Genomic DNA, 57,671 nt, shown 5'->3' on the forward strand with positions numbered 1-57,671 from the left:
CGCGTGCTGCAGACCGGAGACCCCGGCGGCCACGCCCGCCGGGCCCTGGCGGCCTTCCCGCTGCCGGAGCTGGCCCAGTCCGCCCTCGACCTCTACTTCCGCGAGGAGGGCCTCGCGGACGGCGTGGCGATGCGCACCACCCCGCGACTGCGGGCGACGGGCGGATCGCAGGCCGAGATCCTCACCGTCCTCGGCAACTTCGTCGAGGTCTGGCTCGCCAAGGAGGGACATGACGGTGTCATCGGCATCAACTACCTGGAGAAGATCCAGCTCGCCACGGCCCCCGCGATGTTCGGCGCGATCCTGGCAGGCGTCGACTACGTGCTCGTGGGCGCGGGAGTCCCCGGTCAGATCCCTGCCCTCGCCTCGAGGCTGGCGCGCTACGAACGCTGCGTGAGCAAGATCCACGTCGAGGGGGACGAGGAGGAGCTCGAGCACCTCTTCGACCCCGCGGCCCTGCTCGCCGGGCACCTGCCCGGCCCGCTGCGCCGCCCCCACGTGCTGGCCATCGTCTCGCTCCCGGTCCTGGCCACCTACCTGGCCCGGGACGAGATCACCCGGCCCGACGGCTTCGTGATCGAGACCAGCCAGGCCGGCGGCCACAGCGCCCCGCCGCGCGGGCCGATGAAGCTCGACGAGGACGGCGAACCGGTCTACGGCCCGCGCGACAACCCCGACCTGGCCAAGATGGCGGCGCTCGGGCTGCCGTTCTGGCTCGCCGGCGGCCAGGCCAGCCCCGAGGCCGTGGCCGGGGCGCTCGCCGAGGGCGCGACCGGGGTCCAGATCGGCAGCGCCTTCGCCCTGTGCGAGGAGTCGGGCATGGCCCGCCACCTGCGCGAGGAACTGCTGGAGCGGGCCCACGCGGGCACCCTCTCGGTCCGCAACGACCCCGAGGCCTCCCCGACTTCCTTCCCGTTCAAGGTGGCGGACCTGCCGGGGACGGTCTCCGAGCCGGAGGTGTCCGAGGCCCGGCGCCGGGTCTGCGACCTCGGCTTCCTGCGCACTCCCGTACGGGGTCCGCGCGGCCTGGCCTACCGGTGTGCGGCCGAGCCGGTGGCCGCGTACGTCCGCAAGGGCGGCCAGGCCTCCGACACCAAGGGCCGCCAGTGCCTGTGCAACGGGCTGCTGGCCACGATCGGGCTGGCCCAGCGGCGGCCGCACGGCCGGGTGGAGCCCCCGCTGGTGACGATCGGCAAGGACCTGTCCTTCCTCCCGGAGCTCGCCCCGAACGCCGAGCCGTACGCGGCCGCGGACGTGGTGCGGTGGCTCGCGGCGGGCGCGGAGCAGCCCGCCGGCCGCTGAGACCCCGAGGCACGTGAAGGGCCCGGCTCCCCTGGGGAGCCGGGCCCTTCACGCGCGGCGGTCGCGGATCAGCCGATGGAGCGGAAGACCGAGTCGAGGATGGCCGAGGTCCCGTCGGCCGGTGCGGCGGCGGCGCGTCCGCCCATGCCGCGGTCCTCGTCGTCGCGCCAGTCGTCACGGCGGTCGTCGTCGTGCCGTCCGTCGTGGCGGCCGTGGTGGTCCCAGTCGTCGGTCGGCTTGAAGTAGACCGAGCGGACCTCCAGGTCGTCCGCCCGCTCGCCCGGCTCCAGCGTCTCCACGGGGTGGCCGCCGCAGGAGCGGTCCTCGAACAGCACCGCCAGCGAGTCCGTGTCGTTGCGCACCCAGAAGGCCGGGTGGTTCCGGGAGGCGTTCGTCAGCTGGTAGCAGGTGTCGTTGTCGGCGGGCTCGATCCGGCCGTGCCGCGTGTCACCGTCGTCGCTGTACCGGTAGTGCAGCGTGCCGAGGTCCTCACGGTCGTCGTGGTCGTTGGCGTACGACAGTCCGGCGGTCGGCAGGACGAGCGCGAGGGCGCCCGTGAGCGCGATGGCGGTGGTGCGAAGACGCATGGGAAGTCCGTTCCTCGGGTTCCTCGGGTTCCTCGGATGCCAGGTCCGGTGGCATCCGCGGGCAGCGTAGGAGCGGACCGGCCCGATGAAACGATTCGGCACGGCAGCCCGTTCGAAGGTTCACCCTCCCGGTCCCTTCCGGCACCGCACGCGCGTCCGCCCCGGATCCGCGTGGGATCCGGAGCGGACGAGGAGGCCCGACGGGCGACTCAGACGGCTGCCCGCTCCGCCGGCGCGGAGCCCTGGCCCGGCACCGGCACCGGCACCGGCACCGGCACCGAGCCCTTGTCATCGGACCCGGACCCGGACCCGGATCCGGACCCGGCCGCGGCCGCGGCCGCCGGACGGCGGACCAGCACGATCAGGATCAGCGCCCCCGCCAGGCCCATCGCCCCCGAGACCCAGAAGGTGTCGCGCAGCCCGCTCGCGAAGGCCGCCTCCACCCAGTGCCGGGCCGCCGGGGCCGCGTGCAGCAGTTGTCCGGCCCCGCCGCCGGCCAGTACCTCGGCCGTACCGTGCGGCTGGCCGGAGCCGGCCAGACCGTCCTCCAGGCCGGACTGGAAGACCGCGCCGAGCACCGCGATGCCGAGGGCCATGCCCAGCTGGCGCGCGGTGTTGAGGGCGCCGCCCGCCATGCCCGCCCGGGCCGGGGGCACGGCCCCCATCGCGGCGGCCGCGAGGGCCGGGGAGATCATGCCGACGCCCAGACCGGTGATCGCCAGTCCGGCGACCAGGGCCGTCCAGCCGTCCCCGGCGTCCAGCATCCAGCCCATGAGCAGAGCGCCCGCGCCGATCAGGAACAGCCCGCCGCCGATGGTGATCCGGGCCGGGGCCCCGTGCATCAGCTTGCCGGTCACGGCGGCGACCACGAAGGCGGCCAGGCTCATCGGCAGCATCGTCAGACCGGCGGCGACCGGGCCCATGCCCTCGGCGCTCTGCAGCCACAGGGAGACGTACATCATGTACCCGAAGGCGGCGCCGGACATCAGCAGCGCGGCGGCCATGACGGCCACGAAGGTCGGGCTGCGGAACAGCGAGAGGTCCAGCATCGGTCGGGAGCTGCGCAGTTCGACCAGGACGAACGCGGCGAAGGCGGCGGCGCTCAGGGCGAACAGGGCCAGGGTGGTCGCGGAGGTCCAGCCGTTCTCGCCGACCCGGATCAGGGCATAGGTGACCGCCGCGGCGCCGGTGGTGAAGGTGGCCATGCCGGGCAGGTCCAGGCCCTTGGCGTGCGGGTCCCGGGACTCGGAGACGGCCTTGAGGGTGACGTACACGGCGAGGGCGCAGACCGGCAGGTTGATGAAGAAGATCCAGCGCCAGCCGAACTGCTCGGTGAGCAGCCCGCCGATGATCGGGCCGGCCGCGGCGGCGGCTCCGTTGACCGCGCCCCAGACGCCGAAGGCGACGCCCCGGTCGCGTCCCTGGTAGGCGGAGCTGAGCAGGGCCATGGTGGTGGCGAACATCGCGGCGCCGCCGATGCCCTGGACTGCGCGGAAGGCGATCAGCGCGGCGGGTCCGCTCGCCAGACCGCAGGCGAGGGAGGCGGCGGCGAAGAGCCCGAGCCCGCCGAGGTAGACGCGGCGCCGGCCGATCCGGTCGGCGAGCGAACCGGCGCCCAGCAGCAGGGCGGCGAGGGCGAGGGCGTAGATATCCATCACCCACTGGAGGTCCGAGAAGCCCGTCCGCATGTCGGCGGCCATGTCGGGCAGGGCGACGGTCACGATCGTGACGTCGACCAGGAGCATGAAGGCTCCGAGACACACCGCCGTCAACGGCAGCCATTTGCGCATGGGGGTTTCTCCTCGGATCACGGCGGGGCAGGAACCGGGGGGCGGTGCCCCGGTGGACCCAAGGTCGCAGCGACCGGCCCCCATCCCCCACCCAGCGGCCCCCTGCCGACGGATTTCCCTCATGCGAGCTTCCGGGATGATGGAAACCATGCATGACATGGAGCTGGACGCCTTCGACCGGTCGCTGATCCAGGCCCTCACCATCGACGGCCGGGCCCCCTTCAGCCGGCTCGCCGAGGTGCTGGAGGTCTCGGACCAGACCGTCGTACGCCGCTACCGGCGTCTGCGGACCACCGGCCTGATCCGGGTCGTCGGACTGCCCCTGGGCAGCCGCGTCGGACTGTTCGAGTCCTGGCTGCGGATCCAGTGCGCCCCCGACGCGGCGCTCCCGGTGGCCGAGGCCCTGGCCCGCCGCCCGGACATCGCGTGGGTCAACCTGAACGCGGGCGGCACCGAGATCCACTGCATGACCCGGGCCCGCACCCGCCGGGACCGCGACACCCTGCTGCTGGAGAAGCTGCCGAGCACCCGCCGGGTGACCGGCATCAGCGCCCACACCATCCTGCGCAAGTTCTTCGGCGGGCCGGACGCGTGGGCGGGCATGGACCTGCTGCGCCCCGGCCAGATCGCCGCCCTGGAACGGCCGGCCGTCGAGCCGGGGCCGCAGCGGTACGCGCTGGACGAGCCGGAGCTCGCGCTGCTCGCGGTGCTGGGCCGGGACGGCCGCGCGGGTTACCCGGAACTGGCGCGCGCCGCCGGCCTGTCGGAGTCCACCACCCGGCGCCGGCTGGAGCGGCTGCGCGAACTCGGGGCGATCTTCTTCGACGTGGAGTTCACGCCCTCGCTCCTCGGCTACGAGGCGGAGGCGACGCTGGTGCTGACGGTCCCGCCGGCCCGCCTGGCGCAGGTGGGGACGGCCCTGGCGGGCCACCGCGAGGTGGCCTTCGCGGCCGCGATGACCGGGGCCGCCTCCCTGATGGCGGTGGTGGTGTGCCGGGACACCGACGAGCTGTACACCTACCTGACCGAGCGGATCGGCGCCGTGGAGGGCGTGGGGCAGGTGGAGGTGATCCCGGTCCTGCGCAGCGTCAAGCGGGCCGGGATGCTGGTGGAGGACGGGCGGCTGGTGGATCCGCCGCCCGCCCCCTGAACCGCCGGGGCGGTTACCGCAGCACCACACCGCCTCCCGCCGCGTCGGTGTCCGCGCCCGTGGCGGGGCCGGCGACCAGGCCCAGTTCGGCCGGGGTCGCCAGCAGCGGGTGCGCCGGCAGGATCCGTACGGTGTAGCCGAAGGGCCCCGTACGGTCGAGGGCGAGCGGGCCCTCATACAGCCAGCGGCCCTCCAGGTCGGGTCCGCCGGCGGGCTTGAGCGGGAAGGCCCGCCCGCCCTGGATCACGTCCTGCGCGTCGACCCGGCCCGCGACGGCCTGCACCTCCACGTCCTCGGGCGCGAGGGCGTCGAGGGAGACCTGCACGCGCAGGGTGAGGGTGGCCCCGAGTTCGGCGGTGCCGCCGACCGGGCCCGCGGTCAGGGCCTCCACGTGCTCGACGGTGAGCTGCGGCCAGGCCGCGCGGACCCGCCCCTTCCACCAGGCGAGGTCCCGCGCCGCGTCCGGGGTCAGGGCGCGGTGGGAGAGCGCGGCCGGAGCGTAGAGCCGCTCCACGTACTCCCGCACCATGCGGCCCGCGAGCACCTTGGGCCCCAGGGAGACCAGGGTGCGCCGGACCATCTCGATCCACCGCACCGGGAGTCCGGCCTGTCCGGCCCGGTCGTAGAACCGGGGGGCGACCCGGCCCTCGATCAGGTCGTAGAGGGCGTTCGCCTCCAGGTCGTCGCGGCGGTCCTCGTCCGCGCCGAGTCCGTCGGCGGTCGGGATGGCCCAGCCGAAGTCCGGCTCGAACCACTCGTCCCACCACCCGTCCAGGACGGAGAGGTTGAGGCAGCCGTTGAGCGCCGCCTTCATCCCGCTGGTGCCGCAGGCCTCCAGCGGGCGCAGCGGGTTGTTGAGCCAGACGTCGCAGCCGGGGTAGAGCTTCTGGGCCATGGCCATGCCGTAGTCGGGCAGGAACACGATCCGGTGGCGCACGCGGGGGTCGTCCGCGAAGCGCACCAGTTCCTGGACGAGCCGCTTGCCGCCGTCGTCGGCGGGGTGCGCCTTGCCCGCGACCACGATCTGCACGGGCCGGTCCGGGTCCAGCAGCAGGCGGCGCAGCCGGTCGGGGTCGCGCAGCATCAGCGTGAGCCGCTTGTAGGACGGCACCCGGCGGGCGAAGCCGATGGTCAGCACGTCCGGGTCGAGGACCGAGTCCACCCAGCCGAGCTCGGCGTCGGCGGCCCCGCGCTGGCGCCAGGAGGCGCGCAGGCGGTCGCGTACCTCTTGGACGAGCTGCTCCCTGAGCACCCGGCGCAGGTCCCAGACGTCCTGGTCGGGGATGTCCGCGACGGCGTCCCAGCGCTGCGAGCCGCCGACGGAGAGCGCGTCCTCGGTGCGGCCGGCGCCGATCTGCTTCGCGCCGAGCTTCACCACCTCGGGCGCCACCCAGGTCGGGGCGTGCACGCCGTTGGTCACCGAGGTGATGGGGACGTCGGCGGGGTCGAAGCCCGGCCACAGCCCGGCGAACATGCCGCGGCTGACGGCGCCGTGCAGGGTGGAGACCCCGTTGGCCCGCTGGGCGAGGCGCAGGCCCATCACCGCCATGTTGAACACCCCGGGGTCGCCGCCGGGGTACGTCTCGGCGCCGAGGGCCAGGATCCGGTCGACGGGTACGCCGGCCAGTTCGCCGCCGTCGCCGAAGTGGCGGGCGACCAGGGCCCGGTCGAAGCGGTCGATGCCGGCGGGGACGGGGGTGTGCGTGGTGAACACGGTGCCGGCCCGGACGGCTTCGACGGCGGCGTCGAAGCCGAGTCCCTGCTGCCCCTCCAGTTCTCTTATGCGCTCCAGCCCGAGGAAGCCGGCGTGGCCCTCGTTGGTGTGGAAGACCTCGGGGTCGGGATGCCCGGTGATCCGGCAGTAGGCCCTGACGGCCCGCACTCCCCCGATCCCCAGCAGCATCTCCTGGAGCAGCCGGTGGTCGCTGCCTCCCCCGTACAGCCGGTCGGTCACCTCGCGGGCGACGGCGTCGTTGTCCTCGACGTCGGAGTCGAGGAGCAGCAGCGGCACCCGGCCGACGCGGGCCTGCCAGACGTGCGCGTGCAGGGCCCGGCCGCCGGGGAGGCTCAGGGACACCCGCGCGGGGGTCCCGTCCTCCTCGCGCACGAGCGCGAGGGGCAGTTCGTTGGGGTCGAGCACCGGGTAGTGCTCCTGCTGCCAGCCGTCCCGGGAGAGGGACTGGCGGAAGTAGCCGTGCCGGTAGAGGAGTCCGACACCGATGAGGGGGACGCCGAGGTCGCTGGCGGCCTTGAGGTGGTCCCCGGCGAGGATCCCGAGCCCGCCGGAGTACTGGGGCAGGGCGGCGGTGATCCCGAACTCGGGCGAGAAGTAGGCGATGCCGGCGGGCAGCTCCGCGGCCGCCTCGTGGCTCTGGTACCACCTCCCGCCGTGGACGTAGTCATCGAGGTCGGCGGCCGCGACGGCGAGCCGCCTCAGGAACCGCCGGTCCCCGGCGAGCTCGGTGATCCGCGCGGCGGACACGGCGCCGAGCAGCCGGACGGGATCCGCGCCGGCGGCTTGCCAGCCCTCGGGATCGACGGATTGGAACAGCTCACGTGTCTCGCCGTGCCAGGACCAGCGCAGGTTGCGCGCGAGGTCGGCGAGCGGCGAGAGGGTCTCGGGGAGGACGGGGCGCACGGTGAATCGACGGATAGCCTTCACGCGTTCCACCTTCGCAGGGGATTACGGGTCGGAGCGGCCGCACCACGCTGTGCACCGCGAGCGTCACCCTCGGAAGGCTAGCGCCGCCCGCCCCACCCGGCCATGGCGCCTCGAGCGCGCCCCCGCCGTGCGTACGGGCCGCCCGCGTGCTCCGGGCCGTACGGCCTCGGCGAGTTCGGGCGGTCCCGCGCAAGGGCACAGCGGGGGTGTGGACATCCGTTAGTCCCATCCGAGTTGACGGAGCATCGGCGGGTGTTGGGCCGCCGAGCGCGGGCACGCGTTCCAGTACGTACGAGTAGTTAACCGAGCGCTCGGGTTGGGCCGAGCTGGAGTGGGAAGGGCTCCTCGGGTACAGCGCACGGCGCACCCCGGAACCGCCTCCCCGCCACCCGAGTGAACGCGGACAGGAGCGGCCATGCCCGCAGCCCAGCCGTCTTCCGAGCGGCTAGAAACAGAGCGAACAGAGCGTGCACTACCAGCTGCCCCGGCGGCTGGCCTGTTGTCACCGAGCCCTGCGAACTGCCCCCAGGTGATCCCATCATGATCGGTCGCATTCCCGTGCTGGACGTCCGCCCCGCCGTCGACTGCGGCGTCAGACCCGCCAAGGCGGTCGTGGACGAGGTATTCGAGATTTCCGCCACCGTGTTCCGCGAGGGACACGACGCCGTGGCGGCCCATGTCGTCATGCGAGATCCGAGCGGGCGGCTGCGGCCTCCCGTGCCCCTGTCCGAGCTGGCCCCCGGCACCGACCGGTGGGGGGCGCGGGTGTCCGCCGAGGTCGAGGGGAGGTGGACGTACACCGTCGAGGCGTGGAGCGACCCGGTGGGCACCTGGCGGGCCCACGCGGCGGTCAAGATCCCGGCCGGGATCGACACCGGGCTCACCCTCCTGGAGGGCGCCGAGCTCTACGAGCGGGCCGCCGCGAAGATTCCCAAGCGGGACGGCCGCGAGCACGTGCTGGCCGCCGCGGACGTGATGCGCGACGAGGACCGGCCGGCCCGGGAGCGGTACGCGGCCGCCCTCGCCCCCCGGATCGACGCGCTGCTCGCCAAGCGCCCGCTCCGGGAGCTGGTGACGGCCTCCAAGCCGCTGCCGCTGCTGATCGAGCGCAAGCGGGCCCTCTTCGGCTCCTGGTACGAGATGTTCCCCCGGTCGGAGGGGGCGGTGCTGGAGCCCGGCGAGGCTCCGGTCAGCGGAACGTTCAGGACCGCCGCCGAGCGGCTTCCCGCCGTCGCCGCGATGGGCTTCGACGTGGTCTACCTGCCGCCGATCCACCCGATCGGCAGCACGTACCGCAAGGGCCCGAACAACACGCTGTCGGCGGGTAGTTGGGATCCGGGCGTGCCCTGGGCCATCGGTTCCACCGAGGGCGGCCACGACGCGGTCCACCCCGAGCTCGGGACCCTGGAGGACTTCGACGCCTTCGTCGCCAGGGCCCGCGAGCTGCGCATCGAGGTGGCGCTCGACTTCGCCCTGCAGTGCTCCCCGGACCACCCGTGGGTGGAGAAGCACCCGGAGTGGTTCCGCCACCGCGCCGACGGGACGATCGCGTACGCGGAGAACCCGCCGAAGAAGTACCAGGACATCGTCCCGATCCACTTCGACGCCGACATGGCCGGCATCGTCGGGGAGACGGTGCGGATCCTGCGGCACTGGATGGAGCACGGCGTCCGCATCTTCCGGGTCGACAACCCGCACACCAAGCCGGTGGTGTTCTGGCAGAAGGTGATCGCGGACATCAACAAGTCCGACCCCGACGTGATCTTCCTCGCCGAGGCCTTCACCCGCCCCGCGATGATGCGCGCGCTCGCCGCCGTCGGCTTCCAGCAGTCGTACACGTACTTCACCTGGCGCAACACCAAGGCCGAGCTGACCGAGTACCTGACCGAGCTCGCGGACACCCGCTCCGCCTCCGTCATGCGGCCGAATTTCTTCGTCAACACTCCGGACATCCTGCACGCATACCTTCAGCACGGCGGCCGCCCCGCCTTCGAGGTCCGCGCGGTCCTCGCCGCCACGCTCTCCCCCACGTGGGGGGTCTACGCCGGATACGAGCTCTGCGAGAACACCCCGGTCAAGGAGGGCAGCGAGGAGTACCTGAACTCCGAGAAGTACGAGCTGCGCCCGCGCGACTGGGCCGCCGCCGACCGCGAGGGCCGCTCCATCGCCCCGCTGATCACCTCCCTGAACCGGCTGCGCCGGCGCAACCCCGCCCTCCAGCAGCTGCGCGACATCCATTTCCACCCGACCGACAACGAACAGGTGATCGCCTATTCGAAGCACGCGGGGAGCAATTCCGTACTGGTGGTCGTCAACCTCGATCCGCACCACACCCAGGAGGCGACGGTCTCGTTGGACATGCCGGTACTCGGCCTCGACTGGCACGGGTCCCTCGCGGTGCGCGACGAGCTCACCGGCGAGACCTATCACTGGGGCAGGGCCAACTACGTGCGCCTGGAACCGGGCCGCACGCCCGCGCACGTTCTGGCGGCTCTGCGACCGTCCCCGCCCACCGGAGGGTCACCCATCTCATGATGATCAACGATCCCGTTCCCGACACCTTCGAGGACACCCCCGCCAAGGACCGCGATCCCGACTGGTTCAAGCGGGCGGTCTTCTACGAGGTCCTCGTACGGTCCTTCCACGACAGCAACGGCGACGGCGTGGGTGACCTCAAGGGGCTCACCGCGAAGCTGGACTACCTCCAGTGGCTCGGCGTCGACTGCCTGTGGCTCCCGCCGTTCTTCGCCTCGCCCCTGCGCGACGGGGGCTACGACGTCGCCGACTACACCTCCGTGCTGCCCGAGTTCGGCGACCTCGCCGACTTCGTGGAGTTCGTGGACGCGGCGCACACCCGCGGCATGCGGGTGATCATCGACTTCGTCATGAACCACACGAGCGATCAGCACGAGTGGTTCCAGCAGTCCCGCAAGGACCCGGACGGGCCCTACGGCGACTACTACATGTGGGCGGACAACGACAAGCAGTTCCAGGACGCCCGCATCATCTTCGTCGACACCGAGACCTCGAACTGGACGTACGACCCGGTCCGCAAGCAGTACTACTGGCACCGGTTCTTCTCCCACCAGCCGGACCTCAACTACGAGAACCCGGCGGTCGTCGAGGAGATCGTCTCCGCGCTCCGTTTCTGGCTCGACCTCGGCATCGACGGCTTCCGCCTCGACGCCGTGCCCTACCTGTACGCCGAGGAGGGCACCAACTGCGAGAACCTGCCGCGCACGCACACCCTCCTCAAGGCGGTCCGCGCCGAGATCGACGCGCACTACCCGGACACGGTGCTGCTCGCCGAGGCCAACCAGTGGCCCGAGGACGTCGTCGACTACTTCGGGGACTTCGAGAAGGGCGGGGACGAGTGCCACATGGCCTTCCACTTCCCCGTCATGCCGCGCATCTTCATGGCGGTGCGAAGAGAGTCGCGCTACCCGGTCTCCGAGATCCTGGCCAAGACCCCTGCGATCCCGGACCGCTGCCAGTGGGGCATCTTCCTGCGCAACCACGACGAGCTCACCCTCGAAATGGTCACGGACGAAGAGCGCGACTACATGTACGCCGAGTACGCCAAGGACCCGCGGATGCGGGCCAACATCGGCATCCGGCGCCGGCTCGCCCCGCTGCTGGACAACGACCGCAACCAGATGGAGCTGTTCACCGCCCTGCTGCTGTCGCTGCCCGGTTCGCCGGTGCTGTACTACGGCGACGAGATCGGCATGGGCGACAACATCTGGCTCGGCGACCGCGACGGCGTGCGCACGCCGATGCAGTGGACACCGGACCGCAACGCCGGTTTCTCCTCGTGCGATCCGGGCAGGCTCAACCTGCCGGTCATCATGGACCCGGTCCACGGGTACCAGGTGACCAATGTCGAAGCGGCGATGGCCTCACCGTCTTCGCTGCTGCACTGGACCCGCCGGATGATCGAGGTCCGCAAGGCCAACCCGGCCTTCGGACTGGGCTCGTACACCGAACTGCCTTCGACGAACCCGGCGGTACTGGCCTTCCTCCGTGAATACGGGGACGACCTGGTGCTGTGCGTGCACAACTTCTCGCGCTTCGCGCAGCCCACCGAGCTGGACCTGCGGTCGTTCAACGGGCGGGTCCCGGTGGAACTCACCGGCGACGTCCGCTTCCCGCCGATCGGCGAATGGCCTTACCTGCTGACGCTGGCGGGCCACGGCTTCTACTGGTTCCGCCTGCGCTCGGAGTAGCGGCCGGCCCGGGGCGGGCGCGGCGAATGGGTCAACCGCCCGCCCCTGTACGGACCATCCTGACCCGACACTCGCACACACCGGAGAAGCAACCAGCACGATCCGGGACACAATGCGCATTCTTTGACGGCCCGGGGAAAGGACGCGACGCCATGTCGGAGGCTGCATCCGCCCGGGATCGGCTCACCGCCGACCGGGCCGCCGGGATCGGGCCCGGGATCGGACTCGGTCCACTGGAGCCCATGCTGCGGGCCTGGCTGCCCGCACAGCGCTGGTTCGCCGGCAAGGGCCGCGCCATCGGACGGCTCAGGACCGTCTCGGCGGCCGAACTGCTGCCCCCCGGGTCCGCCCCCGGGCTGCTGCACCTGCTGCTGGACGTGGACGGGGACTGCTACCAGCTCCTGCTCGGGATCCGCCCGAGCCCGCTGCCGCCGGCCCTGGCGCCCGCGCTGATCGGCCACCCCGAGCAGGGCCCGTACGCCGGCCAGTCGGTCTACGAGGGCCTCGGCGATCCGCGGCTCGCCTCGCTGCTGCTGGAGCGGCTGCGCTCCCCCGGCACCCTGGGCCCGCTCCGCTTCGACCGGGACCCGGCCGTCGTGATCCCCGAGGCGCCCACCCCCCGGCCGCTGTCCGGGGAACAGACCAACTCCTCGCTGATCTACGGGGATTCGTACATCCTGAAGATCTTCAGACGGGTCGGCCCCGGGGTCAATCCCGACCTGGAGCTGCCCCGCGCCCTGGCCGCCGCCGGCTGCGCCCGGGTGCCCGCGCCGGTCGCCTGGTACGAGGCCGAGCTGCCCGGCTCCGAACCGCTGACCCTGGGCGTGCTCCAGCCGTACCTGCGCGGCTCCGACGACGGCTGGCAGCTCGCGCTGCACCGGCTGCGCACCGGCGCCGACTTCACCGCCGAGGCGCACGCGCTGGGCCGGGCCACCGCCGAGGTGCACAGCGCGCTGGCCGGCGCCCTGCCCACCGTCGCGCTGGGCCCGGAGCAGACGGCCCGGCTGGCCGCCGGGATGACGGCCCGGCTCGCCGCCACCGCCCGCGAGGTACCGGCCCTGCGGCCCTACGAGGCGGGGCTGCGCGGAGCCTTCGACGCGCTGGCCGCCTCCCGCGGGGCGGGGGTGTCCGCCCAGCGGATCCACGGGGACCTGCACCTGGGCCAGACCCTGCGCACCGTGGACGGCAGCTGGGCGCTGATCGACTTCGAGGGCGAGCCGGCCCGGCCCCTGGCCGACCGGCGCCGCCCCGAACCGGCGGTGCGGGACATCGCCGGGATACTGCGCTCCTTCGACTACGCGGCCCGCTCGCACCGGCCGTTCGCCCCCGCCTGGGCGGACGACTGCCGGGCCGCCTTCTGCGAGGGCTACGCCCGCACCACCGGCCGGGACCCGCGCGAGGACCCCGTCCTGCTGCGCGCCTACGAGACCGACAAGGCGGTGTACGAGGCCCGCTACGAGTCCCGGCACCGGCCCGACTGGCTGCACGTGCCGATGGCGGCGATCCGGCGGCTCTCGGAGCCGCAGCGTCCGCCCTCGCACCGCACGCAGCTCCCCGCCCCAGGATCCCCCACCCTCCACCCGAAGCCCCCGAGGAGGCCGCTCGCGTGAGCGCCGCACGACAGCCGTCACCGACCGCCCGCGACGAAGCCAAGCCCGTCATCGGCACTGTTGAAGCCGCCGGCACCTCCGCCGAAACGGGTGTGAAGAAGCCCCGGGCTCCCAGGGCCCGGCGGGCGGCCCCGCCGCGCGGGGTCCGGCCGGTGCCGGCGCTGGACGCGGAGGAGCGGGCCCGGCTGCTGGAGGGCCGCCACCACGATCCGCACGGGGTGCTTGGAGCCCGCGCCCAGCGGGGCGGGGTGTCCTTCCGGGTGCTGCGTCCGTACGCGAAGGCGGTCACCGTCGTCGCCAAGGGACTGCGGGCCGAACTCCTCGACGAGGGCGACGGGCTGTTCTCCGGGATGCTGCCGCTGGCCGGGGTGCCGGACTACCGGCTGCTGGTGACGTACGACAGCGACGAGGTGGAGGTCCACGACCCCTACCGGTTCCTGCCCGCGCTCGGCGAGCTCGACCTGCACCTGATCGGCGAGGGCCGGCACGAGGAGCTGTGGACGGCGCTCGGCGCGGAGCCGATGGTCCACCAGGGCGTGGCGGGCACCCGGTTCACGGTGTGGGCGCCGAACGCGCAGGGCGTGCGGGTCAGCGGGGACTTCTCGTACTGGGACTCGGTCGCCTACCCGATGCGCTCGCTCGGGGCGACCGGCGTGTGGGAGCTGTTCCTGCCCGGCGTCGGCGAGGGCGCCCTGTACAAGTACGACATCACCCGCCCGGACGGCTCGCACACCCTGCGCGCCGACCCGATGGCCCGGCACGCCGAGGTCCCGCCGGCCAACGCCTCGGTGGTGACGGCCTCCTCCTACGTCTGGCAGGACGCGGACTGGATGGCGCGGCGCGGGGAGCGGGCGCCGCACCAGGCCCCCTTCTCCGTGTACGAGCTGCACCTGGCGTCCTGGCGCCCCGGGCTCTCCTACCGCCAGCTGGCCGAGCAGCTGCCCGCGTACGTGACGGAGCTCGGCTTCACCCACGTGGAGCTGATGCCGGTCGCCGAGCACCCCTTCGGCGGCTCCTGGGGCTACCAGGTCACCGGCTTCTACGCGCCGACCTCCCGGATGGGCACCCCGGACGACTTCCGCTTCCTGGTGGACTCGCTGCACCGGGCCGGGATCGGGGTGATCGTCGACTGGGTGCCGGCGCACTTCCCGCGCGACGACTGGGCGCTCGCCGAGTTCGACGGGCGGCCGCTGTACGAGCACCACGACCCGCAGCGGGCCGCGCACCCGGACTGGGGGACGCTGGAGTTCGACTACGGGCGCCGGGAGGTGCGCAACTTCCTCGTGGCCAACGCCGTGTACTGGTGCCAGGAGTTCCACGTGGACGGGCTGCGCGTGGACGCGGTGGCCTCGATGCTCTACCTGGACTACTCCCGCAAGGACGGCGAGTGGACCCCGAACGAGCACGGCGGCCGGGAGAACTTCGACGCGGTCGCGATGCTCCAGGAGATGAACGCGACCGTCTACCGGCGCTGCCCGGGCGTGGTGACGATCGCCGAGGAGTCCACGGCGTGGCCGGGCGTTACGCGGCCCACCGACGGGGGCGGGCTCGGCTTCGGCCTGAAGTGGAACATGGGCTGGATGCACGACACCCTGCGGTACGCCTCGAAGGACCCGGTGCACCGCAAGTACCACCACCACGACATGACCTTCGGGATGGTCTACGCGTTCAGCGAGAACTACGTGCTGCCGATCTCCCACGACGAGGTGGTGCACGGCAAGGCCTCGCTGGTGTCGAAGATGCCCGGCGACTGGTGGCAGCAGCGGGCCATACACCGCGCGTACCTGGGCTTCATGTGGGCCCACCCGGGCAAGCAGCTGCTCTTCATGGGGCAGGAGTTCGCCCAGGGCTCGGAGTGGTCCGAGACGTACGGCCCGGACTGGTGGCTGCTGGACTCCTCGTACGCGGCGGCCGGTGACCACCGGGGCGTACGCAGCCTCGTGGGCGACCTGAACCGCACCTACCGGGCGGCGCCCGCCCTGTGGGAGCGGGACAGCGTGCCGGAGGGCTTCGCGTGGGTGGAGGCGGACGCGGCCGAGGACAACGTCTTCGCCTTCCTCCGCTTCGCGCAGGACGGCTCGCAGCTGCTGTGCGTCTCGAACTTCTCGCCGGTGGTCCGGCACGGGTACCGGATCGGGGTCCCGGAGGAGGTTCCGCTGTGGCGGGAGGTGCTCAACACCGACCTGGAGTCCTACGGCGGCAGCGGCGTCCACCACACCCAGCCGGTGCGCCCCGAACCGGTGCCCGCTCAGGGCCGGCCGGCGAGCCTGCGCCTGACCCTGCCGCCCCTGTCGACGGTCTGGTTCAGGCCGATGCCCCGGCGGTAGCCGCGAGGACCCCGTCCAGCTCCTGGAGGAGCCTGCGCTTGGCGCGGGCTCCGACCAGCTGCAGGACGGGCTCGCCGTCGCGGAAGACGAGCAGGGTCGGCATGGACAGCACCCCGTGGCGCACCACCGTCTCCGGGTTGGTGTCCGCGTCGATCCGCACGACCTTGAGGCGGTCGGCCTCTTCCGCGGCGACGGCGGACAGGACGGGTGCGAGCTGGCGGCACGGGCCGCACCAGTCGGCGGTGAACTCCACCAGGACGGGCCGGCCGCGCTCGGCGAGCACCTCTGCCTCGAAGTCCGCGTCGGTCACTTCGGCCACGCCGTGGGCCTTGATCATGTGCTTCCCCTCTCGTCGCGACCGGCCGGATCAGCCGGTCATCTCGCATCTGGGCGGTGTCGCTCCGGCCTCGGCTCCGGCCTCGGCTCCGGCCTCGGCTCCGGCCTCGGCTTCGGCCTGGGCCTGAGCCTGGGCCTCGGCTTCGGCAAGCTGGCTCGCGACCTGGTCGCGCACCTCGCCGAGGCGGCCGATGAGGCCGTCCAGTTCGGTGAGCTTGCGCCGGTAGACGGCGAGCGAGGCCGGGCAGGAGTCGCCGGACGGGTGCCCGGCGCGCAGGCATTCCACGAACGGACGGGTCTCCTCCAGGTCGAAGCCGAAGTCCTGGAGCGTGCGGATCTGGCGGAGCAGCCGCAGGTCTTCCTCGTCGTAGGTGCGGTAGCCGTTCCCGTCGCGCCGCGCGGGCAGCAGTCCCCGCGACTCGTAATACCGACACGTCCGGGTGCTGGTGCCCGCACGCTCCGCCAGTTCGCCGATTCGCATGGCCCCGACGGTAATCCTTGACGTCGGCGTCAAGGCAAGGGGATCGCGCACGGGGCTATCGCCGCGGGCGGCCGGAAACGTACGCTAGGAAGTGGATCACCACTTACACCGATTACCGGACAGTCGCACGGAAAACCGTCCAAAGCCCTTAACTTCATAGGACGTTCCTACGAGGTATGGGCTTGTTTGTTTGGTCTGTAGTCGCCACGCCTCGGCCACTCCTACGGTGTGCCATGTGCACTCCAGCCCCCCCTTCAATGCCCCCGCCGCGCGTCGTCTCCGCGCGGCCCTGGGCATGGCTCCCGGTCATGTCGCCTATGGCCTGCGGGCCCAGTACGGACTGATCGTCACTCCCGAGACGGTGATGGCGTGGGAGCGCGGCGAGATTTCGCCCTCCTCCGCCGAGCTCACCGCTCTGGCGGGCGTGCTCTGGTGTTCCCCCGGCGAGCTGCTCGCCGAGCCCGTCACCCTGCGGGAGCACCGCATCGCCCGGGGCCTGGGCGCCGACGACCTCGCCCGCCGGGTCGGCGTGGAGGCGGGTGCGTACCAGAAGATGGAGGACGCCGGCCGCTGGAAGGGCAACGAGCGGCAGTCGGCCGCGCTGGCTACCGCGCTGGGGCTGACCCTGGCCCAGTTCGTGACGGCGACCGGCAAGCACGAGGAGCTGGCCGAGCTGCTGCGCAGCGCGGTGACCACGCGCTGGCAGGCGTACGGGAAGCCGCTGGCCAAACTGCTTCCGGTGCCCAAGGCGCACCTGGAGCGGGTGCTGGAGCAGCTGCACGGCGAGTACCAGTCGCGGATGGTGGCGACCCTGAGCTGGGGCGGCGGCGGGGGCGAGGCCGCCAGCGGCGATGCGGGACGTGAGTACCTCACCGACATCGTGGAGCGGTTCTGGACCCTCGCCGGGGGTGCGGCGTAGGACACATTTCGCCCGCGGGCTCCCTACGGGAAAGGCCCCGACCACGTCCGGACGAGGACGCGATCGGGGCCTTTCGGCGCCCGAAGTCGGGGCGGTGGTCCCGCCCCGGGGGCCGGGTGGCCGCTCCGCCGGGCCCCGGAGGGGTGATGCGGGAAGGGCCGTTCGGCGGCGGATTCGGGACGGAGGTCCCGGCCGGGACCGTCAGAAGACGGACTCGGCCTCGTACATGCGGTCCTCGGGGACCGTCTTCAGCTCGGTGACGGCGTCGGCCAGCGGGGCCATGACGATGTCGGTGCCGCGCAGGGCGGTCATGTTGCCGAAGTCGCCGCGGTGGACCCCTTCGACCGCGTGCCAGCCGAAGCGGGTCGCGAGGACGCGGTCGTAGGCGGTGGGGGTGCCGCCGCGCTGGACGTGGCCGAGGATGACCGGGCGGGCTTCCTTGCCCAGGCGCCGTTCCAGCTCGACGGCGAGGCGGTTGCCGATGCCGGCGAAGCGCTCGTGGCCGTACTGGTCGATCGCGCCCTTCTCGTACGGCATGGAGCCCTCGCCGGGGTGCGCGCCTTCGGCCACGCAGATGACGGCGAACTTCTTGCCGCGGGCGAACCGTTCCTCCACCATCTTGACCAGGGCGTCCACCTCGAAGGGGCGCTCCGGCAGGCAGATCCCGTGGGCGCCGCCGGCCATGCCGGACTCCAGGGCGATCCAGCCCGCGTGCCGGCCCATGACCTCGACGACCATGACGCGCTGGTGCGATTCGGCGGTGGTCTTGAGGCGGTCGATGGCCTCCGTGGCGACCATGACGGCGGTGTCGAAGCCGAAGGTGCGGTCGGTGGAGGAGATGTCGTTGTCGATGGTCTTGGGTACGCCGACGACCGGCATGCCGGCGTCCGACAGCATCCGGGCGGCGGTCAGGGTGCCCTCGCCGCCGATCGGGATCAGGGCGTCGATGCCGTAGCGCTTCGCCAGCTCGGCGGCGTTCTCGGCCGCTTCGTGGAGGCGTGCGCGCTCCATGCGGGCCGATCCGAGGATCGTGCCGCCACGGGCGAGGATGCCGCTGACCGCGTTGATGTCGAGGGGGCGGTAGTTGCCGTCGAGGAGGCCCTTGAAGCCGTCCTCGAAGCCGATGACCTCGTCCCCGTGCCCGACCACGGCACGGTGTACGACCGACCGGATGACAGCGTTCAGGCCCGGACAGTCGCCGCCTGCGGTGAGAACTCCGATACGCATCGTGCTGTGTCTCCTGCTCCTGGTCGTACGTGACTGTTCGCGTGCGGGCGCACAGTCGACCGACGTACATATGAGATGCCGTATGAAGGGCGTATTGGTGAAGCCTGTCCGATTGTTCCACGGGCTCCGGGTGGAGCGCGCTCCGTGGCGGTCCGCCCCAGGGGTGCCGGCAGGGCCTTTCGGCCCCCTCCGGCAGGCCCTTCTCCCGGCGGGCGACCTACGGAATCGCAGGGGTATTGTCAAGAGGTCAAGCCCACATTAACTGGGACAACCGACTCGAATTGGGACGGAGAGCACGCGTGACGCGCAGCGTGTACGTGACGGGTATCGAGCGGGGGGACGGCCGACAGGTCGTCGAGCTGGGCATCATGGAGCTCCTCACCCGCCAGACAGGCCGGGTGGGCGTGTACCGCCCCCTGTTGCACGACGGGCCCGACCGGCTGTTCGACCTCCTCAAGGGCCGGTACCGGATCGAGCAGGACGCCGCGACGGCGTACGGCATGGAGTACCACGAGGCCTCCGCCATCCTGGCCGAGAAGGGTACCGACGAACTGGTCTCCCAGCTCGTGGGCCGCTACCAGAAGGTGGCGCGCGACTACGAGGTCATGCTGGTCCTCGGCACCGACTACGCCGACACCAACCTCCCGGACGAGCTGGCGCTCAACGCCCGCCTCGCCAACGAGCTGGGCGCGCTGGTCATCCCCGTCGTGGGCGGCACCAAGCACCCGGCCGAGGCCGTGCGCGCCGAGACCCGCAACGCCTACCGCGCGTACGAGGCCCTGGGCTGCCACGTGGGCGCGATGGTCGTCAACCGGGTGGCCGCCGAGGACCGCGAGGTGATAGCCGAGCGCCTCGCCGCCAGGCTCCCCGTGCCCTGCTACGTCCTGCCGGACGACAAGCACCTGTCCGCCCCGACGGTCGCCCAGATCACCCGGGCGCTCGGCGGCGAGGTGCTCCTCGGCGACGAGGCCGGACTCGCCCGCGACGCCCTGGACTTCGTCTTCGGCGGGGCCATGCTGCCCAACTTCCTCAACGCCCTGACCCCCGGCTGCCTGGTCGTCACCCCCGGGGACCGCTCCGACCTGGTCATCGGCGCGCTCGCCGCGCACACCTCGGGCACCCCGCCGATCGCCGGTGTGCTGCTGACGCTGAACGAGCGCCCCGGCAAGGACATCCTGACGCTGGCCTCCAAGCTGGCTCCGGGCACCCCGGTGGTGTCGGTGGCGGGCAACAGCTTCCCGACCGCCGCCGAACTCTTCTCGCTGCAGAGCCGGCTGAACTCCGCGACCCCGCGCAAGCTGGAGACCGCGCTCGGCCTGTTCGAACGCCACGTGGACACCGCCGAGCTGCGCGAGGTGCTCTCGGTGGCCCGCTCCGAGCGCGTCACGCCAATGATGTTCGAGAACCAGCTGCTGGAGCAGGCCCGTGCCGAGCGCCGCCGCGTGGTCCTTCCCGAGGGCACCGAGGAACGCGTGCTGCGCGCCGCGGACGTGGTGCTGCGCCGCGGGGTCTGCGACCTCACCCTGCTGGGCGAGGAGCAGGCGATCCTGAAGAAGGCCGCCGACCTGGGCATCGACATCTCGGCCGCCCAGCTCATCGACCCGGCGACCTCCCCACTGCGGGAACGGTTCGCCGAGTACTACGCCAAGGCCCGCGCCCACAAGGGCATGACGGTCGAGCTGGCCCACGACGTGGTCACCGACGTGAACTACTTCGGCACCCTGATGGTCCAGGAGGGCCTCGCCGACGGCATGGTCTCCGGCTCGGTGCACTCCACCGCCGCCACCATCCGCCCGGCCTTCGAGATCATCAAGACCAAGCCCGACGCGTCCATCGTCTCCTCGGTCTTCTTCATGTGCCTGGCCGACAAGGTCCTCGCGTACGGCGACTGCGCCGTGAACCCGGACCCCAACGCCGAGCAGCTCGCCGACATCGCCGTCCAGTCGGCCACCACCGCCGCCGCGTTCGGCCTGGAGCCGCGGATCGCGATGCTCTCGTACTCGACCGGCACCTCCGGCTCGGGCGCGGACGTGGACAAGGTCCGCAAGGCCACCGAGATCGTCCGCGCGCTCCGTCCCGACCTGCTGATCGAGGGTCCGATCCAGTACGACGCCGCCGTGGAGCCCTCGGTCGCCGCGACCAAGCTGCCCGAGTCCGAGGTGGCCGGCCGCGCGACGGTGCTGATCTTCCCCGACCTGAACACCGGCAACAACACGTACAAGGCCGTGCAGCGCTCGGCCGGCGCCGTGGCGGTCGGGCCGGTCCTCCAGGGTCTGCGCAAGCCCGTGAACGACCTCTCGCGCGGCGCTCTGGTCCAGGACATCGTCACCACCGTGGCCATCACCGCGATCCAGGCGCAGTCCCGCCCCCAGCCCACAGCCGGCTGAGCCCTCCACCACCGAGCCCCCGAGCCCCCACCGCAAAGGAAAGACCCTCATCGTGACCGCATCGCGCGTACTCGTCCTCAACTCCGGCTCCTCGTCGGTGAAGTACCAGCTGCTCGACATGGCGGACTCCTCCCGCCTGGCGGTCGGCCTGGTGGAGCGCATCGGCGAGGAGACCTCCCGGCTCAGTCACGAGCCGCTGACCGGGCCGGGGGCCGCGGGCGGCAAGCGCGTGACGAACGGTCCGATCGCCGACCACGGAGCGGCGCTGCGCGCCGTCGCGGCGGAGCTCGCCGCCGACGGGCTGGGTCTGGACTCGCCCGAGCTGGCCGCCGTGGGCCACCGGGTGGTGCACGGCGGGACCAAGTTCACGCACCCGACGCTGATCGACGACGCCGTCCTGGCCGAGATCCGCGCCCTGATCCCGCTCGCCCCGCTGCACAACCCGGCGAACGTGACCGGCATCGAGGTGGCGCGGGAGCTGCGCCCCGACCTGCCGCAGGTCGCCGTCTTCGACACGGCCTTCCACTCGACCATGCCGGAGCACGTGGCGCGGTACGCGATCGACACCGCGACGGCCGACAAGTACTCCATCCGGCGGTACGGGTTCCACGGCACCTCGCACGCCTACGTCGCCCGCGCCACGGCGCGACTCCTCGGCAAGGCCGAGCAGGACGTGAACGTGATCGTGCTCCACCTGGGCAACGGCGCCTCGGCCTCGGCCGTGCACGGCGGGGTCTGCGTGGAGACCTCCATGGGGCTGACCCCGCTGGAGGGCCTGGTCATGGGCACCCGCTCGGGCGATCTGGACCCCGCGGTCGTCTTCCACCTGGCCCGGGTCGGGGGCATGTCCGTCGACGAGATCGACTCGCTGCTCAACAAGAAGAGCGGTCTGCTGGGTCTGTGCGGCGACAACGACATGCGCGAGGTGCAGCGGCGGGCGGCGGAGGGCGACGCCTCCGCGCGGCTGGCGCTGGCCTCGTACATCCACCGTCTGAAGAAGTACATCGGCGCCTACTCGGCGGTACTCGGACGGGTGGACGCGGTCGCCTTCACGGCGGGCGTGGGCGAGAACTCCTCCGACATCCGGGAGATGGCCCTGGCCGGTCTGGCCGAACTGGGCCTGGCCCTCGACCTGGAGGCCAACTCGGTACGGTCTCCCGAGCCGCGCCTGGTGTCCGCGGAGTACGCGCGGGTGGCGGTGGCCGTGGTCCCGACGGACGAGGAACTGGAGATCGCCAGCCAGACGTACGCGCTGGTTACCGGCTAGTCACTTTGGACTTTCCGCCAGGTGGAATATTCCGCTACGAAACAAACCGATAGGATCCGCTCCATGCGCCGTTCCAAAATCGTCTGCACGCTGGGCCCCGCCGTCGACTCTTACGAGCAGCTGAAAGCTCTCGTAGAGGCCGGTATGAACGTGGCCCGATTCAACTTCAGCCACGGCTCCCAGGCAGAACACCAGGAGCGGTACGACCGCGTCCGGAAGGTCTCCGAGGACACCGGGCGCGCCGTCGGCGTCCTCGCCGACCTCCAGGGCCCGAAGATCCGCCTGGAGACCTTCGCCGAGGGTCCCGTCGAGCTCGTCCGCGGTGACGAGTTCATCATCACCACCGAAGACGTCCCGGGTGACAAGTCGATCTGCGGCACGACCTACAAGGGTCTGCCGGGCGACGTCTCCAAGGGCGACCAGATCCTGATCAACGACGGCAACGTCGAGCTCCGGGTGACCGAGGTCGAGGGCCCCCGGGTCAAGACCATCGTCATCGAGGGCGGTGTCATCTCGGACCACAAGGGCATCAACCTGCCGGGTGCCGCCGTCAACGTCCCCGCCCTGTCGGAGAAGGACGTCGACGACCTCCGCTTCGCCCTGCGGATGGGCTGCGACATGGTCGCCCTCTCCTTCGTGCGTGACGCCGAGGACGTCAAGGACGTCCACAAGGTCATGGACGAGGAGGGCCGCCGGGTCCCCGTCATCGCCAAGGTCGAGAAGCCGCAGGCCGTCGCCAACATGGAGGGCGTCGTCGCGGCCTTCGACGCGGTCATGGTCGCCCGTGGCGACCTCGCCGTCGAGTACCCGCTCGAGAAGGTCCCGATGGTGCAGAAGCGCCTCGTGGAGATGTGCCGCCGCAACGCCAAGCCGGTGATCGTCGCGACCCAGATGATGGAGTCGATGATCACCAACTCGCGCCCGACGCGCGCGGAGGCCTCCGACGTCGCCAACGCGATCCTCGACGGCGCGGACGCGGTCATGCTGTCCGCCGAGTCCTCGGTCGGCGCCTACCCGATCGAGACCGTCAAGACGATGTCGAAGATCGTCGAGGCGGCCGAGGAGGAGCTCCTGTCCAAGGGCCTGCAGCCGCTGGTCCCGGGCAAGAAGCCCCGCACCCAGGGCGGCTCCGTCGCCCGCGCGGCCTGCGAGATCGCGGACTTCCTGGACGGCAAGGCCCTGGTCGCCTTCACCCACTCCGGTGACACCGCCCGCCGCCTGTCGCGCTACCGCGCGAACCAGCCGATCCTGGCCTTCACCACGGACGAGGGCACCCGCAACCAGCTCACGCTGAGCTGGGGCGTCGAGTCCTACGTCGTCCCGCACGTGGACAACACCGACTCCATGGTCGACCTGGTGGACGTGGAGATGCTCAAGCTCAAGCGGTACAACAAGGGCGACACCATGATCATCACCGCCGGCTCGCCCCCCGGCGTCCCCGGCACCACCAACATGGTCCGGGTCCACCACCTGGGCAGCGGCGCCCGCGACTGATCTCGCACCCGCCGTACCGTGCTTGAACTCTGCCGCACAGAGACCGAGGGCGGCACCCCGGATCCGATGAGGATCCGGGGTGCCGCCCTCGGTGCGTCCGGCCGCGCGAGGCCGTACGTACGGGTCTACTCCGCCGGGCCGATGTAGTTCTTGAGGCCCGGGACGGTCAGGGTTCCGCCGAACTGGCCGGCCTGGACGACCTTGACGTTCGTGAAGAACGCGAAGGGGACGTTCAGGGGCGGCGGGCTCTTCGGGGTGAACTCGATCGGGATCAGGCCGAAGAGGTTGCCCTTGAGGCTCTCGGTGTACATCGTCACCTTGGCCCCGCGGATCTTCGAGGTGGACCCGGGACGGGACTTCAGGTGGGCGATGTTCTTGCCGGTGCCGACCGTCTGGTAGAGGTCCTTGATGTCCAGGGAGTCCGCGGTGAACTTCAGGACGGTCTTGATCTTGCCGCTCGCCGTCTTCACCTCGACGATGCCCTCGTAGTCGAGGCCGTAGAGGGTCAGCAGCGAGCTGTCCAGGTACCAGGGCTCGTCCGGGAGCAGCGGGATGCCCGGCTCCAGTTCGGCGTCGGCCAGGGCCTTGGCGTCGTAGGTCGGGCAGGGGAAGGGTTCCTTCCCGTTCTTGCCCTTGTCCTTCGGGCCCTCCGTCGCCGTTTCCGGCTCCGGCTTCGGCTTCGGCTTGGCCGTCTTGCCCGTCTCGTCCTTCGGGGTGGCCTTGGTGCCCTTGACCTCGTCGGAGAGCTCCGAGACGGTGGCGCCGGCCTGCTGGGCGGCGTCGCGGATCGCGTCCGCGGCCGGGTCCGGCGCGGGCGCGGCGGTCTTGGTCGCGGTGGTCGCGGTCGCGGTCGGGGCCGGCGCGGACGGGGTTCCCGTCAGCGGCCTGCCGAGCGCGTCGACCAGCCCCTTGACGGCGTCGCCGACGCCGAGCGGGTCCAGCGGGTTCGTCTGCTTGGCGGCGGAGCCCGCCACCGGCATGAGGCCCGGCTTCTCGGCGGGCTTCTCCGCGGTTCTCGCCACCGGCTTGCCGGCCGAGGGGCTGGCGCCCGGCGAAGGCACCGCGGTGGGCGACTTGCCCGGTGCGGGCGTCGTCCGTGGAGTCTTGGAAGGCGTCTTGGAAGGCGTCTTCGCCGACGGGGAGGCCGATTCCGCGGGCTCGTCGGACCGCGTCACGCACGGTCCGGGCGCGAAGGGGATCTCCTTGTCGTCGGCCACCGCCAGCTTCGGCGCCATGCTCATGCCGACGAACACCGCGGTCGGCATGGCGGCCAGCGCCATCGTCTTGCCGACGGGTATCTGGATCTTGGTCAGCAGCGACTTCCTGGGCGCCGCGTGGCGCGGGCCCTTCCTTTCACGGGACTCCGCACCCGGAGCCTCGCCCCGTTGCGTTTCGTCACCCCGCACTGTTCCTCCCGCCATCGGCGTGGGCAGTCGTCTCGCTCGCGTATGCCGTCGTTTCCGTCTCGCGCTGTCCCGGGAAGGCCTGGGGCATCGTCTGCTGCGTCTCCTGCGGCAGCGAACCCCCCGCGCCCTTGCCGAGGTCCACGGCCTGTGTCTGCACGGCCTCGGCCGGCCCGCCCGGCACCCAGGCCAGCGCCATGCCGCCGCCGACCAGCGCGAGGATGAACCCGACGCCGAAGCCACCGAGGTTCGACACCGGCAGGGACACCAGCGCCAGCAGGATCGCGGCGACTCCGGCGAAGATCCGGATGCCCTGCTGGAACCAGAGCGCGAGGCCCAGGGTGAACAGCAGGACGCCGATGATCAGTGAGCCGGCGCCGGCCGTCGTCGCCATCGCGAAGGTGACGTTGCCGAGGCGGACGTCCGCGTACGGGATGTAGCCGATCGGAATGCCACCGAGGAGGGTGACCAGACCGGCCCAGAAGGGGCGGCGACCGCTCCAGGCGTGGAAGTAGTAGTACGCCACAGTGAGCCAGGCGTCGTCTTCGGCGCGCACGTAAACCGGGGCCTGGGGGTTCATGGACAACAGCTCCCTGGAAACGGGTGGTACGGAGAACGATGTGGAGCCCGGACGGGCCGACGACGACGATGACCGCCGCCCCCGGCCCGTCCGGTCAGGAATGCCGGACGGACTACTTCTCGTCCGGGTAGCACGGCTTGTCGCCGCTGAGCAGGCGCAGGTTGAGGTCGGGCAGGGTGAAGGTACCCGCCGTCGTCGCCCAGGCCTTCTGGCGCACCTTCGTCAGCGTGGCCGTCTTGGCCCGCTGCGAGAACAGTCCGCCGTCCGCCAGCGTGCCCGTCGCGGGCTTGGTGGCGTGGCTGCCGTCACCGGCCGCTACACCGATGTCGAGGTCGCCCAGAACGGCGTCCGCGTCGAGCTCGGCGACATCGAGGTAGATGTTCTTCGCGACGGCGGCACGGCCCTTGTGGCCCGTCTTGAGCTGCATGGTGATGTTGCCGAGCGGGGTCGCCGTCACCAGCGACTGGCACATGTTGGTGATCTTGGCTTCCTTGAAGCCGGAGATGATCACCGGGTGGTAGGACTTCTTGTCCGACCCCAGGGTCGCGCCCTGAGCCACGCTGCCGTACTGGATCATGTCAGTGCCCTCGAGCGAGTCCGCACTGACCTTGAAGTCCTGGCCGGACACGCTGAAGGACGCCGCGAGGGCACCCTGCGCCAGGCCGACACCGACCGCCGCCGTGGCGGCGATGCTCGGCACCATGACGAGCGCGAAGCGCTTCCATCTGGTCCCGCCACGAATCTGGGAAATCATGTTCGTTCCTCCTTCTCGGACGTACATCTCCGGTCCGGGCGGTGCCCGTCCTGGGATGGGAGAAGTGCTACGTCCTCGGGAAGGAGCGCGAGCGGACGAGCCGCGGCGAAACCGCGTCCGTACACCGGCGTTCACCCCCGAGCGACAACCACTTGGCCACGCGTTCGCGCAACCTGGGGGGACAGGCCCCGCCGTGTGACGGAGACCCCCCTGTCCCACGGCCGGTGCCACTGCCACCGGCCGGCCCGGTGGGGACCCTCCACCGCGGCTCCGGATGAGCGGCTCTGCGGGAAGGACCGAGCGTCGCCGATCGTGGTCCATTCACGGCCGGGGCACAAGGGGGTTCGTTACTGGCGGGTAACGGCCAGATAACCTGAGGGAGTCCTGCCCCTGTCGGGCAGCAACACAGGGTGTTACCAAGGGCCACGACAGAACGGCGGAAGAGCGAACACACCGGACAGTTCACGGGGTTCGATTTACTGCGAGTAACAGCGGCCGCGATTGCCAAGTTTTGGCAAAGCGCGGCCGCTGTTTATCTCCGTGTCAACAAATCACCGGTGGTGTGCCGGTGTGGTGCCGGTCTCGTGCCGGTCCGGTGCCGGTACGGGAGCAGGCGTCAGAAGAGCACCCGCGCGAGGGCCGTACGGGCCGAGGTGACGAGCGGGTTGTCCGGGCCGACCACTTCGAACATCTCCAGCAGCCGCACGCGCACCGCGTCGCGGTCCTCACCGAACGTCACCTTCACGGTGTCGACCAGCCGCCCGAAGGCGTCCGCCACGTGACCGCCGGCCAGATCCAGGTCGGCCGCGGCGATCTGCGCCGCCGGGTCCTTCGGGTTCTCGGCCGCCGCGGCACGCACCGCCTGCGGGTTCATGTCCTTGACCCGGACGAACAGCTCGGCCTGGGCCAGGCCCAGCTTGGCGTCACTGTTGGACGGATCGGCTTCCAGCACGTTCTTGTAGGCGCGCACCGCCCCGTCCAGGTCGTCGGCGTCCAGCGCCTCGATCGCCTCGTCGAGCAGCGCGTCGTACGGACCGGCCGGCTCCTCGGCGTCCTCCGCGTCCGCGCCCGGGGCGGCGGCGCCCTCTGCGCCCGGGTCCACCTCGACGCCGATGACCCCGAAGCGCTCCTCGGCGATCTGGACCAGCTGGGCCAGGACCCCGCGGACCTCGCCCTCGGAGACGAAGTCCTGGAACAGCGGCATCGCCTGACCGGCGACCACGGCGAAGACGGCCGGGAGCGCCTGGATGCGGAACTCGCGGATGAGGTTCTGGTTGGCCGCGACGTCGAGCGCGGCCAGCGCGAGGCGGCCGTTCGCCTCGATGGTGAGCCGCTCCAGCAGCAGGCTCAGCTCCCGCCCCTGCTCGAAGCCCTCGGCGCGGAAGTCGAGGATGACCGGAACCTCGCCCGAGAGCGGGACGACGTGGCTCTCGAAGCGGGTCTCGTCGGTGTCGAAGACGAGCGCGGACGGCGGAACGGCCCCGGCGGGCGCGGGCGCACCGCCCTGAGCGGCCTTCCGGGCCGCCTCGGCGCGGGCCTGCTCGGCCTTGGCCTTGGCCTCACCGGCCGCCTTCACCGCGGCGAGGTCGACGACGCCGCTCATGGACATGTTTCTGGGCTGCATGCGTACATCCTCCCCCGAGTGCGCGCGCCGACGAAAAAGATCGGCCGAAACGAACCGATCGCGGTACCTGCCGTGCTGTTCCCGCTGCGTACTGCGTCCTGACGTGTACCGCTGTGTCCTGCCGTGGCGCCGGGTCCCCACCTGGCGCCGGTAGCTCTTCGCGTGGTTGTCGCTCTTACGCTACGAGTCGTAGCGTAACTCCCCCCGGCCGTCCGCGGGTCGTGATCTGAACCACACACCCGGGGGGCCGATCGGCCCTGCTACCGGCGGGTATGGTCTCGGCCATGCGCAACCCCAGCTCGGACACCTCCTGCCCGCCCGGTCGCACCGGACGCCCGCGCAGCGCCACGGCGGACGCCGCGATCCTCGCCGCGACCAGGGACGCGCTGGTGGAGCTGGGCTGGTCGAAGCTGACGATGGGGGACGTCTCGGCGCGGGCCGGGGTCGCGAAGACCACCCTCTACCGGCGCTGGTCGGGCAAGAGCGAACTGGTCGTGGACGCCGTCGCGGAGCTCTTCGACTCCCTCGAACTCCCCGACCGGGGCTCCCTCGAAGGCGACATCGAGTACGTGGTGCTCCAGTTCGCGGCGCTGCTGCGGCGCCCGGAGGCCCGTACGGCCCTGATGGCGGTCGTCGCCGAGTCCACCCGGGACGAGGCGCTGAGGGACCGGATCCGGTCGGCGATCGTGGACCGGCAGAAACGTCTCGTCGTACTGGGGCGCGAACGCGCGCAGGCCCGGGGCGAACTCCCCTACGAGGAGGACGAGTCCCTCGCCGCCCACACCACGGACCTGATCTTCGACGTGATCGCGGGCACCGTGGTGCACCGCGCGCTGGTGAGTTCCGAGCCGGTGGACGAGCTGTGGGTGGCCACCTTCACGGCGCTGCTCATGTACGGCCTCCAGGGCTCCCCCGCCGGCCCTTCCGGCCCTTCCGGCCCCGCTCCGGCGGTGTGACCACCGCGGGCCGGCCGCCGTCCGACAGCGGCAGGAAGTCCGCGCACCAGGCCGGGGCCGACGCGGTCAGCGCGTCCGAGCGCGGGTTGTGGCCCGGCCAGGGCCTCGGCCGCCCCGGCCAGTCGGCCCAGCGCAGGCTGTCGGCCTCCTCCGGCGGCAGCAGCCCGCAGGCCACCAGGGCCGCCCGCCCGGCCTCGAGCCCGGCGAGCCGGTAGCCGTACTCGGAGGCGTCCACCTCGTGGAGGTGGGCGTCGGTGAGCAGCACCGAGGCCGCCACCCCGTCGAGGCCGCGCACGATGCCCGCCCGCACGCAGGCGGCGTACACCTCGGGCAGCCGGCGCTCGGCCGGGACGGCGTTCAGGACCTCCGTCAGCCCGCCCGGGCCGGGCGGCTCGAAGTCGGCGGCGATGTACGCGTACGGCCCGCAGTTGGTCTGCATGAGCACGCGGGCGGTCACCCCGTGCACGGGGACGGGAAGGTGGCGGCCTGTCATGGCCGCCACCTTAGGGCGTGTCCTCGCGCGTCACGGGTGACGGGCCCGCCACGCGCGACGGGCCGTCAGAAGCCGGGCGGCTCCGTGTACGTGCCCCACTCGTCCCGCAGCAGGTTGCAGATCTCGCCCATCGTGGCCTCGGCGCGCGCCGCGTCCAGCATGGCCGGGATCATGTTCGACCCGTCGCGGGCGGCGGCCAGCATGGCGTCCAGCGCCGCCGTCACCTTCGCTTCGTCCCGGCCGGCCTTGCGCTCCGCGAGCTCGCGGACCTGCACCTTCTCCACCTCGTGGCTGACCCGCAGGATCTCCAGGTCCCCGGTGACCGAGCCGTGGTGGACGTTGACGCCCACGACGCGCTTGTCGCCCTTCTCCACCGAACGCTGGTATTGGAAGGCCGACTCGGCGATCTCCCCGGTGAACCAGCCGTCCTCGATGCCCCGCAGGATGCCCGAGGTGATCGGCCCGATCGGGTGCTGCCCGTTCGGGTGGGCGCGCAGACCGCGCTCCTTGATCTGCTCGAAGATCTTCTCGGCCTCGGCCTCGATGCGGTCGGTGAGCTGCTCGACGAACCAGGAGCCGCCCAGCGGGTCGGCCACGTTGGCCACGCCCGTCTCCTCCATCAGCACCTGCTGCGTGCGCAGGGCGATCTCGGCGGCCTGCTCGCTCGGCAGCGCGAGGGTCTCGTCGAGGGCGTTGGTGTGGAGCGAGTTCGTGCCGCCCAGGACGGCCGCGAGGGCCTCCACGGCGGTGCGCACGACGTTGTTGTAGGGCTGCTGGGCGGTGAGGGAGACCCCGGCCGTCTGGGTGTGGAAGCGCAGCCACATCGTCTTCTCGGACTTCGCCCCGTACACCTCCTTCATCCAGCGGGCCCAGATGCGGCGGGCGGCGCGGAACTTGGCGATCTCCTCGAAGAAGTCGAGGTGGGCGTCGAAGAAGAAGGAGAGCCCGGACGCGAAGTGGTCCACGTCGAGCCCGCGCGAGAGGCCCAGCTCCACGTACCCGAACCCGTCGGCGAGGGTGTAGGCGAGCTCCTGCGCGGCCGTGGCCCCGGCCTCGCGGATGTGGTAGCCGGAGACGGAGAGCGGCTTGTAGGCGGGGATGCCGTTCGCGCAGTACTCCATGAGGTCGCCGATGAGGCGCAGGTGCGGCTCGGGTTCGAAGAGCCACTCCTTCTGGGCGATGTACTCCTTGAAGATGTCGGTCTGGAGCGTCCCGTTCAGGACGGCCGGGTCGACGCCCTGGCGCTCGGCGGCCACCAGGTACATGCAGAAGGCGGGGACGGCGGGCCCGCTGATCGTCATGGAGGTGGTCACGTCGCCGAGCGGGATGTCCTTGAAGAGGATCTCCATGTCGGCGGCGGAGTCGATGGCCACCCCGCAGTGGCCGACCTCGCCGAGCGCGCGGGGGTCGTCGGAGTCGCGCCCCATCAGGGTGGGCATGTCGAAGGCGACGGAGAGCCCGCCGCCGCCGGCGGCCAGGATCATCTTGTAGCGCTCGTTGGTCTGCTCGGCGTTGCCGAAGCCGGCGAACTGCCGGATGGTCCAGGTCCGCCCCCGGTAGCCGGTGGCGTGCAGGCCCCGGGTGTACGGGTACTCCCCGGGCCAGCCGATGCGCTCGAAGCCCTCGTACGAGTCGCCGGGCCGGGGTCCGTAGACGGGATCGACGGGGTCGCCGGAGAGCGTGGTGAAATCGGCCTCGCGCTTGCGGGCCTTGTCGTACCGGGCCTGCCAGCGACGGCGGCCTTCCTCAATGGCGTCAGCGTCCATGCCACTGAATTTACTAGGACGTCCTAGTAAATGTCGATGGCCCACCCCCGGGGAGTCCCCCCCGGGGGTGGGTGGATCACTCCAGGTGGATCACTCCGGGTCGATCACTCCGGGCAGGTCGCCCGGGGTCCGTGGAGTCCCTGGGGTCAGGCGCGGGCGGCGGCCGGAGCGCCGACGACGAGGGGCTCCACCTCGGCGCGGACCTTGCGCTCGACGAAGAACGCGGCGAGCGGGATGGTGCCGGAGACCAGGACCCACAGGAGCTTGCCGAACGGCCACTTGGCCTTGGAGCCCAGGTCGAAGGCGAACACCAGGTAGACCATGAACAGCACACCGTGCGCCTGCGAGACCGCGAAGGTCAGGTCGGCGCCGGTGTCGAAGCCGTACTTCGCCACCATGCAGGCACACAGGATCAGGAGCATGACCGCGGTCACGTAGGCCATGACGCGGTAGCGGGTCAGCACGCTTCGTTTCATGGCGTCGAGCCTAGCCGTCCGGTTTGCACGATCTTGACGGGGGCCGGGTTGATGCCTGGGTCTGAGTGGACGTGATTGTCCTCGCAGACGGCGCACATGATGCCCCCCATCTGTTTGAGGTGCGCATCGACGGACACTTTGCGCCGGTGTTTCGTCACGAAAAACATGCCTGCGTGCACACGAAGGCACAATGCGTGTCTTTCACGGATCTGGGCCATGCCGGTCGTTAATCGTCGGCACGATGGGGGTGTGAAGGCGGATGCGGGGCGTAAGTATCGTGCGTACCCCACCGGGGATCAGGACCAGGTCCTGACCGGGTGGGGTCATACGGTGCGTGCCCTGTGGAACGTGGCTCTGGAACAGCGCGTGTACCTGTGGGAGCAGCGGGCGTACACCCTGCGGTCGGCCGAGCAGTGCAGGCACCTGACGGCAGCTCGTACGGATCTTGACTGGATCGGTGACCTGCCCGCGCAGGCCGGTCAGCAGATCCTTCGCAACCTAGATCGGGCCTACGACAACTTCTGGAACCCCGAACACCCGGCACGATTCCCGGCACGGAAGAAACGCGGGCACCGCCTGTCGATCCCGTTCCCGGGCCAGGCGGTCGAGGTCCGCAAGGTGAACCGCAAGTGGGCCGAGTTGCGTCTGCCGAAGCTGGGCTGGCTGCGCTTCCGGCTCTCCCGCGCCATTGGGGGAACGATCCGTAACGCCACCGTTTCGCGAGACGGTAACGGCTGGCACGTCTCCTTCGGTGTCCACACCAGCCGCAAGCCGGACACGCCAAACGGGAAGCCCGCGTGCGGGGTGGACTTCGGCGTCGCCGCGTCCGCGTTCGTGTCCACCGAGACCACGCCCCGGCTCATGCCGCCGACACTGACCGCCAACGAGAAGAAGCGACTCAAAGCGCTCGAACAGCGCAAGGCCCGCCAGATCACCTACACGAAGAAGCCCAACGGAGGGAAGTACAGCCACCGCCTGCGTACGACGATCGCCCAGATCGCAAGGCTCACCACCCGGCGGGCCAACCGGCGCCAGGACTTCACGCACAAACTCACCACCGACCTCGCCAAAAACCACGGCCTGATCGGCATCGAGGACCTGCGCGTGAAGAACATGACCGCCTCCGCGAAGGACAGCGTCGAAACACCGGGCAAGAACGTCCGAGCCAAGGCCGGGTTGAACCGGTCGATCCTCGACAACATCCCGGGCGAGCGGCGGCGCCAGTTTGAGTACAAGGCCCGCATATACGGGTCCGTACTCGTCGCGGTGCCGCCGTTCCACACCTCCCAGACCTGCGCCAAGTGTGGCCAGGTCGATCCCGAATCCCGCAAGGGATGCGGTCGGCTGTTCGCCTGCACCCGGTGCGGGCACGAGGACGACGCCGACCACAATGCCTCGATCGAGATCGAGGCCCGAGCCCGCCGGACGGGCGGCTCGGATATCAACAGCACGCGCAGCACCCTCAGGGTGCGAGTCCCGGCCATCGGCCGGAGGCGGATGCGTGAAGCCCCGAAGCCCGCTCACACGAGCTAAAAGGAATCGCCCCCAATCAAGGGGGCGAGGATCGTCAATTCTCCTCGAAGTCGGCCGCGGCCACCCGGAGCGGGCGCAGGAGCGCGAAGATCTCCCCGCACTCCTCGGCGTCGTAGGCGCCCAGCCCGAAGTCGATCTCCATCAGCGCTTTGGTGGCCGCCTCGACCACCTCGCGGCCCTTGTCCGTGATCGACGCGAGGGTGCCGCGCCCGTCGTTCGGGTTCGGGCGGCGGGCGACGAGCCCGGACTTCACCAGCCGGTCCACGGTGTTCGTCACCGACGTCGGGTGCACCATCAGCCGCTCGCCGATCTTCGACATCGGCAGTTCCCCGGCTTTGGAGAAGGTCAGCAGCACGAGCGCCTCGTAGCGCGCGAAGGTCAGGCCGTACGGCTTGACGACCGCGTCGACCTCGCCGAGCAGGATCTGATGCGCCCTCATGATCGAGGTGATCGCGGCCATCGAGGGCACCGGACCCCAGCGTTGCTGCCAGAGTTCGTCGGCGCGGGCGATCGGGTCGAAGGCAAGGCTGAGCGGCTTGGGCACGCACCCGACCCTACCGGGCGGTCATTTGGCGGCGGGATCCGTCTCACGCCTCGGCCCGTCCGTCCGGCGCACCTCGGCGAGCAGCAGCAGGACGACCCCGGTGCCCAGGACCGCGGCCGACGCGACGACCACGTGCACGGGCAGGAACTCCGCCGCGACCCCGGCGAGCGCCATGCCGACGCCCTGAAGGGTCATCAGCCCGGTGCTGAGCAGGGTCATCGCCCGGCCGCGCAGCTCCTCGGGCACGGCCTCGACGTACCACTGGTCGAGCCCGAGGGTGTACGCGTGGGCCAGCCCGGCCAGGACGAGCGTGCCCAGCAGGAGCGGGAGGCCGGGCCGGACGGCGTACGCGAGCAGCGGCAGCAGCGAGAGCGCCGCGAGCGGGGCCGTGATCCGCGAACGCGTTCGGGCGGTGAGCGCCGAACCCGCCCACACCTCCCCGGCGATGGCGCCGGCGGGCATCGCGCACATCAGCAGCCCGAGCCCGGCCGTGGAGATGCCCAGGCCGGTGGCGTACGGGGTCAGCAGGGCCTCGGGTACGACCACGAAGAGCGGCGGCAGCCAGGACAGCAGGGTGAGGGCCCGCAGCCGGCGGTGACCCAGGACGGCGCGCAGTCCCGCGATCGGGGAGACCCGCGCACCGGCGCCCGCGGACCGGGCGGGGCGGGCCCGGGTGCCCAGCCGCAGCAGGGCCGCGGAGCCGAGGAAACCGGCGGCCGTGAGGAGGATCGCCCCGCGCGGGGCCAGCACGGTGAGCAGCAGCCCGCCGAGCCCGAAGCCGATGAGCTGGGCGCTCTGGGCCACCATGCGCAGCAGCGAGCGGCCCAGGACGTACGCGTCCCCGGCGCCGAGCACGTCGGCGAGGGAGGCGCTGCGGGTGCCCTGGAACAGCGGCGCGACGAAGGCCATCGCGCAGCGCAGTACGAGGAGCAGCGCGACCGGGGTGCCGGGCGCGGCCATGGCCGCCGCGCAGGCCGCGCAGACGAGGTCGCAGCCGACGAGCACCCGGCGGGCGGGGAGCCGGTCGGCGAGCGGCGCGAGGAGCGTGCCGCCGAGGGCGTAGGGCAGGAAGCCGAGGGCGAAGGTGAGCGCGCTCATCAGGGGGGAGCCGGTGGCGCGGTAGACGAGGACGGTGAGGGAGATCTCGGCGATGACGACGCCGAGCACGGACAGCAGGTGCGCGGCGAAGACCGGCCGGAACTCCCCGACCCGGAAGACGGCCCGGTAGCCGACGGGGGGCTGCGCGGGGGGCCGCTCGGGCGGCCCGGGGACGGTATGCGGATCGGCGGCGGGATGAGGATCGGGGACGGGATGCGGCTCGGCGGCGGGTGCGTCCTGGTTGGCGGTGGTCATACGGTGCACCGTGGCGGCACCTAGGCTGGGGTACCAGAGATTCGCCCTCACCCGAATCACCCCTCTCCGGCACGGCAGCCGGGGAGGTTGGCCGCACACCGGCCCTGCTCTCTCCGCCCGGAGACCCGTCACCCCGACCCGCCGAGCGCCGCCCGGCATCCCGCCGCCCGCCCGGCCCGTCCCGTCCCACCCCCGGAGGGACCCGTGCCGTTCCACTTCCGCTTCGGCCCCGCCGACCTGCTGCGCTGCCGGTTCTCGATCTCGCCCCGCTGGGAGACCCAGGAGGCGGTACGGGTCCTCCTGGACCAGCGCCGCCACGCCTACCACCTGCCCTGGCTCCGCGGGATCCGCACGGCGGCCGCCGGGCTGGACCTGCGGCCGCTGTGGCTGCTGATGCCGCGCACGGGGCACAATCCGGACTTTCTCAGCCCGCCGCCGACGGGCCCGTCGGTCACCTTCGAGGAGGAACTCGCGCGGGTCCGGGCCGCCGATGCGCAGGCGGCCCGGGAGGACCTGCGGCGCTCCCTCGTCTGCACCCCGGGCGCCCTGGAGAGCGCGGCCGGGCAGCGGATGCTCGCCGATCCGGAGCGGGCGGTCCAGGAGCTGGCCGACCTCTACGAGCAGGCCTGGCGGGTGCTGGTCGCCCCGCACTGGACCCGGCTGCGCGCCCTGCTGGAGGCGGACGTCCTGTTCCACTCCCGGCGACTGGCCGCGGGCGGGCTGGAGGCCCTCTTCGACGGGCTCCACCCGGATCTGCGCTGGTCGGGGAACACCCTCACCATCGCCCGCCGGGGCCACCACGACCGCTCCCTCGACGGTCAGGGGCTGCTCCTCATGCCGAGCGCCTTCGTCTGGCCGGAGGTGGTGGGCGGCTACGACCCGCCGTGGCAGCCGACCCTGGTGTACCCGGCCCGCGGCATCGGCGCCCTGTGGACGGCCCCCGCGGGCCCGGCCCCCCGGGCCCTGGCCAGGCTCCTGGGCCGAGCCCGCGCGGACGTCCTGTGCGCCCTCACCGAGCCGGCCTCGACCACCGCCCTGGCCCACCGCCTGTCCCTGGCCCCCTCCACGGTCTCCGCACACCTGAAGACCCTCCAGGAAGCGGGCCTCCTCATCTCGGCCCGCCACGGCCACCAGATCCTCTACGAACGCACCCCGCTGGCCATCGCCCTGACGAATCCGGCTTCGCCGGGGTGAATGCAGCCCCTCCGGCGTTTGAGGAGCGGGGGTCCGGGGGCGGAGCCCCCGAGGCGGTCCGGGCGCAGCCCGGGGAACGGAGGAAGGGCGGGTAGGGGACAGCACCGCGCAGCGCCACCCCCACCCCTCCCCCCTCGCCCTCCCCCCACCCGGCCGCACTCGGCAGTGTCGTACCCCACCCCAACTGCCCGTTATGTCACGATGACCCGGCCCGCAGCCGCTCACCCCTTCGCCCCGAGGAAGCCGGATGCCAGCCCGCCGCCGCAGCCCCCGCAGCCGCCCCGCCACCCTCCTCACCGCAGCCCTCGCCCTCACGGCGGCAGCCGCATGCTCCCCCGCCCCCACCGCCCAGCCGGAATCCGCCCCGCCCCACCACCCGGCAGGGGTCGGCCTCGTCGACGACTCCCCGTTCTGGGTGGACCCGCAGAGCGACGCCGCCCGCCAGGTCGCCGCCTGGGAGGCGCAGGGCCGCAACAGCGACGCCCAGGTGCTGCGCCGCATCGCCGACCGGCCGATGGCCCTGTGGGGCCCGGCCGGCGACCCCGGCCCGGAGATCCGCCGGGCCGGGGCGAGCGCCCGCGCGGCGGGCCGCACGCTGGTCCTCGTCGCGTACAACATCCCGTACCGGGACTGCGGGCAGCATTCGGCGGGCGGCGCCCGGGACGCCGCCGCGTACCGGAGCTGGATCGGCGCCTTCGCCGACAACATCGCCGACACCAAGGCCCTGGTCGTCCTGGAGCCGGACGCGGTCCCGCACCTCGTGGACGGCTGCACCCAGGCCGGCCACCGCGACGAGCGGCTGCGGCTGCTCTCCGAGGCCGTCGACCGGCTCAAGCGCAACAAGAACACCAAGGTCTACCTGGACGCCGGCAATCCGGCCTGGATCCCGGACCAGCGGAAGCTGGTCGATCCCCTCTACAAGGCCGGACTCGACCGCGCCGACGGCTTCGCCCTCAACGTGTCCAACTTCCAGCCCAGCGCGGCCGGCCGGGAGTACGGCGCCGCCCTCTCCCAGGCCACCAAGGGCAAGCACTTCGTCATCGACACCAGCCGCAACGGCGACGGCCCGCTCCGGGGCGACCGCGACCAGGCCTGGTGCAATCCGCCCGGCCGGGCGCTGGGCACGCCCCCGACCGACGGTACGGGTGACCCGCTCGTGGACGCGTACCTCTGGATCAAGCGCCCCGGCGAATCGGACGGCACCTGCCGCGGCGGCCCCCCGGCGGGGAAGTGGTGGCCGGACTACGCCCTGGGCCTGGCCCGCCGCGCCACGGACTAGGTTGGCCGATTTCCCCTTGTCACAAGGGGAGTTGAGCTAGATCCTGTGTGCTACGAAACGGCACCGGGGGGGTCCGTCATATCCGGGCGAGAGGTCATCGAGGTCCGCGTCGCACGACGCATGCTCTGGGTCGGCGCCGACGCGTTCCCCGTCACCAACATCACCCGGGTCAGGGCGCTCAGCTGGGGCACCGCCCGCGGGCCGGCCGTCTCGGCCTTCGTAAGGTTCATGATCCTCCTGGTGGCCCTCACCGCCGGGGGCCTGGGCGCGTTCGGGGTGGTGCTCGTCGTCGTCGCCCCGGCCGCGACCATCGCCGTGATCCTGGTGTCACGACTGGTGTCGGTACTGCGCACCAAGACCTACTACGTCCTGGTCATCGAGACCGGCGGCGCCGCGCACCCCGCTCTGGTCAGCCTCGACATCACAGAGGTCCAAGACCTGGTCGCGAGGATCACCGACGCGATCGACGATCCGAACGCCGCCTTCGCGATCCGCATCGAGAACCACATCGCGCAGATCGGCGACACCATCAACGTCGCCGGCACGGACAACACCGGAAAGGTGGTCGGATGACCGGCGAGGAACCCCTCTGGAGGGTCAACCACATCGGCGACAGGATCGACGTCTCCGGTACGGGCAACATCGGGAAGGTGGTGAACAGCCACCACGCACCCCAGGTCCAGTCCGCGGCCCTCCAGGACGTGATCAGACTCATCGAGGTCCTGCGCGGCCAGGTCTCCGGGGACGACCTCGCCGACATCGACGCGTCCCTGGAGACCGTCCGCGAGGGCGAGGCCGCGGGCCCCGGCGCCGTGCGCCGGGCGCTCGACACCGTCCAGCGGATCGCCGCCGTGGTCGGTGAGGTCGGACTCCCCGTGCTCACCGCGATCACCCAGTTCCGCGCCCTGTCCGCCTGACGGGATCCAGGCCGGGTCCACGGCGGGCGCCCTAGCTCAGCCACCCGTCCCGCGACGCCGCCGGCGGTGGCGGCTTCGGCGCCGCCGGCTCCGGAGCCGGCCGCACCCGCACCCACTTCGCCACCGACGGGGTTCCGTCCGCGTCCGTCACGAACAGCATGTACCAGCCGGGCGGCACCAGTGTCGGGTCGGCCGGCACGGTCACCGTCACCGTGTCCGCCGTCTTCTCCAGCCCGAGCTCGATCGACCGCTGCTCCACGTCGGTGGTGTGCGTGACCGCGCTCGGACGCATCAGCCGGGCCCGCTGGATCCGCTCCGCCTTCGGTGCCCGGAAGGTGGCGCGGCCGCCGGGCCCGACCTCCTGGGGCCCCTCCCCCAGCACGGGCCGCAGCGCCGGGTCCCGGTACAGGTACGGCGGGCTGTAGACCTCCAGCCGGTGTTCGAACCGGCCCAGCCTGGTGTTGTCCTTGTCGGCGAAGAGCGGGTCGGAGCCGAAGGTCGCCACCCGCCCGTCGGGCAGCAGCAGCGCCTCGGAGTGGTAGTTGCGCCCGACCTTGGGGGCAGCGGCGGCCACGAAGGTGTCGGTGCGCGGGTAGTAGAACTGCGCCTTGCGGATGTCGCTGGCGCCCCGGCCCCGGTAGTCGGCGGAGCCGCCCGTGGTGAAGACGGAGTCGTCGGGCAGCAGCACGCTGCTGAGGTAGCGCACGCCCTGCGGCAGCCGGGCCGTCGACCGGAAGACCGGCACCTCCGCCTTGAGGTCCACGACCGCCGTCCGGTCCGTGGACAGCCGGGACTCGCCGACTCCGCCGCCGCCGAGCACCATCACCTTCTGGTCCTGGGCCGGGGGCAGCAGGACCGACGAGGAGGTCTCCAGCTGGTCGGCGTCGGCCAGTCCGCCGACCTTGCGGTACTGGTTCGTCGCCAGGTCCCACACGCCCGGCTCGCGCCCCTTGCCCTTGGGCCCGTAGCCCGCGTTGGAGCCGGTGTAGAGCAGTTTGCCGCCCTGGGTGAGGAAGAGCGCGGGGTAGGTCGGGAAGTAGCGGAAGGGCCCCTTGGACCACTTCTTCGTCTTCGGGTCGTAGTACTCGTTGTCGCCGGGGACCACGTCGCCCACGTCGTTGAGCCCGGACACGGCGAGGACCCGCCCGTCCTGGAGCCCCACCAGGGTCGGGTACCAGCGGGCGTCCCTCATCGGGTCGACCGGTACGTACTTCTCCGCCACCGGGTCGAACTCGTAGGCGGACTTGATGCCCTGGAAGTCCTGCTTGTCGGCGCTGAGCCGCTCCGCGAGCCCGTAGACGTCGGCGGCGTCCTTGCCGGTGAGCCCGGCCACCGCGTACTGGGCGGCCTGGGTCGTCAGTCCTGCGGCGCCCTCCCGGACCGCCTCCACGAAGACGCGCGCCTCCGCGGCGACCACCTTGGTCTTCCACGGCATCATCTGCCCGCCGCGCCCGTAGGCGATCTCGAACCGCCGGGTGGCCTTGGGGACGGTGACGGCGAACCTCGACACGTACTCGACGCCGGACGGGGACCGGAAGACGGTGCCCTTCGGCAGGGTGACCGCCTTGTCGGGGCTCTCGTTCTTGACCCGCATGCCGCCGCCGGCCCGGGTGACCTTCCCGCCGAGCACCTCGTAGCGCGCGGTTCCGCCGGCCACCAGGAGCTGTCCGTCGGGGAGCTGGCTGTGGCCGGAGCAGAAGAAGTCCTCCGGGGTCGGGATCCTCTTGAAGCTGTCGTCCTTGGGGTCCCACAGGACGGTGGAGAAGGTGCCCTTGTCGAAGTTGCGCTGGTCGTTGCCGGAGCCGGCGATCAGCAGCACCTTGCCGGTGCGCAGCAGCGCCGCGTGCATGGCGTTGATCCGGTACTCCTCGGGGAGGGCGGTCAGCCCCCACGAGCCGTACTGCGCGCGGTAGCCGGCCTGCCCGATCTTGTACGAGTGGTAGCGGTCCCCGGCGAAGGAGAGCGCGGCGGGCGCGTTGAGCGCGAGCAGCAGGGCCGCCGCCGAGGCGCCCAGGGCCGTCTTCTTGAACTGCTTCGAAGGCCGGTAGTCCATGGCTCAGTTCCCTCCTGCGGTGGTCGCGAACGCCTGCTCCGGCTCCTCGCCCGGCTCGTCGCCCGGCTCGGAGCCCGCGCCGGGCGCGCCCCGGGCCGCCTTGGCGCGCAGCTCCGTCACGGCCCATACGGCCGGCGGGGCGAGGGTGACGGCCAGGGCGAGCACCGCCCAGATCCGCATGGCCGCGTGGGTGTGCTCGTAGCGCACGGAGGCCGCGAGGGAGACGAGGAGGACGGCGGCCCAGAAGAGGTGGATGCGGAAGGTCGCGGGCAGGTCGGGGCTGGCGGTGCCGCCCTTGGGGGTGACGACGAAACGGCCCCGGGTGCGCAGCACCGCCGAGCCGAGCGACATCAGGTAGACCGGCGCGCAGACGGCCGACATCGCCATGCCGGCGAGCCCGCCGGAGCCCTCCGGCTCGTGGGGCGAGACGTTGTGGCGGCGGTTCCACAGGTACAGGCCGACCTGGAGGGCGGCGGCGTCGGTGTAGAGCATCAGCCAGACCTCGGAGGAGACCTGGGTGCCGGAGGCGCCGAACCACAGGAACAGCACGCAGCTGAGGACGCCGAGGAGCCAGTTGACGGCGGTCATCGGGTAGTAGACGAGCATCAGGGTGTAGTTGAGCCAGCGGCCCGGGGGCATCCGCAAGCAGCCGCGCCAGTACTGCCGCAGGAGGGTCTCGTACGTCCCCCTCGACCAGCGCAGCTGCTGCGTGAAGAAGTCGGTCCAGGTGTTCGGCCCCTCTCCCACGGCGAGCACGTCGGGGGTGTAGACGGAGCGCCAGAACCGGCCGGTCGCGGGGTTGCGGCTGCGGTGCAGCTCGAAGCCGGTGGCCATGTCCTCGGTGAGGGAGTCGTAGAGCCCGCCGACCTGGCGCAGGGCGCTGATCCGGACGGCGTTGTTGGTGCCGACGAACATGGGGGCGCCGTAGCGGTTGCCCGCGCGCTGGATCAGCGCGTGGAAGAGGTACTGCTGGGACTCGGCGGCCTTGGTGACCGAGGAGGTGTAGTTGCCGTAGACCTGCGGGCCGACGACGAAGGCGATGTCGGGGTCGCGGAAGAAGCCGAGCATCCGCTCCAGGTACTGCGGGAGCGGCACGTGGTCGGTGTCCACGGAGGCGAGGTAGTCGTAGTCCCCGCCGTGCCGGGCCAGCCAGGAGTTGTAGTTGCCGTGCTTGGTCCTCGCCCGGTGCGCCCCCTTCGCCGTGTTCCACTCGGGTACGCCCTTGCGGGTGAAGTGGCGCACGCCGAGGGCCGCGCACAGCTCCCTGGCCGCGGGGTCGTCGCCCTCGTCGAGAAGCCAGACGTCGAGCGGCCCGTCGTGGCGGACGGCCACGGCCCCGCGCAGGGTGGCGGCCGCCATGGAGAGCGGTTCCTTGCCGGGCACGTAGGTGGTGAGGAAGGCGACGCGGGTGCCGGGCTCGGCGGGGACCGGGACGGGGTCCCGGGCGACCATCGTGGCGTGGGCGATGGAGACCACGTTGACCACCATGAAGAGCATGATCAGGGCGACGGATCCGAGCATCACGCCGTCGAGCCGCACGAGCCAGCCCTCGCCGCCCTCCCGGACGGTGCGGTGCGTGGGCCAGAGCAGGTAGAGCAGCAGCCCGGTGGCGGCGACGGGGGCCAGGGTCATGAGCGCGACGGCCCGTATTCGGGTCCGGAGGTCCTCGCGCGCGAGCAGGGAGCGGTACCGCACGCGGTAGGCGACGGCGGGGTCCGGCTCCTCGAGGGGGCCGGCCAGCCCGCTGTGGGTCTCGTAGTCGAAGGCTTCCTGCCGCACGGTTTCCTCCAGCGCTCGAAACCGGGGTACCTATCCCAACGAAAGGGGAGATACCTCAGGCTGTCGAACGGGATGCACCCGACCGGGCGGTTCCGTTCCGTGCCCCGGCGGACGGGGCCGAACGGGTCATCCGGGGCCGGCGCCCCTCAGCCGGCGCGGCCTGCAAGCAGGACGCCGCGACCGGCGTAGAAGCGGTCCAGCTCCGCCCAGGGGACGGGCGCGTACGCTTGCGAACCGTCGGGGAAGCCGGAGGGATTGTGCACCAGGACGGCGTCCTCGGTGGCGCCGACGGCGAGCACCAGGTGACCGCCCCGGGCCGCCCCCGCGGGGACCAGGGTGCGGATCGACCAGTGGACGGACAGCATCGCCAGCCCGCCCCCGGCGAGCACGTCCCGGACGGTGCCGTGGTCCAGCCGGGGCTCCGAGCGCGCGTCCAGGCCCCAGCGGGCGTTCACGTACTCCGCGAAGGGCTGGTAGATCAGCCCCTGCACGGCGTCCCCGTCCCGCACGTACGCCCCGGCCGCGCAGAGCTCCTTCACGAGCTCCACGGAAGGCGGTACGGGGAGCCCCAGGCGGCCCAGCGCCATCCGCAGACAGGCGACTCCGCACATGCGGGGCGCCCAGAAGGCGTACTCCTCGGGGGAGTCGGCCCCGGACCCGGCCCACAGGGGATCCCCCGCCGCGTCGGCGCCCTCGACGAACCCGGGCACGAGGGCGGCGGACTCCCACTGGGAGTAGTAGGGGACGGCGTGCTTGATCGTGGAGGCGCTCATGCGTCCGAAGTCTGCTCTACGGGAGGCCGCCCGCCCCGGGCGGCCTTGGCGGGGGCCCGCCGGTGGTGGCTCAGCCCCCGGCGAGGTGGCGTTCCACCGTTTCCATCTTGGACGTCATGCCGTCCGTGACTCCGGGGCGGATGTCGGCCTTGAGGATGAAGGAGACCCGCGGGGCGCGCTCCTCGACGGCGGCCACCGCGCGCTTGACCACGTCCATCACCTCGTCCCACTCTCCCTCGATGGTGGTGAACATCGCGTCCGTGTGGTTCGGCAGCCCCGACGCGCGGACCACGCGGACCGCGTCCGCCACGTACTCGCCGACCTCTTCACCGACGCCCAGCGGGGTCACCGAGAACGCGATCATCATGCGCGGGCCGCCTCACGGGCACGGGCGGCGAGCACGCCGGCCGTCTCGTCACGCTTGAGCAGGCGGTCGCCGTAGAGCCCGCCGAAGGGGATCAGAGCCAGCAGGAAGAACAGCACGACCTTCTTCAGCGGCCACTTCGCCTTGAACCAGACGTCCAGCAGGAAGACGCCGTAGATGACGAACAGGATCCCGTGGATGACGCCGAGCGGCATCATCAGGTAGTCGATGTCCGAGATCCGGCTCAGCACCGAGCCGAAGAGCAGCAGCGCCGGGAACGAGAGCGCCTCCGGTACGGAGATGAGGCGCAGTCGGTGCAGGGCGGAAGCGGTCTTGATGTCCACGTGGAACCTTCGGGGTGGATGCCGGGGGTCCGTCCCAGTGTCTCAGCCGCCCCGGGCGATCTTGGCGCGGGGCCCGGGGTCCCCGCGGACCGGGGCGGACCGTGCCGAACCGTGACGCATATCGGCCAACGGGCCCTGTTCGGTGCCGCCCGCTGCGGATAACGTCTTCCCGTGGCTCAGTTCCGACTCCAAGGCAGCAAGGTGCTCGCCGTCGACCTGACCGGGGACGCCGTGAAAGCGAAAAACGGCGCCATGGTCGCGTACGACGGCCAGATGGCCTTCAAGAAGATGACCGGCGGCGGCGAAGGCCTCCGCGGAATGGTGACCCGGCGGCTCACCGGCGAGCAGATGACCGTGATGGAAGTGCAGGGTCACGGCACCTGCTTCTTCGCCGACCGGGCGAGTGAGATCAATCTGGTCAATCTGCGCGGCGAGAAGCTGTACGTCGAGTCCAGCAACCTGCTGTGCACCGATGCCGGCCTGCGCACCGGCACCACCTTCACCGGTCTGCGGGGGGCTACGACGGGCAACGGCCTGTTCACCACCACCGTCGAGGGCAACGGGCAGGCGGCGATCACCTCCGACGGCCCGGCCGTCGTGCTGCGCGTCAGCTCCCAGTACCCGCTCTCCGTGGACCCGGGCGCGTACATCGCGCACACCGGGAACCTCCAGCAGTCCTTCCAGTCCGGCGTGACCTTCCGCACGCTGATCGGCGAGGGTTCGGGCGAGGCGTTCCAGATCCGCTTCGAGGGCGAGGGCCTGGTGTACGTACAGCCCAGCGAGCGCAACACCATCGGGGGCGACGTCTGATGCCGTTCCGCGAGATCAACTCGAAGATGGTCGAGGCCCAGGTGATCCCGGGCCAGAAGATGTACAGCCAGCGCGGCGCGATGCTCGCGTACCGCGGCGAGGTCTCCTTCACCCCGAGCCTGACCGGCGGCCAGGGCGGCGTGATGGGCATGATCGGGCGCCGCGTGGCGAACGAACAGACCCCGCTGATGGAGGTCGAGGGCAGCGGCACCGTGATGTTCGGCCACGGCGGCCACCACATCCAGGTCATCAGCCTCACCGGCGAGACGCTCTACGTGGAGGCCGACCGGCTGCTCGCCTTCGACGGCACCCTCCAGCAGGGCACGATGTTCATGGGCGCGCAGGGCGGGGTCATGGGCATGGTGCGCGGCCAGGTCACCGGCCAGGGCCTGTTCACCACCACCCTCAAGGGCCACGGCTCGGTGGCCGTGATGGCCCACGGCGGGGTCATCGAGCTGCCGATCACCCCGAACCGCCCGATCCACGTGGACCCGCAGGCCTACGTCGCCCACCACGGCGAGGTCCGCAACAAGCTGTCCACGGCGCTGGGCTGGCGCGACATGGTCGGGCGCGGCTCGGGCGAGGCGTTCCAGCTGGAGCTGTCCGGCCAGGGCGCGGTGTACGTACAGGCCTCGGAGGAGAAGCTGTGACTTACCAGCCTGGACCGAGTGGTCCCGTGACCGGCGGACCGGGTGGTCCGACCGTCTTCGACCCGTACACCCTGCCGTCCGACGACAACGTCAACGCCTACACCTTCTGCGTGGAGCTCAAGGGGAGCCAGTGGTTCCTGCAGAAGGGCAAGATGATCGCCTACTACGGGCGCATCGAGTTCAACGGCATCGGCCACGGCCGGTTCGACCGGCTGCTGCGCACCAGCTTCCATTCGCCGCTGCACGCGAGCGACTGGGTGGTGGCCGAGGGCCAGGGCAAGATGCTGCTGGCCGACCGGGCCTTCGACGTGAACTCGTACGACCTGGACAACGGCAACCTGACCATCCGGTCGGGGAACCTGCTCGCCTACCAGCCCTCGCTGGCGCTGAAGCAGTCGATCGTCCCGGGCTTCCTCACCCTGATCGGAACCGGGAAGTTCGTGGCCGCCTCCAGCGGTCCGGTGGTGTTCATGGAGCCGCCGCTGCGCGTGGACCCGCAGGCGCTGGTGGGGTGGGCGGACTGCCCTTCCCCCTGCCACCACTACGACCACGGGTACATGTCGGGCGTGCTCGGCGGCCTGCGCTCGCTGACGGGCATCGGGGGCTCCTCGGGCGAGGAGCACCAGTTCGAGTTCGTGGGCGCGGGTACGGTCCTGCTCCAGTCCTCGGAGATGCTGATGCCGGAGCAGGCGATCGGGGCGGTGGGTCCCGGGGCGGCCACGGGCCAGGCGCAGGGCGTGCCCGGGCAGGGTCCGCTGGGGCAGCTCGGCGTACCGCGCATGCCGGGGCAGCTGGGTGATCTCCAGAGGCGCTTCGGGCTGTAGGAAACCTCTCACCTCCCCGCATTTTTGTACGTAATTCAACTTCTTAGGTAGAGTTCTTTCATGGAGACCATCGAGACCGAGACGGCCACCCGCTGGCTGACCGACGCCGAGCAGTGCGCCTGGCGCACCCACCTGGACGTCAGCAGACTGCTGTCGCACCAGCTGGAAAAGGACCTCCAGCCTTTCGGGCTCACCAACAACGACTACGAGATCCTCGTGAACCTCTCCGAATCCGAGGAACACCGGATGCGGATGAGCGATCTCGCGACCTCGACGCTGCAGTCCAAGAGCCGGCTCTCCCACCAGATCACCCGCATGGAATCGGCGGGCCTGGTCCGCCGTGTGAACTGCGAGTCCGACCGCCGCGGGCTCTACGCCGTCCTCACGCCCGAGGGCATGGAGACCATGCGCAAGGTCGCCCCGCACCACGTGGCGTCCGTCCGCCGGCACTTCATCGACCTGCTCCCCCCGGACGCCCTCGCCGCGCTGCGCGCCGCGCTGACACCCGTCGCCGAGCACCTGCGCGCGGGCCGCGGCAAGGCCTGAGGCCCGGGTCGCTCGACGCGCCCATCACGGCGGATCACCGGACAATGGTGGGTGGCAACGCACTCGCAGCCGGCCCTCGCCGAGCGACCGTAGGCGCACGTGGCCGGCCTGAGGAGGTCCAGTCATGCAGCGCAATACATACGTTTCGGCGGCCGCGGCCGTGGTCCTGGCCCTGGGGGGGCCGGTGGCGGCCGCGGCGACGGCAGCCGCCGCCCCGACGGCCCTGACCGCGGCCACCGCCGCGCGCGCCGACGTGACCGCCGAGGCGGCGGCCCAGGCGGCCCTGAAGGCCAACCCCGGAGTCATCGAGTCCCTGGACCGCGACGGCGCGGTCTGGCACGTGGACGTCGTCAGCAAGGACGGCACCCACTCGGAGCTGGAGGTGGACGCCGCGAGCGGCAGCGTCACCAAGGAGAACCAGGACGACGACCAGAAGGCCGACGACTACGCCTCGCTGCTCGCCGCGAAGGTGACCGCCGAGCAGGCCATGAAGACGGCCGTGGCCGCCCACCCCGGCAAGGTCTGGTCGGTGGAGTGGGATGACGACGACGACAACGGCCGCGCCGCCACCTGGAACGTCGAGGTCAAGACGACCGACGGGAAGACCCAGAACGTCCACGTGGACACGGCCACGGCGAAGGTCGTCTCGTCCGACGCGGACGACGACGACAGCGACGACGGGAACAACTGAGCCCCGCGGACCACACGCACCGAAGCCGCACCCCGTGGAGGGGGTGCGGCTTCCGTGTGTGGTCTGTGCTCACGGTCAGCTGTTGGGACGCTTTCCGTGGTTGGCCTTCTTCTTCTTGCGGGCTCGCTTCTTGTTGCCGCGCTTCGCCATGAAACCTCCCTGCGTTGGGGCATTCCGGGCGTTCGCCAGTCTATGACCGGCCCGCGGGCTCCGCATCCGGTTCCGGTGGATCCACCCGATCCACCGGATCGACCTATTCCGTCGGATCCGCCGGTTCCGTCAGCGTCGCCAGCAGCGCGTCCGAGGCCGCGTACGGATCCAGCTCGCCCGCCGCCACCCGCCCGGCCAGCGCGTCCAGGCGGGCGTCGCCGTGCACGTCGGCCAGCCGGGCCCGCAGCGCGGTGATCGCGATGGTCTCCACCTCGCGCGCGGCCCGGGCCGTACGCCGCTGCGCCAGCACCCCGCGCTCGTCCATCCACGCCCGGTGCTTCTCCAGCGCCTCGACCAGCTCGTCGATGCCGGTACCGCGCGCCGCGACCGTCTTCACGATCGGCGGCCGCCAGTCGCCCTTGCCCCGGGACTCCCCCAGGCTCAGCATGTGGTTCAGCTCCCGGGCGGTGGCGTCCGCGCCGTCCCGGTCGGCCTTGTTCACCACGTAGACGTCGCCGATCTCCAGAATGCCCGCCTTCGCGGCCTGGATCCCGTCGCCCATCCCGGGGGCCAGCAGCACCACCGAGGTGTCCGCCTGCGCCGCGATCTCCACCTCCGACTGCCCGACCCCGACGGTCTCGACCAGGATCACCTCGCAGCCGGCCGCGTCCAGCACCCGGATCGCCTGCGGGGCGGCCCATGCGAGCCCGCCCAGGTGGCCTCGGGTGGCCATGGAGCGGATGTAGACCCCCGGGTCGGAGGCGTGGTCCGACATCCGCACCCGGTCGCCCAGCAGGGCGCCCCCGCTGAACGGCGAGGACGGGTCGACGGCCAGGACGCCGACCCGCTTGCCGGCCTGCCGGTACGCGGAAACCAGCGCCGAGGTCGTCGTGGACTTGCCGACGCCCGGGGAGCCGGTGAGGCCCACCACGTACGCGGTGCCCGTGAGCGGCGCCAGCGCCGCCATCACCTCGCGCAGCTGCGGGGACGCCCCCTCGACCAGCGAGATCAGCCGGGCGACCGCTCGCGGCCTGCCCTCACGGGCCTGGGCCACCAGCTGGGGGACGTCCACCACCGTCATACGTGCTGCGCTCCTCGGTTCTCTTACGGGTAACGGGTACGAGCGGGGGTGCGGGCGGCCTTCCGGCCGCCCCTCCCCTACGGGACGCGGACGATCAGGGCGTCGCCCTGCCCGCCGCCGCCGCACAGGGCGGCCGCGCCGACCCCGCCGCCGCGGCGCTTGAGCTCCAGCGCCAGGTGCAGCACCACGCGGGCGCCGGACATGCCGATCGGGTGACCCAGGGCGATGGCGCCGCCGTTGACGTTCACCTTTTCCGGGGTCACTCCGAGGTCCTTCATCGACTGCACGGCGACCGCCGCGAAGGCCTCGTTGATCTCGATGAGGTCGAGGTCCTCGACGCCGAGGCCCTCCTTCTTCAGGGCGTGCAGGATCGCGTTGGAGGGCTGCGACTGGAGCGAGTTGTCCGGGCCCGCCACATTGCCGTGGGCGCCGATCTCGGCGAGCCACTCCAGGCCGAGCTCCTCGGCCTTGGCCTTGCTCATCACGACCACGGCGGCGGCGCCGTCGGAGATCTGCGAGGAGGTGCCGGCCGTGATGGTGCCGTCCTTGGCGAAGGCGGGACGCAGCTTGCCGAGGGACTCGACCGTGGTCTCGGCCCGGATGCCCTCGTCCTGCGAGAACACCACCGGCTCGCCCTTGCGCTGCGGGATCTCGACCGGGGTGATCTCGGCCTCGAAGACGCCGTTCTTCTGCGCGGCGGCGGCGCGCTGGTGGGAGGTGGCCGCGAAGGCGTCCTGCGGGGCCCGCTCGATGCCCAGACGGGTGTTGTGCGTCTCGGTGGACAGGCCCATCGGGATGTTCTCGAAGGCGTCGGTGAGACCGTCGTAGGCCATCGCGTCGAGCATCTCGATGGCGCCGTACTTGAAGCCCTCGCGGGACTTCGGCAGCAGGTGCGGGGCGTTGGTCATGGACTCCTGACCGCCCGCGACCACGATGTCGAACTCCCCGGCGCGGATGAGCTGGTCGGCCAGGGCGATGGCGTCGAGGCCCGACAGGCACACCTTGTTGATGGTGAGCGCGGGAACGTTCATCGGGATCCCGCCCTTGACGGCGGCCTGGCGCGCGGGGATCTGACCCGCTCCGGCCTGCAGCACCTGGCCCATGATCACGTACTGGACCTGGTCGCCGGAGATCCCGGCGCGTTCCAGCGCGGACTTGATGGCGAAGCCGCCGAGGTCGGCACCCGAGAAGGACTTCAGCGAGCCGAGCAGTCGCCCCATGGGCGTGCGGGCCCCGGCGACGATCACTGACGTGGAGTTGTTCGTTCCGGACATGGAGCACAGCCCCTTGAGATGAGGAGTGAACGAGGGTTTACCCGAATGTACTGAGCGGTACCCGTGCCGTCACCGGCACGTCAGTGTGATCGCGCGCACGTTGCGTAACCGCGCCGCTGGCGCTGCACTGTGTCCATGCTGACAAGAATCGACCACATCGGGATCGCCTGCTTCGACCTGGACAAGACGGTTGAGTTCTACCGTGCCACGTACGGGTTCGAGGTGTTCCACTCCGAGGTCAACGAGGAGCAGGGCGTCCGCGAGGCCATGCTGAAGATCAACGGGACCTCCGACGGCGGAGCCTCCTACATCCAGCTCCTGGAGCCCACCCGCGAGGATTCCGCGGTCGGCAAGTGGCTGGCCAAGAACGGCGAGGGCGTCCACCACATCGCCTTCGGCACCGAGGACGTCCTGGGCGACTCGGAGGCCATCCGAGGCAAGGGCGTCCGCGTCCTCTACGACCAGCCCCGCACCGGCTCGATGGGCTCCTCGATCACCTTCCTGCACCCCAAGGACTGCCACGGCGTCCTCACCGAACTGGTCACGAGCAGCCCCGAGCACTGATGTCCCGTTTCCCCGGCCGGTAGAGTGGCTTTGGCTCGGCCGGGGTTCGGTGCGGGGACGGGGTCGGGGCCTGTATCGCCCGACCCGGGATCTGACACCATTCCCCGGGGGCGTCGTTCAGCGGGCGGACGGCGCTCGTTTGGGATCGGGCTTGCGACCAGGGGACGGATGGGACCGCGCTGTGCGGGGCTACGAAAGCCAGGAGAGCCATCAGGCCGAGGCCGACCATCTCTCGCGCTTCGAAGCCGAGATGGAGCGGCTGAAGAAGGAACGCGGGAAGGCCGTCCAGCACGCCGATGACCTGGGGTACCAGGTCGAGGTGCTGCGCGCCAAGCTCCACGAGGTACGCCGCAACCTGGCGTCCCGCCCCGCCTACGACGGCGCGGACATGGGGTATCAGGCGGAGCAGCTGCTCCGTAATGCCCAGATCCAGGCCGACCAGATGCGTTCCGACGCCGAGCGCGAACTGCGCGACGTACGGGCGCAGACCCAGCGCATCCTCCAGGAGCACGCCGAGCACCAGGCACGGCTCCAGGCCGAGCTGCACGCCGAGGCCGTCAACCGCCGCCAGCGCCTGGACCAGGAGCTGAGCGAGCGCCGCCAGACGGTGGAAGCCCACGTCAACGAGAACGTGGCCTGGGCCGAGCAGTTGCGCGCCCGCACCGAGGCCCAGGCCCGCCGGCTCATGGACGAGTCCCGCGTCGAGGCCGAACAGACCCTGAACACCGCGCGCGCCGAGGCCGCCCGGGTCGCCTCCGAGGCCACCCGCCGGCTCGCCTCGGAGAACGAATCCGCCCGCGCCGAGGCCGAGTCGACGCTGCTGCGCGCCCGCAAGGAGGCCGAGCGGCTGCTGACCGCCGCCTCCGCGCAGGCCCAGGAGGCCACCGAGCACGCGGAGCGGCTGCGCTCCACCACCTCCGCGGAGGCCGAGCAGACCCGTCGCCAGACGATGGATCTGGGCCGGGTCGCCGAACAGCGCACCCAGGAGGCCGAAGGGGCCCTGCGCGAGGCGCGCGGGGCCGCGGAGAAGCTGCTCGCGGAGGCCAAGGAGAGCGCCGCGCGGCAGCTCGCATCGGCGGAGTCCGTCAACGAGCAGCGCACCCGTACGGCCAAGGAGCAGGTGGCCCGGCTGGTCGGCCAGGCCAACAAGGAGGCCGAGACCCTCAAGGCCGAGGCCGAGCAGGCGCTCGCCGATGCCCGCGAGCAGACCGAGCGGCTGCGCAAGGAGGCCGGCGAGCAGGCCCGTACCGCCGCGGCCGAGGACACGGCGGCCCAGCTGGCGAAGGCGGCCCGCACCGCCGAGGAGGTCCTGAACAAGGCCTCGGAGGACGCCCGCGCCACCACCCGGGCGGCGTCGGAGGAGGCCGAGCGGATCCGCGGCGAGGCCGAGGCGGAGGCCGAGCGGCTGCGCGCCCAGGCCGCGGCCACGGCCGATGAGCTCAAGGGCGCCGCGAAGGACGACACGGAGGAGTACCGGGCCCGTACGGTCGAACTCCAGGAGGAGGCCCGCCGGCTGCGCGGCGAGGCCGAGCAGCTGCGCGCGGAGGCCGTCGCCGAGGGCGAGCGGATCCGCGGCGAGGCCCGCCGCGAGGCGGTCCAGCAGATCGAGGAGGCGGCCCGCACCGCCGAGGAGCTGCTGGGCAAGTCCCGGGCCGACGCCGACGAGGTGCGCTCGGCGGCGAACACGGAGAGCGAGCGGGTCCGCGGCGAGGCCGTCGAGCGGGCCACGACCCTGCGCAAGCAGGCCGAGGAGACCCTGGAGCGGACCCGCGCCGAGGCCGACCGGCTGCGCGCGGAGGCCGAGGAAGAGTCCGAGTCGGTACGCGCCGAGGCGGACGCCGCGGCCGCCGTGCGGCGCGAGGAGACCGAGCGGGCGCTGGCGGCGAAGCGGGCGGAGGCCGACGAGGAGCTCGTCCGGCTGCACACCGACGCCGAGGGCCGCCTGACGACGGCCGAGCAGACGCTGCGCGACGCCCGGGCGGCCGCGGAGAGCATCCGCAAGGAGACCACCGAGGAGAGCGACCGGCTCCGCGCGGAGTCCGCCGAGCGGATCCGCGCGCTGCAGGCGCAGTCGGAGGCGGAGGCGGAGACGCTGCGCACCGACGCCGCCGAGGACGCCGGCCGGGTCCGCGCGGAGGCCGAGCAGAACGCGGTACGGCTGACCGGCGAGGCCGAGGCGGAGGCGGAGCGGCTGCGCTCCGAGGCGCAGGAGACCGCGGACCGGCTGCGCGCGGAGGCCAAGGCCGCCGCCGAGCGGGTCGCGCAGGAGGCCGCCGAGGCGCTGGCCGCCGCCCAGGAGGAGGCCGCCCGGCGCCGCCGGGAGTCCGAGGAGACTCTGGCTTCGGCGCGTACCGACGCGGAGAGCGAGCGCGCCCAGGCCCGGGAGGAGAGCGAGGAGCTCCTCGCCCAGGCCCGCAAGCGGTCCGAGGAGGCCACGGCCGAGGCCGTCTGGCTCACCGAGGAGGCCGAGCGGCGCGCGTCCGAGGTGGTCGCGGCGGCCGAGGCCACCGCCCAGCAGGTGCGCGAAGCCGTGGCCGGACTGCACGAGCAGGCCGAGGAAGAGGTCGCGGGGCTGCGCAGCGCGGCCGAACACGCGGCGGAGCGTGCGAAGACGGAGGCCGAGGAGGAGTCCGGCCGGGTCCGCGCCGACGCCTACGCGGAGCGGGAGCGGGCCACCGAGGACGCCAACCGGATCCGCAGCGAGGCGCGCACGGAGACGGACGCGGCGAAGGAGCTGGCCGCGCGCACGGTCGGCGACGCGATCGCCGAGGCCGAGCAGCTGCGCACGGACACGGCGGAGTACGCGCAGCGGGTGCGTACGGAGGCCACCGACGCGCTGGCCGCCTCCGAGCGCGATGCGGCCCGTACGAAGGCCGACGCCCGCGACGACGCCAACCGGATCCGCGGCGAGGCCGCGGAGTCCCTGGAGGCCGCCCGCACCGAGGGCGGCCGGATCGTGGCGGAGGCCACGGCCGAGGCGGAACGCCGCACCGAGGAGACCCGCGCGGCCACCGAGGCCACGGTCGCCGCGGCCGCCGCGGAGGCGGCGCGGCTCACGGCAGAGGCCGAGGCAGCCGCCGAGGCCACCCGCGACGAGGCCGCGGGCACCCTGGACGAGGCCCGCTCCGAGGCGAACCGGCTGCGGACGGAGGCGGCCGAGCAGGCGGACCGCCTGATCACCGAGGCGGCGGCGGAGGCCGTGCGGCTCACCGAGGAGACCCGCGCGGCCAACGCGCTGACCGTGGGCGAGGCCGAGGCCGCGGCCGAGGCGCTGCGGGCCGAGGCGGCCGCCACCCTGGACGGGGCGAAGGCGGAGGCGGAGCGGCTCACGGAGCAGGCCGCGCAGACGCTGGCCGGGGCCGAGCGGGACGCGACGGGCATCCTCATCGACGCGCGCACCGAGGGCGACCGGCTCGTCGAGGAGACGCGCAAGGCCAACGAGGCCACCGTCGGCGAGGCCGCCGCGGAGGCGGACCGGCAGCGCGCCGAGGCGGCGCGCACGCTGGACGACGCCCGCGCGGAGGGCGGCCGGATCATCGGCGAGGCCACCGCGGAGGCGGACCGGGTCACGGTCGCGGCGAACGAGACCCTGGCCGGGGCCGAGCGGGAGGCCGAGCGGACCCTGGACGAGGCGCGCGCCGAGGCGGGCCGGATCCGTACCGAGGCCGCCGAGCAGGCGGACCACCTGGTCGGCGAGGCCGTCGCGGAGGCGGACCGGCTCACCGAGCAGACCCGCAAGGACACCGAGCGCACGGTCGGCGAAGCGGCGAACGAGGCCGAGCGGCTGCGCGCCGAGGCGTCCGAGGCGCTGTCCTCGGCGCAGGAGCACGCGACCCGTACCCGGTCCGAGGCCGAGCGGGTCAAGGCCGAGGCCGCCACCGAGGCGGAGCGGATCCGTACCGAGGCGCGCACCGCGTCGGAGCGGGTGCTGGACGAGGCCCGCGAAGAGGCCAACAAGCGCCGCAGCGAGGCCGCGGCCCAGGTCGACCGGCTCATCACGGAGGCCTCCTCGGAGGCCGAGAAGCTCACCGGGGACGCGCAGAAGCAGGCACTGGCCGCCACGACGGCGGCCGAGGAGCAGGCGGACGCGATGGTCGACGCGGCGCGCAAGGAGGCCGCGCGGATCACCTCGGAGTCGACCGTGGAGGGCAACTCCCTTGTGGAGAAGGCCCGTACGGACGCCGACGAGCTGCTGGTCGGAGCGCGCAGCGACGCCGCCGCCATAAGGGATCGGGCGGAGGAGCTGCGCGGCCGCGTCGAGGCGGAGGTCGAGGAGCTGCACCAGCGGGCCCGCCGGGAGTCGGCCGAGCAGATGAAGTCGGCCGGCGAGCGCGTGGACAAGCTGGTGCGGGCGGCGACCGAGCAGAGCGTCGAGGCCGACGCGAAGGCCAAGGAGCTGGTGTCGGACGCGAGCAGCGAGGCGAGCAAGGTCCGCATCGCCGCGGTGCGCAAGGCGGAGGCACTGCTCAAGGAGGCCGAGCAGAAGAAGGCCGAGCTGGTGCGGGTCGCCGAGGGCAAGCTGGCGGAGGCGACGGCGGAGGCCGAACGGCTCGTCGACGAGGGCCGGCGCGAGCTGGAGGTCCTCGTGCGCAGGCGCGAGGACATTCAGGCGGAGATCTCCCGTGTCCAGGACGTTCTTGAGGCGTTGGAATCATTCGAGGCACCTTCGGGTGGCGGAAAGCCCGGGGTCGGCGGCCAGGGCGCGGGGGGCGTGAAGGCCGGTGCGACAGCGGGTTCCACTCGATCGGGTGGCAAGACGTCAGAGGGCTAGTCAGCGCACTCGACTCTGTGCTCCTGATGGAGGTTCAGGCGAACGAGTGACAAGCATTCTGTCGCCTTGCCACTCAAAAGGGGTGTCATTGTCCAGATCAAACGCGGATTGACTCGATGACACGCCGTCTTGGCGCCTAGGATTCCCCTTAACACCTAACACCCCGCGTAGCACCTCATCGGTCTCATTCGACAGGAACCCCATGAGCGACACATCCTCCCCCTTCGGCTTCGAGCTCGTGCGGCGTGGTTACGACCGCGGTCAGGTGGACGACCGCATCACCAAGCTGGTCTCCGACCGTGACAGCGCCCTCGGACGTATCAACTCTCTGGAAAAGCGGATCGAGGAGTTGCACCTCGAGACGCAGAACGCCCAGGCTCAGGTGAACGACGCCGAGCCGTCGTACGCCGGCCTCGGCGCCCGGGTCGAGAAGATCCTGCGCCTGGCCGAGGAGGAGGCGAAGGACCTCCGTGAGGAGGCCCGTCGCGCGGCCGAGCAGCACCGCGAGCTCGCCGAGTCGGCCGCCCAGCAGGTGCGCAACGACGCCGAGTCGTTCGCCGCCGACCGGAAGTCGACCGCCGAGGACGAGGGCGTCCGGATCGTCGAGAAGGCCAAGGGCGACGCCGCTTCGCTGCGCACCGAGGCCCAGAAGGACGCCGCCTCCAAGCGCGAGGAGGCCGACGCGCTCTTCGAGGAGACCCGCGCCAAGGCCGCCCAGGCCGCCGCGGACTTCGAGACCAACCTGGCCAAGCGCCGCGAGCAGTCCGAGCGCGACCTCGCGGGCCGTCAGGCCAAGGCGGAGAAGCGTCTCGCGGAGATCGAGCACCGCGCGGAGCAGCTGCGCCTGGAGGCCGAGAAGCTCCGTACGGACGCCGAGCGCCGCGCCCGCCAGACCGTGGAGACCGCGCAGCGCCAGGCCGAGGACATCGTGGCCGACGCCAACGCCAAGGCCGACCGGATCCGCAGCGAGTCCGAGCGCGAGCTGGCGGCGCTCACCAACCGCCGCGACTCGATCAACGCGCAGCTCACCAACGTCCGCGAGATGCTCGCGACGCTGACGGGTGCCGCGGTCGCCGCCGCCTCCGCTCCGATCGACGACGAGCCGGTCACCCGCGGCGTTCCGGCGCAGCAGAGCCGCTAGTCGCGGAAGGCTTCCGGCACCAGCGGTCGGAAGCCAACAATCCGCTTCGACACCGAGGCCCTTCGTCACCTGTGAGAGGTGGCGGAGGGCCTTCGCGCGTTCTAGCGTGGCGTAATGATCGAGCTTGAGGGCCTTACGAAACGATTCGGCGCGAAGACCGCCGTGAACAACCTCAGCTTCCAGGTCAAACCGGGGGTGGTCACCGGCTTCCTCGGCCCCAACGGGGCGGGGAAGTCCACGACCATGCGCATGATGCTCGACCTCGACAATCCGACCAGCGGTACGGTCCGGATCGACGGGAAGCACTACCGGGACCTGCCGGAGCCACTGAAGTACATCGGGGCACTGCTGGACGCGAAGGCGATGCACGGCGGCCGCAGCGCGTACAACAACCTGCTCTGCCTCGCCCAGTCGAACGGGATCCCGCGCAGCCGGGTCTCCGAGGTGCTGGACCTGGTCGGCCTGACTGCCGTGGCGAAGAAGAAGTCGAAAGGATTTTCGCTGGGTATGGGCCAGCGGCTCGGTATCGCCTCCGCGCTGCTCGGCGACCCGGAGATCCTGATGTTCGACGAGCCCGTCAATGGTCTGGACCCGGAGGGAATTCTCTGGATCCGCAATCTGATGAAGGGGCTCGCGGCGGAGGGAAGAACGATCTTCGTTTCTTCCCATCTGATGAGCGAAATGGCCCTGACGGCGGAGCATTTGGTCGTCATCGGACAGGGAAAGCTGCTGGCCGACCTGTCCATGGCGGATTTCATCCAGCAGAACTCCCGCAGTTACGTGCGCGTGCGCACGCCGCAGCAGGAACGACTGAAGGACCTTCTGCACGAGGCCGGGATCGACGCGATCAGCGTCCCGGCCACCGGCGCCCTGGAGATCGACGGCGTGGAGTCGGAGCGGCTCGGCGAGCTGGCCGCCCAGCACCAGATCGTGCTGCACGAACTCAGCCCGCAGCGGGCTTCACTGGAGGAAGCGTTCATGCGCATGACGGCGGACTCCGTCGAGTACCACGCCCACGCACCGGGGGCGGGCGGGCTCCCGCCGGCACCCGGCATGTCCCCCGACAATCCGGCCCGGCCGGCCGACGTACCCGCGTGGGGCGCCGGCTTCGAGGCGAAGCGCAAGGGCGGCGAGTGATCATGGCTTACTCCGCCGTCCTCCAGTCCGAGTGGACCAAGATCCGCACGGTCGCCTCCACCAGCTGGACCCTCGCCGTCAC

At 71.8% G+C, this 57,671-nt stretch carries 49 protein-coding genes (2 of these 49 only partly in view); 26 read left to right on the forward strand and 23 right to left on the reverse strand.

Annotation, left to right across the window (positions count from 1 at the left end; genetic code table 11):
* Nucleotides 1–1,302, forward strand: partial view of a nitronate monooxygenase gene (locus tag OG730_RS13455; protein WP_327304464.1) — the 3' portion only. The gene continues 159 nt to the left of window position 1, outside the view; only the last 1,302 of its 1,461 coding nucleotides appear in the window; its start codon lies beyond the left edge, outside the window; the stop codon is at nt 1,300–1,302.
* A gap of 68 nt (nt 1,303–1,370) precedes the next feature.
* Here OG730_RS13455 and OG730_RS13460 read toward each other — a convergent pair whose 3' ends face one another.
* Together OG730_RS13460 and OG730_RS13465 are read right to left on the reverse strand one after the other, a co-directional pair.
* The gene (locus OG730_RS13460) at nt 1,371–1,889 is read right to left on the reverse strand and encodes a hypothetical protein (RefSeq protein ID WP_327304465.1); all 519 of its coding nucleotides are present in this window, start codon (nt 1,887–1,889) and stop codon (nt 1,371–1,373) included.
* Between the two features lie 209 nt (nt 1,890–2,098).
* Nucleotides 2,099–3,679: an MFS transporter gene (locus OG730_RS13465; protein ID WP_327304466.1), complete on the reverse strand. Its 1,581-nt coding sequence runs from the start codon at nt 3,677–3,679 to the stop codon at nt 2,099–2,101.
* 148 nt (nt 3,680–3,827) lie between these two features.
* On the opposite strand from OG730_RS13465, the gene OG730_RS13470 reads away from it, so the two are divergent.
* Complete coding sequence (locus OG730_RS13470) at nt 3,828–4,829, forward strand: Lrp/AsnC family transcriptional regulator (protein WP_327304467.1); 1,002 nt, start codon at nt 3,828–3,830, stop codon at nt 4,827–4,829.
* A 13-nt stretch (nt 4,830–4,842) separates the two neighbouring features.
* On the opposite strand, the gene glgP is transcribed toward OG730_RS13470, so the two are convergent.
* Nucleotides 4,843–7,491: an alpha-glucan family phosphorylase gene (glgP, locus tag OG730_RS13475; RefSeq protein WP_327304468.1), complete on the reverse strand. Its 2,649-nt coding sequence runs from the start codon at nt 7,489–7,491 to the stop codon at nt 4,843–4,845.
* Nucleotides 7,492–8,031: 540 nt separating this feature from the next.
* On the opposite strand from glgP, the gene OG730_RS13480 reads away from it, so the two are divergent.
* The 4 genes from OG730_RS13480 (at nt 8,032) to glgB (ending at nt 15,654) form a co-directional block, all read left to right on the forward strand.
* On the forward strand, nt 8,032–10,026 hold the full coding sequence (locus tag OG730_RS13480) for an alpha-1,4-glucan--maltose-1-phosphate maltosyltransferase (RefSeq protein ID WP_327304469.1): 1,995 nt from the start codon (nt 8,032–8,034) through the stop codon (nt 10,024–10,026).
* Nucleotides 10,023–11,717, forward strand: a complete 1,695-nt coding sequence (gene treS, locus OG730_RS13485; RefSeq protein WP_266881200.1) for a maltose alpha-D-glucosyltransferase — start codon at nt 10,023–10,025, stop codon at nt 11,715–11,717. Before OG730_RS13480 ends, treS begins: the two co-directional genes overlap by 4 nt.
* A 152-nt stretch (nt 11,718–11,869) precedes the next feature.
* Nucleotides 11,870–13,327 carry a maltokinase N-terminal cap-like domain-containing protein gene (locus OG730_RS13490; protein ID WP_442814906.1) on the forward strand — a complete coding sequence of 486 codons (1,458 nt, stop codon included), beginning with the start codon at nt 11,870–11,872 and terminating at the stop codon, nt 13,325–13,327.
* A complete protein-coding gene (gene glgB, locus OG730_RS13495; protein ID WP_442814907.1) occupies nt 13,324–15,654 on the forward strand; it encodes a 1,4-alpha-glucan branching enzyme in 2,331 nt (776 codons plus the stop codon). The genes OG730_RS13490 and glgB overlap by 4 nt, the downstream gene beginning before the upstream one ends.
* Here glgB and OG730_RS13500 read toward each other — a convergent pair.
* Complete coding sequence (locus tag OG730_RS13500) at nt 15,632–15,991, reverse strand: thioredoxin family protein (protein ID WP_327304470.1); 360 nt, start codon at nt 15,989–15,991, stop codon at nt 15,632–15,634. The genes glgB and OG730_RS13500 overlap by 23 nt on opposite strands.
* A 30-nt stretch (nt 15,992–16,021) precedes the next feature.
* The gene (locus tag OG730_RS13505; RefSeq protein ID WP_327304471.1) at nt 16,022–16,471 is read right to left on the reverse strand and encodes a MerR family transcriptional regulator; all 450 of its coding nucleotides are present in this window, start codon (nt 16,469–16,471) and stop codon (nt 16,022–16,024) included.
* Nucleotides 16,472–16,766: 295 nt separating this feature from the next.
* Between OG730_RS13505 and OG730_RS13510 the strand changes: the two genes are divergently transcribed.
* Entirely contained in the window at nt 16,767–17,390 is a 624-nt protein-coding gene (locus OG730_RS13510) for a helix-turn-helix domain-containing protein (RefSeq protein ID WP_442815192.1), read from the forward strand.
* Between the two features lie 201 nt (nt 17,391–17,591).
* Here OG730_RS13510 and OG730_RS13515 read toward each other — a convergent pair whose 3' ends face one another.
* Nucleotides 17,592–18,617, reverse strand: a complete 1,026-nt coding sequence (locus OG730_RS13515; RefSeq protein WP_327304473.1) for an ATP-dependent 6-phosphofructokinase — start codon at nt 18,615–18,617, stop codon at nt 17,592–17,594.
* A gap of 299 nt (nt 18,618–18,916) precedes the next feature.
* Between OG730_RS13515 and pta the strand changes: the two genes are divergently transcribed.
* From pta to pyk, 3 genes are all read left to right on the forward strand, one after another.
* Nucleotides 18,917–21,004, forward strand: a complete 2,088-nt coding sequence (gene pta, locus OG730_RS13520; RefSeq protein WP_327304474.1) for a phosphate acetyltransferase — start codon at nt 18,917–18,919, stop codon at nt 21,002–21,004.
* Between the two features lie 52 nt (nt 21,005–21,056).
* A complete protein-coding gene (locus OG730_RS13525) occupies nt 21,057–22,271 on the forward strand; it encodes an acetate/propionate family kinase (RefSeq protein ID WP_327304475.1) in 1,215 nt (404 codons plus the stop codon).
* A gap of 63 nt (nt 22,272–22,334) precedes the next feature.
* A complete protein-coding gene (gene pyk, locus OG730_RS13530) occupies nt 22,335–23,765 on the forward strand; it encodes a pyruvate kinase (protein ID WP_327304476.1) in 1,431 nt (476 codons plus the stop codon).
* A gap of 125 nt (nt 23,766–23,890) precedes the next feature.
* On the opposite strand, the gene OG730_RS13535 is transcribed toward pyk, so the two are convergent.
* The 4 genes from OG730_RS13535 to OG730_RS13550 form a co-directional block, all read right to left on the reverse strand.
* Nucleotides 23,891–25,171, reverse strand: a complete 1,281-nt coding sequence (locus OG730_RS13535) for a hypothetical protein (protein WP_327304477.1) — start codon at nt 25,169–25,171, stop codon at nt 23,891–23,893.
* Nucleotides 25,161–25,748: a DUF6114 domain-containing protein gene (locus OG730_RS13540; protein WP_327304478.1), complete on the reverse strand. Its 588-nt coding sequence runs from the start codon at nt 25,746–25,748 to the stop codon at nt 25,161–25,163. The genes OG730_RS13535 and OG730_RS13540 overlap by 11 nt, the downstream gene beginning before the upstream one ends.
* 112 nt (nt 25,749–25,860) lie before the next feature.
* Nucleotides 25,861–26,502, reverse strand: a complete 642-nt coding sequence (locus OG730_RS13545; protein ID WP_327304479.1) for a DUF6230 family protein — start codon at nt 26,500–26,502, stop codon at nt 25,861–25,863.
* 616 nt (nt 26,503–27,118) lie between these two features.
* Entirely contained in the window at nt 27,119–28,126 is a 1,008-nt protein-coding gene (locus OG730_RS13550) for a tetratricopeptide repeat protein (RefSeq protein WP_327304480.1), read from the reverse strand.
* Between the two features lie 284 nt (nt 28,127–28,410).
* Between OG730_RS13550 and OG730_RS13555 the strand changes: the two genes are divergently transcribed.
* Nucleotides 28,411–29,082, forward strand: coding sequence for a TetR/AcrR family transcriptional regulator (locus tag OG730_RS13555; RefSeq protein ID WP_327304481.1), 672 nt, complete (start codon nt 28,411–28,413; stop codon nt 29,080–29,082).
* On the opposite strand, the gene OG730_RS13560 is transcribed toward OG730_RS13555, so the two are convergent.
* The 3 genes from OG730_RS13560 to OG730_RS13570 all read right to left on the reverse strand — a co-directional run bounded on the left by OG730_RS13560 (nt 29,015) and on the right by OG730_RS13570 (nt 31,817).
* On the reverse strand, nt 29,015–29,575 hold the full coding sequence (locus tag OG730_RS13560) for a hypothetical protein (protein ID WP_327304482.1): 561 nt from the start codon (nt 29,573–29,575) through the stop codon (nt 29,015–29,017). The genes OG730_RS13555 and OG730_RS13560 overlap by 68 nt on opposite strands.
* Nucleotides 29,576–29,640: 65 nt before the next feature.
* The gene (locus OG730_RS13565; protein WP_327304483.1) at nt 29,641–31,341 is read right to left on the reverse strand and encodes a coenzyme B12-dependent isobutyryl-CoA mutase large subunit; all 1,701 of its coding nucleotides are present in this window, start codon (nt 31,339–31,341) and stop codon (nt 29,641–29,643) included.
* 146 nt (nt 31,342–31,487) lie between these two features.
* On the reverse strand, nt 31,488–31,817 hold the full coding sequence (locus tag OG730_RS13570; protein WP_327304484.1) for a DUF3817 domain-containing protein: 330 nt from the start codon (nt 31,815–31,817) through the stop codon (nt 31,488–31,490).
* Nucleotides 31,818–32,033: 216 nt separating this feature from the next.
* On the opposite strand from OG730_RS13570, the gene OG730_RS13575 reads away from it, so the two are divergent.
* Entirely contained in the window at nt 32,034–33,350 is a 1,317-nt protein-coding gene (locus OG730_RS13575) for an RNA-guided endonuclease InsQ/TnpB family protein (protein ID WP_327304485.1), read from the forward strand.
* Between the two features lie 34 nt (nt 33,351–33,384).
* Here OG730_RS13575 and OG730_RS13580 read toward each other — a convergent pair whose 3' ends face one another.
* On the reverse strand, nt 33,385–33,894 hold the full coding sequence (locus tag OG730_RS13580) for a MarR family winged helix-turn-helix transcriptional regulator (RefSeq protein ID WP_327304486.1): 510 nt from the start codon (nt 33,892–33,894) through the stop codon (nt 33,385–33,387).
* 21 nt (nt 33,895–33,915) lie between these two features.
* On the reverse strand, nt 33,916–35,247 hold the full coding sequence (locus OG730_RS13585; protein ID WP_327304487.1) for an MFS transporter: 1,332 nt from the start codon (nt 35,245–35,247) through the stop codon (nt 33,916–33,918).
* Between the two features lie 204 nt (nt 35,248–35,451).
* Here OG730_RS13585 and OG730_RS13590 point away from each other — a divergent pair, with 204 nt between their 5' ends.
* From OG730_RS13590 to OG730_RS13605, 4 genes are all read left to right on the forward strand, one after another.
* On the forward strand, nt 35,452–36,441 hold the full coding sequence (locus OG730_RS13590) for an ArsR/SmtB family transcription factor (protein ID WP_327304488.1): 990 nt from the start codon (nt 35,452–35,454) through the stop codon (nt 36,439–36,441).
* A 247-nt stretch (nt 36,442–36,688) separates the two neighbouring features.
* Nucleotides 36,689–37,720, forward strand: coding sequence for a glycoside hydrolase family 6 protein (locus OG730_RS13595; protein WP_327304489.1), 1,032 nt, complete (start codon nt 36,689–36,691; stop codon nt 37,718–37,720).
* A 45-nt stretch (nt 37,721–37,765) separates the two neighbouring features.
* The gene (locus tag OG730_RS13600; RefSeq protein WP_327304490.1) at nt 37,766–38,293 is read left to right on the forward strand and encodes a DUF6232 family protein; all 528 of its coding nucleotides are present in this window, start codon (nt 37,766–37,768) and stop codon (nt 38,291–38,293) included.
* On the forward strand, nt 38,290–38,637 hold the full coding sequence (locus OG730_RS13605; RefSeq protein WP_327304491.1) for a hypothetical protein: 348 nt from the start codon (nt 38,290–38,292) through the stop codon (nt 38,635–38,637). The genes OG730_RS13600 and OG730_RS13605 overlap by 4 nt, the downstream gene beginning before the upstream one ends.
* Nucleotides 38,638–38,668: 31 nt before the next feature.
* Here the strand turns inward: OG730_RS13605 and OG730_RS13610 are convergent, their stop codons facing one another.
* The 5 genes from OG730_RS13610 to OG730_RS13630 form a co-directional block, all read right to left on the reverse strand.
* Entirely contained in the window at nt 38,669–40,690 is a 2,022-nt protein-coding gene (locus OG730_RS13610; RefSeq protein ID WP_327304492.1) for a radical copper oxidase GlxA, read from the reverse strand.
* A 3-nt stretch (nt 40,691–40,693) separates the two neighbouring features.
* Complete coding sequence (locus OG730_RS13615; RefSeq protein ID WP_327304493.1) at nt 40,694–42,469, reverse strand: glycosyltransferase family 2 protein; 1,776 nt, start codon at nt 42,467–42,469, stop codon at nt 40,694–40,696.
* 146 nt (nt 42,470–42,615) lie between these two features.
* The gene (locus tag OG730_RS13620) at nt 42,616–43,242 is read right to left on the reverse strand and encodes a cysteine peptidase family C39 domain-containing protein (protein WP_327304494.1); all 627 of its coding nucleotides are present in this window, start codon (nt 43,240–43,242) and stop codon (nt 42,616–42,618) included.
* 70 nt (nt 43,243–43,312) lie between these two features.
* A complete protein-coding gene (locus OG730_RS13625; RefSeq protein ID WP_266904380.1) occupies nt 43,313–43,609 on the reverse strand; it encodes an MTH1187 family thiamine-binding protein in 297 nt (98 codons plus the stop codon).
* Complete coding sequence (locus OG730_RS13630) at nt 43,606–43,950, reverse strand: DUF3817 domain-containing protein (RefSeq protein WP_327304495.1); 345 nt, start codon at nt 43,948–43,950, stop codon at nt 43,606–43,608. The genes OG730_RS13625 and OG730_RS13630 overlap by 4 nt, the downstream gene beginning before the upstream one ends.
* A 171-nt stretch (nt 43,951–44,121) precedes the next feature.
* On the opposite strand from OG730_RS13630, the gene OG730_RS13635 reads away from it, so the two are divergent.
* The 5 genes from OG730_RS13635 to OG730_RS13655 all read left to right on the forward strand — a co-directional run bounded on the left by OG730_RS13635 (nt 44,122) and on the right by OG730_RS13655 (nt 47,471).
* Complete coding sequence (locus tag OG730_RS13635; RefSeq protein ID WP_327304496.1) at nt 44,122–44,760, forward strand: AIM24 family protein; 639 nt, start codon at nt 44,122–44,124, stop codon at nt 44,758–44,760.
* Complete coding sequence (locus OG730_RS13640) at nt 44,760–45,410, forward strand: AIM24 family protein (protein ID WP_327304497.1); 651 nt, start codon at nt 44,760–44,762, stop codon at nt 45,408–45,410. The genes OG730_RS13635 and OG730_RS13640 overlap by 1 nt, the downstream gene beginning before the upstream one ends.
* A 26-nt stretch (nt 45,411–45,436) precedes the next feature.
* Nucleotides 45,437–46,234, forward strand: coding sequence for an AIM24 family protein (locus OG730_RS13645; protein ID WP_327309252.1), 798 nt, complete (start codon nt 45,437–45,439; stop codon nt 46,232–46,234).
* A gap of 69 nt (nt 46,235–46,303) precedes the next feature.
* Nucleotides 46,304–46,780: a MarR family winged helix-turn-helix transcriptional regulator gene (locus OG730_RS13650; RefSeq protein WP_327309253.1), complete on the forward strand. Its 477-nt coding sequence runs from the start codon at nt 46,304–46,306 to the stop codon at nt 46,778–46,780.
* 124 nt (nt 46,781–46,904) lie between these two features.
* Nucleotides 46,905–47,471 (forward strand): PepSY domain-containing protein, encoded by a 567-nt coding sequence (locus tag OG730_RS13655; protein WP_327304498.1) that lies wholly within the window; start codon nt 46,905–46,907, stop codon nt 47,469–47,471.
* 75 nt (nt 47,472–47,546) lie between these two features.
* Here the strand turns inward: OG730_RS13655 and OG730_RS44310 are convergent, their stop codons facing one another.
* From OG730_RS44310 to OG730_RS13665, 3 genes are all read right to left on the reverse strand, one after another.
* Complete coding sequence (locus OG730_RS44310; RefSeq protein ID WP_383947182.1) at nt 47,547–47,621, reverse strand: 50S ribosomal protein bL37; 75 nt, start codon at nt 47,619–47,621, stop codon at nt 47,547–47,549.
* Between the two features lie 103 nt (nt 47,622–47,724).
* On the reverse strand, nt 47,725–48,696 hold the full coding sequence (meaB, locus tag OG730_RS13660) for a methylmalonyl Co-A mutase-associated GTPase MeaB (protein WP_327309254.1): 972 nt from the start codon (nt 48,694–48,696) through the stop codon (nt 47,725–47,727).
* An 83-nt stretch (nt 48,697–48,779) separates the two neighbouring features.
* Nucleotides 48,780–49,976 carry an acetyl-CoA C-acetyltransferase gene (locus tag OG730_RS13665; protein WP_327304499.1) on the reverse strand — a complete coding sequence of 399 codons (1,197 nt, stop codon included), beginning with the start codon at nt 49,974–49,976 and terminating at the stop codon, nt 48,780–48,782.
* Between the two features lie 135 nt (nt 49,977–50,111).
* Between OG730_RS13665 and mce the strand changes: the two genes are divergently transcribed.
* From mce to OG730_RS13690, 5 genes are all read left to right on the forward strand, one after another.
* Nucleotides 50,112–50,540, forward strand: a complete 429-nt coding sequence (mce, locus tag OG730_RS13670) for a methylmalonyl-CoA epimerase (protein ID WP_327304500.1) — start codon at nt 50,112–50,114, stop codon at nt 50,538–50,540.
* 181 nt (nt 50,541–50,721) lie between these two features.
* The gene (scy, locus tag OG730_RS13675; RefSeq protein WP_327304501.1) at nt 50,722–55,311 is read left to right on the forward strand and encodes a polarized growth protein Scy; all 4,590 of its coding nucleotides are present in this window, start codon (nt 50,722–50,724) and stop codon (nt 55,309–55,311) included.
* Nucleotides 55,312–55,513: 202 nt separating this feature from the next.
* Nucleotides 55,514–56,452, forward strand: coding sequence for a coiled-coil domain-containing protein (locus tag OG730_RS13680; RefSeq protein WP_243336252.1), 939 nt, complete (start codon nt 55,514–55,516; stop codon nt 56,450–56,452).
* Between the two features lie 114 nt (nt 56,453–56,566).
* A complete protein-coding gene (locus tag OG730_RS13685; protein WP_327304502.1) occupies nt 56,567–57,589 on the forward strand; it encodes an ABC transporter ATP-binding protein in 1,023 nt (340 codons plus the stop codon).
* Nucleotides 57,589–57,671, forward strand: the 5' end (the start) of a protein-coding gene (locus OG730_RS13690) for an ABC transporter permease (RefSeq protein ID WP_327309255.1). It continues 697 nt past the right edge of the window; 83 of the gene's 780 nt are visible here — the first part of the coding sequence; the start codon lies at nt 57,589–57,591; the stop codon falls past the right edge of the window. The genes OG730_RS13685 and OG730_RS13690 overlap by 1 nt, the downstream gene beginning before the upstream one ends.

Origin of the sequence: Streptomyces sp. NBC_01298, assembly GCF_035978755.1 — a bacterium.
Classification (GTDB): domain Bacteria; phylum Actinomycetota; class Actinomycetes; order Streptomycetales; family Streptomycetaceae; genus Streptomyces.

Bases quoted from the DNA above. Each gene is read 5' to 3' on its own strand.
- OG730_RS13460 (WP_327304465.1), bottom strand. From the start codon at position 1,889: ATGCGTCTTCGCACCACCGCCATCGCGCTCACGGGCGCCCTCGCGCTC.
- OG730_RS13465 (WP_327304466.1), bottom strand. From the start codon at position 3,679: ATGCGCAAATGGCTGCCGTTGACGGCGGTGTGTCTCGGAGCCTTCATG.
- OG730_RS13470 (WP_327304467.1), top strand. From the start codon at position 3,828: ATGCATGACATGGAGCTGGACGCCTTCGACCGGTCGCTGATCCAGGCC.
- OG730_RS13480 (WP_327304469.1), top strand. From the start codon at position 8,032: ATGATCGGTCGCATTCCCGTGCTGGACGTCCGCCCCGCCGTCGACTGC.
- treS (WP_266881200.1), top strand. From the start codon at position 10,023: ATGATGATCAACGATCCCGTTCCCGACACCTTCGAGGACACCCCCGCC.
- OG730_RS13490 (WP_442814906.1), top strand. From the start codon at position 11,870: ATGTCGGAGGCTGCATCCGCCCGGGATCGGCTCACCGCCGACCGGGCC.
- OG730_RS13500 (WP_327304470.1), bottom strand. From the start codon at position 15,991: ATGATCAAGGCCCACGGCGTGGCCGAAGTGACCGACGCGGACTTCGAG.
- OG730_RS13505 (WP_327304471.1), bottom strand. From the start codon at position 16,471: ATGCGAATCGGCGAACTGGCGGAGCGTGCGGGCACCAGCACCCGGACG.
- OG730_RS13510 (WP_442815192.1), top strand. From the start codon at position 16,767: ATGGCTCCCGGTCATGTCGCCTATGGCCTGCGGGCCCAGTACGGACTG.
- OG730_RS13515 (WP_327304473.1), bottom strand. From the start codon at position 18,617: ATGCGTATCGGAGTTCTCACCGCAGGCGGCGACTGTCCGGGCCTGAAC.
- pyk (WP_327304476.1), top strand. From the start codon at position 22,335: ATGCGCCGTTCCAAAATCGTCTGCACGCTGGGCCCCGCCGTCGACTCT.
- OG730_RS13540 (WP_327304478.1), bottom strand. From the start codon at position 25,748: ATGAACCCCCAGGCCCCGGTTTACGTGCGCGCCGAAGACGACGCCTGG.
- OG730_RS13545 (WP_327304479.1), bottom strand. From the start codon at position 26,502: ATGATTTCCCAGATTCGTGGCGGGACCAGATGGAAGCGCTTCGCGCTC.
- OG730_RS13550 (WP_327304480.1), bottom strand. From the start codon at position 28,126: ATGCAGCCCAGAAACATGTCCATGAGCGGCGTCGTCGACCTCGCCGCG.
- OG730_RS13555 (WP_327304481.1), top strand. From the start codon at position 28,411: ATGCGCAACCCCAGCTCGGACACCTCCTGCCCGCCCGGTCGCACCGGA.
- OG730_RS13560 (WP_327304482.1), bottom strand. From the start codon at position 29,575: ATGACAGGCCGCCACCTTCCCGTCCCCGTGCACGGGGTGACCGCCCGC.
- OG730_RS13565 (WP_327304483.1), bottom strand. From the start codon at position 31,341: ATGGACGCTGACGCCATTGAGGAAGGCCGCCGTCGCTGGCAGGCCCGG.
- OG730_RS13570 (WP_327304484.1), bottom strand. From the start codon at position 31,817: ATGAAACGAAGCGTGCTGACCCGCTACCGCGTCATGGCCTACGTGACC.
- OG730_RS13575 (WP_327304485.1), top strand. From the start codon at position 32,034: ATGCCGGTCGTTAATCGTCGGCACGATGGGGGTGTGAAGGCGGATGCG.
- OG730_RS13585 (WP_327304487.1), bottom strand. From the start codon at position 35,247: ATGACCACCGCCAACCAGGACGCACCCGCCGCCGAGCCGCATCCCGTC.
- OG730_RS13595 (WP_327304489.1), top strand. From the start codon at position 36,689: ATGCCAGCCCGCCGCCGCAGCCCCCGCAGCCGCCCCGCCACCCTCCTC.
- OG730_RS13605 (WP_327304491.1), top strand. From the start codon at position 38,290: ATGACCGGCGAGGAACCCCTCTGGAGGGTCAACCACATCGGCGACAGG.
- OG730_RS13610 (WP_327304492.1), bottom strand. From the start codon at position 40,690: ATGGACTACCGGCCTTCGAAGCAGTTCAAGAAGACGGCCCTGGGCGCC.
- OG730_RS13620 (WP_327304494.1), bottom strand. From the start codon at position 43,242: ATGAGCGCCTCCACGATCAAGCACGCCGTCCCCTACTACTCCCAGTGG.
- OG730_RS13625 (WP_266904380.1), bottom strand. From the start codon at position 43,609: ATGATGATCGCGTTCTCGGTGACCCCGCTGGGCGTCGGTGAAGAGGTC.
- OG730_RS13640 (WP_327304497.1), top strand. From the start codon at position 44,760: ATGCCGTTCCGCGAGATCAACTCGAAGATGGTCGAGGCCCAGGTGATC.
- OG730_RS13655 (WP_327304498.1), top strand. From the start codon at position 46,905: ATGCAGCGCAATACATACGTTTCGGCGGCCGCGGCCGTGGTCCTGGCC.
- OG730_RS13665 (WP_327304499.1), bottom strand. From the start codon at position 49,976: ATGTCCGGAACGAACAACTCCACGTCAGTGATCGTCGCCGGGGCCCGC.
- mce (WP_327304500.1), top strand. From the start codon at position 50,112: ATGCTGACAAGAATCGACCACATCGGGATCGCCTGCTTCGACCTGGAC.
- OG730_RS13680 (WP_243336252.1), top strand. From the start codon at position 55,514: ATGAGCGACACATCCTCCCCCTTCGGCTTCGAGCTCGTGCGGCGTGGT.
- OG730_RS13685 (WP_327304502.1), top strand. From the start codon at position 56,567: ATGATCGAGCTTGAGGGCCTTACGAAACGATTCGGCGCGAAGACCGCC.